General features: G+C 68.5%; 58 protein-coding genes and 7 pseudogenes (2 of these 65 only partly in view). 29 read left to right on the top strand and 36 right to left on the bottom strand.

Annotated features, from left to right (window positions below):
* Both A6A29_RS12080 and A6A29_RS45215 read right to left on the bottom strand, forming a co-directional pair.
* Positions 1 to 586, bottom strand: the 5' portion of a protein-coding gene (locus A6A29_RS12080) for a matrixin family metalloprotease (RefSeq protein ID WP_073720040.1). It extends 11 nt beyond the left edge of the window; only the first 586 of its 597 coding nucleotides appear in the window; its start codon is at positions 584 to 586; the stop codon falls past the left edge of the window.
* On the bottom strand, positions 586 to 735 hold the full coding sequence (locus A6A29_RS45215) for a hypothetical protein (protein ID WP_158074388.1): 150 nt from the start codon (positions 733 to 735) through the stop codon (positions 586 to 588). Before A6A29_RS45215 ends, A6A29_RS12080 begins: the two co-directional genes overlap by 1 nt.
* A gap of 450 nt (positions 736 to 1,185) precedes the next feature.
* On the opposite strand from A6A29_RS45215, the gene A6A29_RS12075 reads away from it, so the two are divergent.
* The 4 genes and pseudogenes from A6A29_RS12075 to A6A29_RS46415 form a co-directional block, all read left to right on the top strand.
* On the top strand, positions 1,186 to 1,650 hold the full coding sequence (locus tag A6A29_RS12075; RefSeq protein WP_073720039.1) for a hypothetical protein: 465 nt from the start codon (positions 1,186 to 1,188) through the stop codon (positions 1,648 to 1,650).
* Between the two features lie 350 nt (positions 1,651 to 2,000).
* Positions 2,001 to 2,408, top strand: coding sequence for a RidA family protein (locus A6A29_RS12070; RefSeq protein WP_073720038.1), 408 nt, complete (start codon positions 2,001 to 2,003; stop codon positions 2,406 to 2,408).
* Positions 2,409 to 2,438: 30 nt separating this feature from the next.
* The gene (locus A6A29_RS48000; RefSeq protein ID WP_107468196.1) at positions 2,439 to 2,768 is read left to right on the top strand and encodes an amidase family protein; all 330 of its coding nucleotides are present in this window, start codon (positions 2,439 to 2,441) and stop codon (positions 2,766 to 2,768) included.
* Positions 2,678 to 3,100: pseudogene (locus A6A29_RS46415) on the top strand (amidase family protein); the annotation flags it as partial. The gene A6A29_RS48000 and the pseudogene A6A29_RS46415, both read left to right, overlap by 91 nt.
* Positions 3,101 to 3,919: 819 nt before the next feature.
* Here the strand turns inward: A6A29_RS46415 and yczE are convergent.
* Genes yczE through A6A29_RS12045 form a run of 3 tightly spaced genes read right to left on the bottom strand, consistent with a single transcriptional unit; the run spans position 3,920 to position 6,784 of the window.
* Positions 3,920 to 4,663: a membrane protein YczE gene (gene yczE / locus A6A29_RS12055; protein ID WP_241838429.1), complete on the bottom strand. Its 744-nt coding sequence runs from the start codon at positions 4,661 to 4,663 to the stop codon at positions 3,920 to 3,922.
* A 46-nt stretch (positions 4,664 to 4,709) separates the two neighbouring features.
* A complete protein-coding gene (locus A6A29_RS12050; RefSeq protein WP_158074387.1) occupies positions 4,710 to 6,059 on the bottom strand; it encodes a pyridoxal phosphate-dependent aminotransferase in 1,350 nt (449 codons plus the stop codon).
* Positions 6,023 to 6,784 carry an iron-containing redox enzyme family protein gene (locus tag A6A29_RS12045; RefSeq protein WP_073720035.1) on the bottom strand — a complete coding sequence of 254 codons (762 nt, stop codon included), beginning with the start codon at positions 6,782 to 6,784 and terminating at the stop codon, positions 6,023 to 6,025. The genes A6A29_RS12050 and A6A29_RS12045 overlap by 37 nt, the downstream gene beginning before the upstream one ends.
* A gap of 604 nt (positions 6,785 to 7,388) precedes the next feature.
* Between A6A29_RS12045 and A6A29_RS12040 the strand changes: the two genes are divergently transcribed.
* The 7 genes and pseudogenes from A6A29_RS12040 to A6A29_RS12010 all read left to right on the top strand — a co-directional run bounded on the left by A6A29_RS12040 (position 7,389) and on the right by A6A29_RS12010 (position 11,705).
* Positions 7,389 to 7,952, top strand: a complete 564-nt coding sequence (locus A6A29_RS12040; protein WP_073720034.1) for an FAD-dependent monooxygenase — start codon at positions 7,389 to 7,391, stop codon at positions 7,950 to 7,952.
* A gap of 44 nt (positions 7,953 to 7,996) precedes the next feature.
* A pseudogene (locus A6A29_RS12030) lies at positions 7,997 to 8,568 on the top strand (FAD-dependent monooxygenase).
* 110 nt (positions 8,569 to 8,678) lie between these two features.
* Positions 8,679 to 9,176 (top strand): GNAT family N-acetyltransferase, encoded by a 498-nt coding sequence (locus tag A6A29_RS12025; RefSeq protein WP_073720032.1) that lies wholly within the window; start codon positions 8,679 to 8,681, stop codon positions 9,174 to 9,176.
* Between the two features lie 113 nt (positions 9,177 to 9,289).
* Positions 9,290 to 9,901 (top strand): annotated as a pseudogene (locus A6A29_RS47795) (ATP-grasp domain-containing protein); the annotation flags it as partial.
* Between the two features lie 145 nt (positions 9,902 to 10,046).
* Entirely contained in the window at positions 10,047 to 10,265 is a 219-nt protein-coding gene (locus A6A29_RS47790; protein WP_338012868.1) for a hypothetical protein, read from the top strand.
* A gap of 99 nt (positions 10,266 to 10,364) precedes the next feature.
* Positions 10,365 to 10,793 carry a hypothetical protein gene (locus A6A29_RS12015; protein ID WP_073720031.1) on the top strand — a complete coding sequence of 143 codons (429 nt, stop codon included), beginning with the start codon at positions 10,365 to 10,367 and terminating at the stop codon, positions 10,791 to 10,793.
* 150 nt (positions 10,794 to 10,943) lie between these two features.
* Complete coding sequence (locus A6A29_RS12010; protein WP_079182723.1) at positions 10,944 to 11,705, top strand: GNAT family N-acetyltransferase; 762 nt, start codon at positions 10,944 to 10,946, stop codon at positions 11,703 to 11,705.
* Between the two features lie 56 nt (positions 11,706 to 11,761).
* Here the strand turns inward: A6A29_RS12010 and A6A29_RS12005 are convergent, their stop codons facing one another.
* Together A6A29_RS12005 and A6A29_RS12000 are read right to left on the bottom strand one after the other, a co-directional pair.
* Positions 11,762 to 12,286 (bottom strand): hypothetical protein, encoded by a 525-nt coding sequence (locus tag A6A29_RS12005; protein ID WP_073720030.1) that lies wholly within the window; start codon positions 12,284 to 12,286, stop codon positions 11,762 to 11,764.
* Positions 12,287 to 12,408: 122 nt separating this feature from the next.
* A complete protein-coding gene (locus A6A29_RS12000) occupies positions 12,409 to 13,005 on the bottom strand; it encodes a TetR/AcrR family transcriptional regulator (protein WP_073720029.1) in 597 nt (198 codons plus the stop codon).
* Between the two features lie 134 nt (positions 13,006 to 13,139).
* On the opposite strand from A6A29_RS12000, the gene A6A29_RS11995 reads away from it, so the two are divergent.
* Positions 13,140 to 14,045: an NmrA/HSCARG family protein gene (locus A6A29_RS11995; protein ID WP_073720028.1), complete on the top strand. Its 906-nt coding sequence runs from the start codon at positions 13,140 to 13,142 to the stop codon at positions 14,043 to 14,045.
* 131 nt (positions 14,046 to 14,176) lie between these two features.
* Here the strand turns inward: A6A29_RS11995 and A6A29_RS46410 are convergent.
* Both A6A29_RS46410 and A6A29_RS11985 read right to left on the bottom strand, forming a co-directional pair.
* Positions 14,177 to 14,464, bottom strand: a pseudogene (locus A6A29_RS46410) (recombinase family protein); the annotation flags it as partial.
* A 48-nt stretch (positions 14,465 to 14,512) separates the two neighbouring features.
* Positions 14,513 to 14,944, bottom strand: coding sequence for a MerR family transcriptional regulator (locus A6A29_RS11985; protein WP_073720144.1), 432 nt, complete (start codon positions 14,942 to 14,944; stop codon positions 14,513 to 14,515).
* 164 nt (positions 14,945 to 15,108) lie between these two features.
* On the opposite strand from A6A29_RS11985, the gene A6A29_RS11980 reads away from it, so the two are divergent.
* Positions 15,109 to 16,056 carry an alpha/beta hydrolase family protein gene (locus A6A29_RS11980; protein ID WP_073720143.1) on the top strand — a complete coding sequence of 316 codons (948 nt, stop codon included), beginning with the start codon at positions 15,109 to 15,111 and terminating at the stop codon, positions 16,054 to 16,056.
* Between the two features lie 150 nt (positions 16,057 to 16,206).
* Here the strand turns inward: A6A29_RS11980 and A6A29_RS11975 are convergent, their stop codons facing one another.
* The 6 genes from A6A29_RS11975 to A6A29_RS11950 form a co-directional block, all read right to left on the bottom strand.
* Positions 16,207 to 17,226 carry a transposase gene (locus tag A6A29_RS11975; RefSeq protein WP_241838441.1) on the bottom strand — a complete coding sequence of 340 codons (1,020 nt, stop codon included), beginning with the start codon at positions 17,224 to 17,226 and terminating at the stop codon, positions 16,207 to 16,209.
* A 383-nt stretch (positions 17,227 to 17,609) separates the two neighbouring features.
* Positions 17,610 to 18,476: a GNAT family N-acetyltransferase gene (locus A6A29_RS11970; RefSeq protein WP_073720027.1), complete on the bottom strand. Its 867-nt coding sequence runs from the start codon at positions 18,474 to 18,476 to the stop codon at positions 17,610 to 17,612.
* A 225-nt stretch (positions 18,477 to 18,701) separates the two neighbouring features.
* Positions 18,702 to 19,436: a hypothetical protein gene (locus A6A29_RS11965; RefSeq protein ID WP_073720026.1), complete on the bottom strand. Its 735-nt coding sequence runs from the start codon at positions 19,434 to 19,436 to the stop codon at positions 18,702 to 18,704.
* 44 nt (positions 19,437 to 19,480) lie between these two features.
* Complete coding sequence (locus A6A29_RS11960) at positions 19,481 to 20,047, bottom strand: GNAT family N-acetyltransferase (protein WP_073720025.1); 567 nt, start codon at positions 20,045 to 20,047, stop codon at positions 19,481 to 19,483.
* Positions 20,048 to 20,179: 132 nt separating this feature from the next.
* Positions 20,180 to 21,037, bottom strand: a complete 858-nt coding sequence (locus A6A29_RS11955; RefSeq protein WP_073720024.1) for an acyl-CoA thioester hydrolase/BAAT C-terminal domain-containing protein — start codon at positions 21,035 to 21,037, stop codon at positions 20,180 to 20,182.
* An 82-nt stretch (positions 21,038 to 21,119) separates the two neighbouring features.
* The gene (locus tag A6A29_RS11950) at positions 21,120 to 21,728 is read right to left on the bottom strand and encodes an ankyrin repeat domain-containing protein (RefSeq protein ID WP_073720023.1); all 609 of its coding nucleotides are present in this window, start codon (positions 21,726 to 21,728) and stop codon (positions 21,120 to 21,122) included.
* 241 nt (positions 21,729 to 21,969) lie between these two features.
* Between A6A29_RS11950 and A6A29_RS46105 the strand changes: the two genes are divergently transcribed.
* Positions 21,970 to 22,365: a hypothetical protein gene (locus tag A6A29_RS46105; RefSeq protein WP_206745367.1), complete on the top strand. Its 396-nt coding sequence runs from the start codon at positions 21,970 to 21,972 to the stop codon at positions 22,363 to 22,365.
* 276 nt (positions 22,366 to 22,641) lie between these two features.
* Positions 22,642 to 23,643 (top strand): annotated as a pseudogene (locus A6A29_RS47995) (MMPL family transporter); the annotation flags it as partial.
* Between the two features lie 128 nt (positions 23,644 to 23,771).
* On the opposite strand, the gene A6A29_RS11935 reads toward A6A29_RS47995, so the two are convergent.
* On the bottom strand, positions 23,772 to 24,761 hold the full coding sequence (locus A6A29_RS11935; RefSeq protein WP_241838428.1) for a GlxA family transcriptional regulator: 990 nt from the start codon (positions 24,759 to 24,761) through the stop codon (positions 23,772 to 23,774).
* Between the two features lie 121 nt (positions 24,762 to 24,882).
* Between A6A29_RS11935 and A6A29_RS11930 the strand changes: the two genes are divergently transcribed.
* Positions 24,883 to 25,704 carry a dienelactone hydrolase family protein gene (locus A6A29_RS11930; protein WP_073720142.1) on the top strand — a complete coding sequence of 274 codons (822 nt, stop codon included), beginning with the start codon at positions 24,883 to 24,885 and terminating at the stop codon, positions 25,702 to 25,704.
* Positions 25,705 to 26,137: 433 nt separating this feature from the next.
* Positions 26,138 to 26,617, top strand: coding sequence for an N-acetylmuramoyl-L-alanine amidase (locus A6A29_RS46405; protein ID WP_241838427.1), 480 nt, complete (start codon positions 26,138 to 26,140; stop codon positions 26,615 to 26,617).
* A gap of 57 nt (positions 26,618 to 26,674) precedes the next feature.
* On the opposite strand, the gene A6A29_RS43880 is transcribed toward A6A29_RS46405, so the two are convergent.
* The 6 genes and pseudogenes from A6A29_RS43880 to A6A29_RS11895 all read right to left on the bottom strand — a co-directional run bounded on the left by A6A29_RS43880 (position 26,675) and on the right by A6A29_RS11895 (position 29,967).
* Entirely contained in the window at positions 26,675 to 27,124 is a 450-nt protein-coding gene (locus A6A29_RS43880) for an SMI1/KNR4 family protein (RefSeq protein WP_107468194.1), read from the bottom strand.
* A gap of 62 nt (positions 27,125 to 27,186) precedes the next feature.
* Positions 27,187 to 27,486, bottom strand: a pseudogene (locus A6A29_RS11910) (SUKH-3 domain-containing protein); the annotation flags it as partial.
* Positions 27,487 to 27,598: 112 nt separating this feature from the next.
* Positions 27,599 to 27,769: a hypothetical protein gene (locus tag A6A29_RS45210; protein ID WP_158074386.1), complete on the bottom strand. Its 171-nt coding sequence runs from the start codon at positions 27,767 to 27,769 to the stop codon at positions 27,599 to 27,601.
* Positions 27,766 to 28,089: a YwqJ-related putative deaminase gene (locus A6A29_RS11905; protein ID WP_073720015.1), complete on the bottom strand. Its 324-nt coding sequence runs from the start codon at positions 28,087 to 28,089 to the stop codon at positions 27,766 to 27,768. Before A6A29_RS11905 ends, A6A29_RS45210 begins: the two co-directional genes overlap by 4 nt.
* 132 nt (positions 28,090 to 28,221) lie before the next feature.
* The gene (locus A6A29_RS11900) at positions 28,222 to 29,229 is read right to left on the bottom strand and encodes an HNH endonuclease (protein ID WP_073720014.1); all 1,008 of its coding nucleotides are present in this window, start codon (positions 29,227 to 29,229) and stop codon (positions 28,222 to 28,224) included.
* A gap of 138 nt (positions 29,230 to 29,367) precedes the next feature.
* Positions 29,368 to 29,967: a hypothetical protein gene (locus A6A29_RS11895; RefSeq protein ID WP_073720013.1), complete on the bottom strand. Its 600-nt coding sequence runs from the start codon at positions 29,965 to 29,967 to the stop codon at positions 29,368 to 29,370.
* A 77-nt stretch (positions 29,968 to 30,044) separates the two neighbouring features.
* Here A6A29_RS11895 and A6A29_RS11890 point away from each other — a divergent pair, with 77 nt between their 5' ends.
* Positions 30,045 to 30,872 carry an alpha/beta fold hydrolase gene (locus A6A29_RS11890; protein WP_073720012.1) on the top strand — a complete coding sequence of 276 codons (828 nt, stop codon included), beginning with the start codon at positions 30,045 to 30,047 and terminating at the stop codon, positions 30,870 to 30,872.
* Positions 30,873 to 31,100: 228 nt separating this feature from the next.
* On the opposite strand, the gene A6A29_RS11885 is transcribed toward A6A29_RS11890, so the two are convergent.
* The 3 genes and pseudogenes from A6A29_RS11885 to A6A29_RS11875 all read right to left on the bottom strand — a co-directional run bounded on the left by A6A29_RS11885 (position 31,101) and on the right by A6A29_RS11875 (position 32,746).
* The gene (locus A6A29_RS11885) at positions 31,101 to 31,520 is read right to left on the bottom strand and encodes a nuclear transport factor 2 family protein (protein WP_073720011.1); all 420 of its coding nucleotides are present in this window, start codon (positions 31,518 to 31,520) and stop codon (positions 31,101 to 31,103) included.
* A 211-nt stretch (positions 31,521 to 31,731) separates the two neighbouring features.
* Positions 31,732 to 32,097: pseudogene (locus A6A29_RS11880) on the bottom strand (VOC family protein); the annotation flags it as partial.
* A gap of 31 nt (positions 32,098 to 32,128) precedes the next feature.
* On the bottom strand, positions 32,129 to 32,746 hold the full coding sequence (locus A6A29_RS11875) for a TOPRIM nucleotidyl transferase/hydrolase domain-containing protein (RefSeq protein WP_073720010.1): 618 nt from the start codon (positions 32,744 to 32,746) through the stop codon (positions 32,129 to 32,131).
* A gap of 443 nt (positions 32,747 to 33,189) precedes the next feature.
* Here A6A29_RS11875 and A6A29_RS11870 point away from each other — a divergent pair, with 443 nt between their 5' ends.
* A complete protein-coding gene (locus A6A29_RS11870) occupies positions 33,190 to 33,630 on the top strand; it encodes a pyridoxamine 5'-phosphate oxidase family protein (RefSeq protein ID WP_073720009.1) in 441 nt (146 codons plus the stop codon).
* Here A6A29_RS11870 and A6A29_RS44730 read toward each other — a convergent pair.
* Together A6A29_RS44730 and A6A29_RS11865 are read right to left on the bottom strand one after the other, a co-directional pair.
* Positions 33,605 to 33,895, bottom strand: a complete 291-nt coding sequence (locus tag A6A29_RS44730; protein WP_143196977.1) for a hypothetical protein — start codon at positions 33,893 to 33,895, stop codon at positions 33,605 to 33,607. The genes A6A29_RS11870 and A6A29_RS44730 overlap by 26 nt on opposite strands.
* Positions 33,896 to 34,328: 433 nt before the next feature.
* Positions 34,329 to 34,982, bottom strand: coding sequence for a TetR/AcrR family transcriptional regulator (locus tag A6A29_RS11865; protein ID WP_073720008.1), 654 nt, complete (start codon positions 34,980 to 34,982; stop codon positions 34,329 to 34,331).
* Positions 34,983 to 35,183: 201 nt separating this feature from the next.
* Between A6A29_RS11865 and A6A29_RS11860 the strand changes: the two genes are divergently transcribed.
* On the top strand, positions 35,184 to 35,828 hold the full coding sequence (locus A6A29_RS11860) for an SRPBCC family protein (protein ID WP_073720007.1): 645 nt from the start codon (positions 35,184 to 35,186) through the stop codon (positions 35,826 to 35,828).
* Between the two features lie 307 nt (positions 35,829 to 36,135).
* Here the strand turns inward: A6A29_RS11860 and A6A29_RS11855 are convergent, their stop codons facing one another.
* The gene (locus A6A29_RS11855) at positions 36,136 to 36,885 is read right to left on the bottom strand and encodes a dienelactone hydrolase family protein (protein WP_073720006.1); all 750 of its coding nucleotides are present in this window, start codon (positions 36,883 to 36,885) and stop codon (positions 36,136 to 36,138) included.
* A gap of 710 nt (positions 36,886 to 37,595) precedes the next feature.
* Here A6A29_RS11855 and A6A29_RS11850 point away from each other — a divergent pair.
* Positions 37,596 to 37,820 (top strand): hypothetical protein, encoded by a 225-nt coding sequence (locus A6A29_RS11850; RefSeq protein WP_073720005.1) that lies wholly within the window; start codon positions 37,596 to 37,598, stop codon positions 37,818 to 37,820.
* 627 nt (positions 37,821 to 38,447) lie between these two features.
* Here the strand turns inward: A6A29_RS11850 and A6A29_RS11845 are convergent.
* Complete coding sequence (locus tag A6A29_RS11845) at positions 38,448 to 39,233, bottom strand: SAM-dependent methyltransferase (RefSeq protein ID WP_073720004.1); 786 nt, start codon at positions 39,231 to 39,233, stop codon at positions 38,448 to 38,450.
* A gap of 624 nt (positions 39,234 to 39,857) precedes the next feature.
* Between A6A29_RS11845 and A6A29_RS11840 the strand changes: the two genes are divergently transcribed.
* From A6A29_RS11840 to A6A29_RS11815, 6 genes are all read left to right on the top strand, one after another.
* A complete protein-coding gene (locus A6A29_RS11840; RefSeq protein ID WP_073720003.1) occupies positions 39,858 to 40,484 on the top strand; it encodes a hypothetical protein in 627 nt (208 codons plus the stop codon).
* Positions 40,485 to 40,978: 494 nt separating this feature from the next.
* Positions 40,979 to 41,515 carry a hypothetical protein gene (locus A6A29_RS11835; RefSeq protein WP_073720002.1) on the top strand — a complete coding sequence of 179 codons (537 nt, stop codon included), beginning with the start codon at positions 40,979 to 40,981 and terminating at the stop codon, positions 41,513 to 41,515.
* Positions 41,516 to 41,790: 275 nt separating this feature from the next.
* Positions 41,791 to 42,546: a (5-formylfuran-3-yl)methyl phosphate synthase gene (locus A6A29_RS11830; RefSeq protein ID WP_073720001.1), complete on the top strand. Its 756-nt coding sequence runs from the start codon at positions 41,791 to 41,793 to the stop codon at positions 42,544 to 42,546.
* An 8-nt stretch (positions 42,547 to 42,554) separates the two neighbouring features.
* A complete protein-coding gene (locus A6A29_RS11825; protein WP_073720000.1) occupies positions 42,555 to 43,958 on the top strand; it encodes an aldehyde dehydrogenase family protein in 1,404 nt (467 codons plus the stop codon).
* A 2-nt stretch (positions 43,959 to 43,960) separates the two neighbouring features.
* Positions 43,961 to 45,064, top strand: a complete 1,104-nt coding sequence (locus A6A29_RS11820) for an NAD(P)-dependent alcohol dehydrogenase (RefSeq protein ID WP_073719999.1) — start codon at positions 43,961 to 43,963, stop codon at positions 45,062 to 45,064.
* Positions 45,065 to 45,338: 274 nt separating this feature from the next.
* Positions 45,339 to 46,274, top strand: a complete 936-nt coding sequence (locus A6A29_RS11815) for a class I SAM-dependent methyltransferase (protein WP_073719998.1) — start codon at positions 45,339 to 45,341, stop codon at positions 46,272 to 46,274.
* A 194-nt stretch (positions 46,275 to 46,468) separates the two neighbouring features.
* Here the strand turns inward: A6A29_RS11815 and A6A29_RS11810 are convergent, their stop codons facing one another.
* Together A6A29_RS11810 and A6A29_RS11805 are read right to left on the bottom strand one after the other, a co-directional pair.
* Positions 46,469 to 47,020, bottom strand: coding sequence for a dihydrofolate reductase family protein (locus tag A6A29_RS11810; protein ID WP_073719997.1), 552 nt, complete (start codon positions 47,018 to 47,020; stop codon positions 46,469 to 46,471).
* A 459-nt stretch (positions 47,021 to 47,479) separates the two neighbouring features.
* Entirely contained in the window at positions 47,480 to 47,818 is a 339-nt protein-coding gene (locus tag A6A29_RS11805; RefSeq protein ID WP_079182707.1) for a helix-turn-helix domain-containing protein, read from the bottom strand.
* Between the two features lie 111 nt (positions 47,819 to 47,929).
* Here A6A29_RS11805 and map point away from each other — a divergent pair, with 111 nt between their 5' ends.
* On the top strand, positions 47,930 to 48,748 hold the full coding sequence (map, locus tag A6A29_RS11800; protein ID WP_073719996.1) for a type I methionyl aminopeptidase: 819 nt from the start codon (positions 47,930 to 47,932) through the stop codon (positions 48,746 to 48,748).
* A gap of 76 nt (positions 48,749 to 48,824) precedes the next feature.
* On the opposite strand, the gene A6A29_RS11795 is transcribed toward map, so the two are convergent.
* The 3 genes from A6A29_RS11795 to A6A29_RS45775 all read right to left on the bottom strand — a co-directional run bounded on the left by A6A29_RS11795 (position 48,825) and on the right by A6A29_RS45775 (position 50,882).
* The gene (locus tag A6A29_RS11795) at positions 48,825 to 49,649 is read right to left on the bottom strand and encodes a glutamate racemase (RefSeq protein WP_073719995.1); all 825 of its coding nucleotides are present in this window, start codon (positions 49,647 to 49,649) and stop codon (positions 48,825 to 48,827) included.
* Positions 49,650 to 49,876: 227 nt separating this feature from the next.
* Entirely contained in the window at positions 49,877 to 50,425 is a 549-nt protein-coding gene (locus A6A29_RS11790) for a DUF4232 domain-containing protein (protein WP_073719994.1), read from the bottom strand.
* Positions 50,426 to 50,732: 307 nt separating this feature from the next.
* Entirely contained in the window at positions 50,733 to 50,882 is a 150-nt protein-coding gene (locus tag A6A29_RS45775) for a hypothetical protein (RefSeq protein WP_198953049.1), read from the bottom strand.
* A 366-nt stretch (positions 50,883 to 51,248) separates the two neighbouring features.
* On the opposite strand from A6A29_RS45775, the gene A6A29_RS11785 reads away from it, so the two are divergent.
* A complete protein-coding gene (locus A6A29_RS11785) occupies positions 51,249 to 51,884 on the top strand; it encodes a hypothetical protein (RefSeq protein WP_073719993.1) in 636 nt (211 codons plus the stop codon).
* 176 nt (positions 51,885 to 52,060) lie between these two features.
* On the opposite strand, the gene A6A29_RS11780 is transcribed toward A6A29_RS11785, so the two are convergent.
* Both A6A29_RS11780 and A6A29_RS11775 read right to left on the bottom strand, forming a co-directional pair.
* Positions 52,061 to 52,927 carry an NAD-dependent epimerase/dehydratase family protein gene (locus tag A6A29_RS11780; protein ID WP_241838426.1) on the bottom strand — a complete coding sequence of 289 codons (867 nt, stop codon included), beginning with the start codon at positions 52,925 to 52,927 and terminating at the stop codon, positions 52,061 to 52,063.
* A gap of 26 nt (positions 52,928 to 52,953) precedes the next feature.
* On the bottom strand, positions 52,954 to 53,835 hold the final stretch of the coding sequence (locus A6A29_RS11775) for an FAD-dependent oxidoreductase (protein WP_073720141.1). Its footprint extends 1,341 nt past the window's final position; the window shows 882 of its 2,223 coding nt (coding positions 1,342-2,223); its start codon lies beyond the right edge, outside the window — the gene reads right to left on this strand; the stop codon is at positions 52,954 to 52,956.

Genomic DNA, 53,835 nt, shown 5'->3' with positions numbered 1-53,835 from the left:
GTGAGTGATAGTTCGTACGGTCGGAACGGGTCGGACGGCCGTTCGTCGGCTGCTCGACCAGGAGCCGCTTCATGAGAGACGCCGGCCCGGACGCCGCCTTGTGGCAGAAGCCGAGAGCGTGCCCGAGCTCATGGGCCGCGACCCTGCGCCGCCCACTCTTCGTACCGAACTTCTTCCCCTTGCCGAGGTAGGCGCTGTTCATGCGGATCCAGTCGGTGCCGGGGCCGGGGCTCCATGCGGCGCCGACGTTGAACCATGTGCCGTCGGTCCTGTTGATGTCGGACCATTCCATGTCCGCGATCCGTGATGCGTCGTCCTTCGGGAAGGTCACCCGGTCGAGTCCGTCGGAGGACCACACCGTCGCGGCGAACTGCCGGGCGTCGTCGTAGCGGGTCTCGTCCTCCCACGCGATCTCGGATCGGTCGACCGAGGAGTGCCCGCGTGAGTCCGTCCTCCCGCCGGTGCACTTCGTCGGCTGTGCCGCTGCCGGGGTGGCGACCGCGTGGTTGATGGTCGTCGCGAGAACCAGACAGGTGAGCGTCGCGGCCCATGGCAGGCACCGTGCCCCGGACAGCCGGCTCCGCATCACCGGGAGGACGCCATCTCGACCGGGGTGCCCAGTCCCGCACCGCCGCCCCCGGCACCGCCGTTCTCGCCGCCACCGAGGCAGCATCGGACAAGGACATCCGCTTCCTGGCCCGCCGTGACGACCGTGGCCCTGACCTCCGTACGCATCGCGCCCCCACTCCCAAGTCCGTCAACCAGTCACGATGTTGGTATCGGGTCCGAGAAGGCCGCCCCGCCTGAACGCGCCGCCGTTCACCCGCCGGCGCGGTAAGTCACACCATGCGACTTCGGTCCGGTGCCCCGGCCGGCCCGGAGTCCCCGGGGAGGGGAGTTCGGGCCGGCCGGATTCAGGCTGCCCTTTCGCCCGTGGACCGGCCACCGGACCCCGGAGGGGCACCACCTCGGTCGTGACGTAAGTTCACACGCGTGCAGATCTCATCGCAGCAGCCCCGCCCCGTCGAAGACCGGCCGGGCACGGAACCGGCCCCTGTAGCGCCATCCCGACGAGGCAGGGGTCCGCTGTGGGCGCTCGCTGGTGCGGCCCTGGCCGTCGTCGTCTGTGGCGGGGCATTCCTGCTGGCGGGTGGCGCCTCGGACGTTCGCGAGGTGCAGTACCGGATGAGTGACAATCTCTGCGCGGACGCCGAGATGGCCGCCGTGGGCGCGCTCTTCGACCGCGGCGACGACTCCTCCCACGGGGAGCACCGCCATCGGGCGATGGATGTCGCGGAATGCAACGACACGCTCGTCGGGAAGGGCAGCCAGGAGGCGGGGAACACGCTGACCCTGCGCCTCAAGCTGCACAAGGCCACCGACCCGCGTCCGGAATTCGAGGCCACCGGCGAGGCCGTCGAGACCAACACGGGCCCGACGATCGTCAAGAAACGCGTCGAAGGTCTCGGCGAGCGCGCGTACTTCGGGGTCATCGACCTCAGCGAGGGCGCCGTCGTCATCCTCACGGTTCTCGACGGCGGAGCCGAGTTCTCCTTCAACTTCTACGCCGATTCCACGCACACCCCCGAGCAGCTCCGGCCCTTGATGATCAAGGACATGAGGGCGCTCATGGCCGACCGCGCACGGTAGGCCGCCTCCCGGACGCGGAGACGCCGTCGGACCCGCGCGGCGCCCAGCGCGCAGTTCGGCGTGTGCGAGCGGCGTGCCGCGCAGCGGGCTCTTCCCGAGGTCGTCGTAGGCACGATTGCGCCCCTCGGCCACCATGGCTCCGCTCGGGTACGTGGTGTCAGGAATCGTCTGCTGGGCGAGCCCATGAATGGCCTCTCGGTCACCAGGAGGTTCCCCAGTCACCAATAAGTGCGTTCTTCCCTGCCGGCCTTCGCTCTCCTACGGTTTCTCAGTAACCACAAGAGACCAAGCGTGCCTCTTGGGCCGGTGGAAGCGAGCCCGCGTGCACTCAAGGCAAGGAGACGGACCGCATGGCCATCACCCTGGTAAACCCCGACGGGCTGCCGGAGACCGATGTCTACCGGCAGGTGTCGGTCGGAACCGGTTCGAAGCTGGTCTTCATCGCCGGACAGGTAGCCGTTGACGCTGTCGGGGCCACGGTCGGCGAGGGCGACCTCGCCGCCCAGGTCGAGCGGTGCTACCTCAACATCGCCACCGCTCCGGCCGAGGTCGGTGCTTCCTTCGAGGATGTGGCGAAGCTGACCGTCCATGTCGTCGACTGGGCCCCCGACAAGATGCCCCTGTTCCTCGAAGGGGTTTCCCGGGCCGCCGCGAAGCAGGGCGTCACCCCGGTCGCGCCGGGCACGCTGCTGGGCGTCGCGGCGCTGGCCGCTCCGGACTATCTGGTCGAGGTCGAAGCCACCGCGGTCATCGACTGATCGGGCGCTCGCCGCCCTGGTGCGGCCGGGGTGATCAGAGGCCGGTGGCATACGACCGTTCGGTGCGGGGCGATCTCGCGCAGGGTGGGCGTCTGCGACCGGATCGGAACAGCCGACGCCACACTCAGCTCCGTCGTCGCGCTCTACCCCGAGCGTGCCCTCGTCGACGCCGCGGCCCTCACCGCCAGGATCACTCGCGGCGAGGAACCGGGCCCGCTGGCCGGACTGCCCGTCCTCGTCAAGGACGCGAGGACGCGAGGGGCTTCCCGGCCAGCCGGGGCACCAGCGCCTACCGCGACGACCCGCCCGCGGCCCACGACAGCATCCACGTCTCCCGGCTGCGCGCCGCCGGTGCCCTGATCATCGGCAAGACGGACCTGCCGCCCCTCGGCGCCGCCGTGCACACGGCCAATGACGCCTTTGGCGTCACCCGCAACCCCTGGAATCCCGACCGGTCACCGGGCGGCTCCAGCGGAGGCGCGGCCGCCGCAGTGGCCGCCGGACTCGTGGCCCTCGGCACCGCGGGCGACGGCGGCGGCTCCACCCGCATCCCCGCGGCACTGTGCGGGGTCGTCGGTCTCAAGCCGAGCCGCGGCCGCATCCCCCAGGGCCCCTCGGGCACGCCGTGCCGGCCGCAGAACGTCTGCCTGAGCGGCATGGCCCGCACCGTCCGGGACACCGCTCCACCTTGATGTGGCAGCCGGCCACCATCCGGCCGACCCGAACTCGCTGCCCGCGCCGACAGCCTCGTACCGGGACAGCCTCGACGGGCCGCTCCGCGCGCGTAGGAGTCATGCGCACCCTCGGCATCGCCGAGCCGCGACCGGGGATGCTGCGTGCCCTGGAGCGGACGGGGGACCTCCTGAGGGACCTGGGCAACAGCGTCAGGGACGAAGAGTCGGCCCTGCCCGGGGCCATGGACTTCCCCGCCCCCGGCTGCGACAGAAGTTCCTGGCCCACCGCCGACTCCTCGGCGTCCTCGACGACTTCACCGCCCGGCGCGCCGACTTCGAACCGTGGTTCGCCGACACGCTCGACGACAGCCGCACCCTCACTCCCGCCGACTCCGCCGCGTACTGGGCACACCGCTCACAGCTCAACCACTGGACTGCCCAGCTCTTCGATCAGTACGACCTGCTGCTCATGCCCACCGTGCCCACGACGGCATGGCCCGCGGAAGGTCCGGATGTGGCAACGGCGGTGCGCCGGCGCACCCTTCCGATCTCCCGCACGTCCGTGTTCAACGACACCGGCCACCCCGCGATCAGTGTCCCCCGCGCGGGGCCCCGGCACGGACGGACTCCCTTGGGCCGTGCAGGTCGTCGCCCCCCACCACCGCGAGGACCCCGTGCTGGGTGCCGCACAAGCGATCGAGACTGCCTTCGGCACTCTGCGTCCGCCTGCCTTCGCCACCCGCTCCTGACCCGGCGGCGCCCCGAGGGCAGGGGAGACCGGCCTCCTCCGGAGCAGGGGCGGACCGACACGCCGAGGAGTGCCGCCGGATACGCCCTTCAGGGTGGGCCCGCCGCGTCCACGGAGTGTTCGGCGGTCCGCCGGTAGGAGAACCGGGGCAGGAAGAACTGGGTGACCGGGCCGACCATCAAGGCGTACAGCACCGTGCCGACGCCCGCACTCCCGCCGAGGAGCCAGCCCACGCCGAGTACGGTGACCTCGATCAGGGTGCGTACGAGCCGGATGGAGAGTCCGGTCGCGGCGGACACCCCCGTCATCAGCCCGTCCCGGGGGCCGGGTCCGAAGCGCGCGCCGACGTAGATGGCGACGGACAGGCCGTTGAGGACGACACACCCGATGAGCAGGCCGACCCGGGTCGCGAGCCCGAGGTCCTGGGGGATGAGCAGGAGGCCCAGGTCGGACGACGCCCCCACGACGAGGATGTTGGCGAAGGTGCCCAACGTCGGCTTCTGCTTGAGGGGGATCCACAGCAGGAGCACAAGAACGCCGAGGAGGGCGCTGATCATGCCGAAGCTCAGGGGAGTGTGGTGCTCGACCCCCTCGTACAGCACGCTCCAGGGATTGACGCCCAGAGAGGTGCGGACCATGGCCGACAGGCTGAACCCGTACAGGGCGAGACCGACGAGCAGTTGGGGAAAGCGTCTCAGCGGACGCTCACCGAGGCGGACATAGGTGAGGGGCGGCAGGGCCGGGCGTGGACGGGACGCCGACGGCCACCGGTCGCGTTCCTCCGGACGGCGCCGGAGCCTGTTCCTGTAACGTTCTGTGATCGTCTGCTCCACTCCGGTTGCCTACGCTGTGTTCTCGGCTGCTCCGCATCCATCCGGGTCAGGGCTTCAGGCGGCTCAGGGCACGCCTGATCCGACTGCCGACCTCGCCCGGGAGCGTACCCGTGCGGCCGCAGTTGATCCGCACGAAATGGTCAAGGGGTTGACCCTCCGCGAAGTGGTTGCCGCAGATCGTGGCGACCTTTGCCTCGGCCAGCAGGAACTGATCGGCGGTGCGGTAGCCACGCTTCCGGTAGGCGTCGGCGAACGCGGTGAAGTCGACGAAGAGGAAATAGCCCCCCTGGGGGACGTCGATCCGCAACGAAGGGACGGAAACGAGCTCCGCCAGCATGGCTTCGAGGTTGCTGCGTGCGGCCCTCGCCCTGGAGGCCGCCACCTCGTCCATCTCCGGTCGCAACGCGATGTGCGTGGCGACCTGGCCGTAGGAGGACGCGAACGAGGTGAGGTTGACCTGTGCGCGCGCCGAGGCGTCCACGATGTCCGGCGGGCCGCAGAGATAGCCGATCCGGTCGCCGTGCATGCCATAGGTCTTGCCCGGCCCGGTCACTGCCACCGTCCACGGCCGCATGGAGCAGTCGCTGCCGTCCGGGAGCCGGACGTCGATGGCGGCGAATGTCTTGGCGCGGGGCCCCATGACATGGGCCTCGTAGGGCGAGTCGAACATGACGTAGACCGGACTCTCCCCCTCGGCCTCGCGCCGCAGGTTGTGCCGGGCGATGGTCCGGGCCAGCGCCGACAGCTCCTCGGTCGAGTAGACCTTGCCCGTCGGGTTGATGCAGTCGCCCAGGATGACGATCTTGGTGCGTTCGGAGATCGCTCCCTCAAGAGCCGGTGCGGTCAAACCGTCGTCCGCCGTGACCAGGACGGTTTTGGGGATGGCCTCGTGCAGCCGCACCATGTCGGCGTAGTGAGGCCAGTTGGGTACCGGAATGACGACCTCGTCGCCCGGGTTCAGCAGCGCGTGGAAGGCTACCGAGATCGAACCTTTCACGCCGCCCGGGGTGACCATGATTTCGGTTTCCGGGTCATATGTGATCCCGTGGAGGCGGGTTACCCGCGCGGCAACGGAGTCCAGCAGGAAGGGGAATCCCTTGATCGGCGCGAACGCGTGAATCGTGTCGGATCGCTTCTCGATGAAATCGATCACGCCACGGTCGATCCGGGGATCGGTCGGCGTATCCAGCGCGCCAATGCTGAGATCGATGAACTGCTCGCTCCCGGCGAGGCCGCGATTGAGTACGGCGAGCTTCGCCGCAGTCCCGTGAGTCGCCGATTCCGGAATGCGCAGGACGGCATCGGAAATGCCGCGATTCTTCTGCACGATGACAGGAGCCGCCTTTCCCTCTACGGAATTCAACTCGCGGCCACGGCCTTGTACATCGCGTTCCACATGTCGAGCTGGATGTTGAGGGTCTCGGTCGCCGCGTAGGCGATCCCGGCGACGTCCGCATCGGTGCGGCAGTTGTTCAGAACGCACTTCTTCGCATCGGCGGCGTGTCGTTCCTCGACGCCCTCGTCGCCGACGTGGACATCGAAGTAGATCTCGACGCTGTCCACGAACTCGTCGGCCGGCAGCTCGTTCCGGCTGTTGCGGAACGCCGTACGGCAGATCTGCAGCATCTTGTCCGCGTGCGACTCCAGGGCCATCGCCACGCCCAGCATGCTGTGGTAGTTGCTGGTCAGCAGCTCAAGGGTGCGTTCGCGGTAGGCCACCGTCTCGGGAATGACCAGGTCACTGTTGCGTGCCTCGCGCACGAGCAGCGGCGGCAGACCGAACTCATGCCGGCCGTACAGGTTGTGGGAGTGCTCCATCAGCAGTTCGTGGCAGTGCGCGGCCTCGCCGTTCCCGGTCTCCTCGTTGAGGATGTGGGAGAAGAGAACCAGCGTGTCCCGGTCGTCGTGGGCCGCCGCCTGCGCGCACACATGGGCGATGCCTTTGACGGTGCCCTCGGTCCGGTGGAAGAAGTTGGCGCGATGGAAGTCGTAGTCCTGGCCGGTCCACGGCGATTCCTGAAGAAACGTGAAGTAGTCATTGCCGTAGACGGGGTGCTGCTCCAAGTCGTCGATGAGGGCGGTGACTTGGTCGTGGATGGCAACTTCGGTGGATTTGGTCATCTCGCGGCTACCTCCTGTGTGCGCAGGGCGTCGAATCGCGGCCCACCGGATGTCCGGACGGATCCACGATGTGCTGGATGAATGCCTTACCGGAACGGTCGAGCGTGAGTTCAGAGCTGACCATCGGGAGCCGTAACGGTGGCGGGCGCGGCCTTTTTCGCTCAATAAGGACAGCGGGAATCGATCCCTGTAAGAGATTCTCCCCCGTCACGTCGCAGAGGCCACTTCGGCTCGGTCGCGACCCACTGTGACGCAGTACCGATACCCAGGACAGGCCACAATCGGCCAGATGCGGAGTTACGCCTGCGCGGGAACACGTCCGGCCGCTTCTTGGAGACGGAATCGGATATGAATCGACTTTCGCGATCCATGGCATTCGGGCAGGTCACACCAGGAAATTCTGGCCCGCGTTCAGGAAAACGGGCCCTGCCCGGACGCTGTTCACCCAGCGGGTCGCCGTCGGCCGACTGCGGTACGGGGGCATTGCGTGTCCGGAATCGGTCCGGTTCGCACGCCTCGTGCATGACGTACCGTCATGTCCTGCTGTTCGGCGCGTCGCCCCTCCGGCGACGAGGGGCGACTCAACGATGTTGCGGGGCATGTGATGAGCCTGCCCGCGTTTACCACCACCGAAGTCCTGATCACCGGAGCAGGGCCCACCGGCCTCGTGCTCACCTGCGACCTCGCCCGGTGTGGGATCGCCTGCCGCGTCGTGGAGAGGGAGAACCCCAGCTTTCCCGGCTCACGCGGCTCCGGCCTTCAGCCGCGCACCCTGGAGGTCTTCGACGACTTGGGCGTCATCGACGCGGTACGGGCGGCGGGCGGACCGATCCAGCGCCTGCAGAGCTGGGACGGCAGCACACGTATCACCGAGTGGGACGCGGTCGCGCGCGCCGAGCCCTCTCCCCACCTGCTCCCGCAGTGGCGCACCGTCGAGATTCTCCAGGCGCGCCACGAAGAGCTGGGCGGAAGCGTCGAGTTCGACTGCGAGCTGACCGGCATCGAGCAGGACGCGGACGGGGTGACGGCGCGGCTGCGCGGGCCGGACGGCATCGAGTCGGCTGTGCGGGCGCGCTATCCGGTCGCGGCCGACGGCGGACGCAGCACGATCCGCAAGGCCCTCCGGGTGGGCTTCCCCGTCACCAGCTCGTCACCGATCCGACGCTGATCGCGGACGTCCGAAGGGACGGATTCCACCGCGGGCACTGGCACATGTGGCCCACAGCGCCGGGCGGGCGCGTCGCTGTCCGGCCGCTCGAAGGGACGGACCTCTTCCAGGTGCTCGCCGATTTCGATGGCGCGGGACCGGACTTCGCGCCCGACGCCATGCCCGAGGCCGTCCAACGGCTGCTCGTGGAGCGCACCCGCCACCAGGACGTGCGGGTGCATGAGGTGCGGTGGTCCTCGGTGCTGCGTATCAAGGCCGGAGTAGCCGACCGCTTCCGTATCGGCCGTGTCCTGCTCGCCGGCGACTCCGCACACATTCACTCTCCTACGGGAGCCAGGGCCTCAACACCGGCGTCCAGGACGCGTACAACCTCGGCTGGAAGCTCGGCGCAACGCTGCGCGGCGCGTCCGACGCGCTCGTCGACACCTACGAGGCCGAGCGGCGGCCGGTCGCGGAGCATGTGCTCGCCCTCACCACCCAAGTCTTCGAGCAGGACCGCGTGGAGAAGGACCGCGGCTTCTCCACGCGCGGGCGCTCCCGACCGCTCAACCAGCCCGAGCCCGACGAGCGGCTGGAGACGTGGTCGCAGCAGGACTTCACCGATACCCCTGGATGAATCGCGGCAACCTTGCCCCATCTCTGCGGCACAGCTTGGGTGACCGGCCCGCCGCGGCGTCGCCCTCGCTGCCTGGATGACCCCGCGTCGAACGGTTGTAGCCTCGGCCTATGAGTTGGCTGCCTGAAGATTTCGTCCACCCCGCCCATGTGCCCGTGCCCAACACCCCGCTTCACCTGCGGCCGATACGTGAGGCGGACACCGCGCTCGACTACCCCGCCGTGATGGGCTCACAAGAGCGCTTGTGGGAGATCTTCGGCCCGGCCTGGGCTTGGCCCAAGCAGACTATGACCTATGAAGAGGACCGCATCGACCTGCTGCGGCACGAGAAGGAGATAGCAGCGCACCAGTCGTTCAACTACGCGTTGCTGGACGAGGAGGAGACGGCGATCCTCGGCTGCGTCTACATCGACCCGCCCGAGCGCACGGGATCCGATGGAGAGGTCTCCTGGTGGGTGGTGGACGGCCTCGTCGGCGGCGAGGCGGAGTGCGCACTCGACGTGCTGGTGCCGCAGTGGATCGCCGCCGACTGGCCCTTCCGACGGCCGCGCTATCTGGGGCGCGACATTACTTGGCAGGACTGGCTCGCGCTGCCGCGCGCCTCGTGAACCTGTCCGAGGAGGTGCCTGGATCGTGTCATGACAGATCGTCCGACCGTTGTGCGAAGAGTGCCGCGTCCCGGGCCCGCGACGGGTCGTCGCCGCTGGTGCGTACCTGAGCGATGCCCGGTCCGGTGCCCGGACTCCTGATACAGGTGTCGGAAACGCGGGGCGATCGAGATCACGGCCGAGCGGCGTGGGTGAAGCGTCCCCGTGGTGGTGCTCCCCATGCGGTGGACCGCTCGGCATCGCCGGTGGCATGGTCAGGGATCGTGACGGAACACGGTTTCTTGGCGTTGGCGCCGCAGTACACCACAACCTGTGAGCTGCTCGCGTCGTCTGCGCGGCGACGGGGGATGCACGTAGAGATTCTCCCGGCCCGCGGTGGTGCGGGCGCCATGCGGGAGAGGCCCGGAGGTCACTACTACGGTGGCCCGGCCTACGCGGCGGGTGCCGTCGACGACCTCGCGGTCGCGCTTCTGGAGCCCACGGACAACTGGCTGGCCGCACTGCCCTACGAGTACACCGGACGGCGCATCACTCCAGCGACCTTGGCCGAGGCACGCCTCCTGTCCCGGCCGGCCTTCGTCAAGCCGCCCAGCGACAAATGCTTCCCCGCCGCTGTCTACCCCGAGGGCCGCTGCCTCCCGAGCGGGCCGGAGTTGAAGCCGGATATGCCCGTACAGATCAGCGACGTGGTGACCTGGACAACCGAATTTCGTTTGTTCCTCCTTGAGGGCACGGTCCACACGGGTTCGCAGTACGCCACCTTCGGCCGCCTCGACGCTGCGCCGCTCGAAGGTCACCCGCTGTCACGATGCCGTACAGGAGTTCGCGGACGGCCTCCTCGCCGGCTGCGGACATACCCTCCCCAGCGCGGTGGTGGTGGACATCGGGCTTCTGTCCATGCCCGAGCACGGCGCCGCGGACCGCTGGGCGGTGGTCGAGGCGAACATGGCCTGGTTCAGCAACTGCTACGCCGCGGATCCCGATCGAGCTCTGGACGTCGTCCTGCGCTCGGCCGGTCCGCGGTCACGGCTGGCCGCGCGAGACCGCCGGTTCTGTCGAGACCGAGGTCATGCTCATCCGGCCAGTTGACCGGGTGGTGGCCGCTCATCCCCTCAGCCACTCCGTGGCGAGACGAAAGCCAGGGGCCCGAGGGGGATCGCTCCGCTACCGTGGCCGCGGAGGTGTGCCATGTCCTGGCCGTCTGTCATCATCCTTGCCCCTGAGGGGCAGCGCTCCTCGCTTGAGGAGAGGATGCGCTCCTTCGAGCTCGTGCCGGATGTCGTGACGGGTGACGAGCGCCTGCACTGGCAGGGGTACTCGTACCACCTCGACCTCTCGGGCGGGATTCTGGCGGACTTCGAACCTGAGGAACTGGAGCAGATCACAGCCCGGATCGGCACGCCCTATGGGGTCTACGTGTCGGGGCAGTGCAGGGAAGCGGTTCGTGTCCTCCTCGGTCATGTCCTCCCCGGCTTCGACGGGCTTGTCGACACCAACCACGACGACATTCTGCCGGCCCATGAGTTCCTTGCCCTGCTGAGCCGTCACCCGCCGTGGGACTGGCGTCGCGTTCCAAGAGCGGACCTTCGGCAGAACCTCGCGAGCGGATCCACATAAGGATGGCGGCGAAGTGGAGCGCTTGCCTGGTGGACGAGGGCGAGCTTGTCGCATCGTGCGGTCATACCGCCCCCGCTGGGAGTAATTCGTAGGCGGCCATGGTCCACCGCTGCCTACGCTCTTCCCATGCCCATGCCCATGCCCATGCCCATGCTCACGCCAGAGCTTCAGCGGATCAACTCGTTCCTGTCGTCCTTCGCCCGCCGCCAGGCCGCGCGCACCGTCGACCTCCCCGGCGGTTTCGCCGTATACGACGATGGCTTCTCGCACTCCCGCGCGAACAATCAGGTCGTCATCGACTCGGCCGTCGACTCCGAGGCGCTGCCCGCCCTCGCGGACGAGGCCCTGGGACATCTGCCGTACCGTCTGATCTCCGTCCTCGACGGCGACGCCGGAACGGCGTGCGCGGAGCCGCTGATCCGGGCCGGATACACCCACTCCACCTATCTGGTCATGCTGCACACCGGCCCGGTGCCCGCAGGCGGGCCGGCGGAAGAGGTGGACCTCGACGCGCTGCGTATCCCACTCACCCGGCGCTGGCGGGGGTTTCTCCCGGATGTCGAGGACGAGGTCCTGCGCCACCTCGTCGACCGACGCGAGGCTCGCCGTCGCGGTGCCGACGCCGTTCATTTCATCGGTGCCCGCACGGAGGAGGGAGAGGTCGCCGCATGGGCCGACCTCTACATGGACCCGTCAACCGGCACTGCTCAGATCGAGGACCTGATCACCTCGGAGACCCACCTCAGACGCGGGTACGCCGATGCCGTCCTGACCACCGCCCTGCGGTTGGCCGCCGACGAGGGCTGCGGTACCCGGTTCCTGACCGCAGACGCGGTGGACTGGCCACGCCACTGGTACGAGCGCCGCGGCTTCTCCGCCATCGGCTACTCGCACTGTTTCCAACGCGGCTGATCGCCGGACGCCGAGCCGGTGGTCGGTGCCCACCAGCATCGGGATCATGACGCGTCTCAGCCCCTGATCAAGGGATCGTAGGGTTCGCCCTCCGGCGTGAAGATGAGGACGAAGTCCTTCCCGATCCCGGTGGCCACCTCCCACAATCGGGCCAAGGCTGCCTCTTCAGCGGGAAGGGCAATACCAAGGGCCGCGGCGGCATCGTCCCGCCGGGCAACGAGGTCCGGCACGTCCTCCAGATACTCGGCCGCGAGCCTACGGCTTTCCTCCGCTGTGAACGCTTGGCAGTCGCGCCACCACGGGGCGATCAGCAGGAGCCGCAGGAGTTCAGGCAGGCCCATCGCGATCAGCGCCGCACCACCTTCGGAGTCCGCGTACAGAACGGGACGTTCCTCGCCGCCTTCGCCGCAGAAGAAGAAGGTGCCCCCGGCGCCGTCGCCCGCGAAACCCTCCAGCGCGGCACCCGAGGCGAGATGAACACCCTCGACATGGTCACTTCGGTCCAGGTCGAAATCGCCCGGCCAAGCGAGGAAGCGGGCCGCCTCAGTCTGCTCGCGGACGGCGGCGATCAAAGATTTCATGCGCGGAACCTTACGGCCCGCCGGTCGACAAGCATCCTGGGGATCAGTCACAGCTCCGCGTACCTGCTCACGGTGTGGTGCGCGAGGGTGCCGGGGCAGCGCATCACTCCCCAACAGCGGGATCACGATCCGTGTTCCGCGCGATGCCGGGGCCGCAGGCCGTCCATCACCACGGCCAGAAGGTGATCGGCCTGCTGTTCGCCGTCGGGTTCGCATTCGGTGACGAAGGCGATGGCGTTGACGAACTTGAGCACCTGGCCCGCGGTGACGTCGGTGCGGACCGTACCGGCCTGCTGCGCCCGGTCGAGCAGGGCCGCCGCAGCGGCGTACATCGTCTCCCGGCACCAGGACACGTCGGAGCCCTTATCCCGCAGGGCAATCATCAGCGCCGTCGCCAGGCTGCGTGACGTGCTCCCCTCCATGGCGAGTTCCCGTAGCCAGGTCGCCAGCCCCTCGTCCGGGGACTGCGCGGCAAGCAGTTCTTGCGACCGTGAGTACAGGGCCTCGATCTGGTCGTGGTGGACGGCCTGCAGCAACGCCTCCCGGGTCGGGAAGCGGCGGTAGAGAGTCGCGTTCCCGACGCCGGCGTGACGGGCGATGTCGTCCATCGGAACGTCGACTCCTCGCTCGGTGAAGACTTCGCGAGCGGCGCTGACCAGCCGTTCGTAGTTGCGCCGTGCGTCGGCTCGGAGCGCGGGCCGGGGTGGAGGTGTCGTCATGGCGCCCTCTGCTTGAGAACTGGGGAGTCTCCCCATATATTACCAAGCCATAACTGGGGGAACCCCCCAGTTGATACGGCTCTCGCTCTCGCTCCCGAGCCCGGCAGCGCCCGGCGCTCGTTCCGGAGGTAGAAATGACAACCGATCCCACCGTGCTGGTGACCGGGGCCACCGGCCTGCAAGGCGGCGCCACCGCCAGGCAGTTGCTGGCTGCCGGCTGGCAGGTGCGAGCCCTCGTCCGCGACCTGGGCGGCCCCAGGGCCCAAGCGCTGGTACGGGCCGGCGCCGAGGTCGTACCGGGCGACATGGGCGACCGTGCTTCCCTCGACGCGGCGATGCGGGGTGTGCACGGGGTCTTCAGTGTTCAACCCACTGCCGGCTATCCCGGCACGCCGCCCGGATTCGCCGTCGAAGACGAGATCCGGTTGGGCATGAAGGTGATCGAAGCAGCGAACGACGCCGATGTCCGGCACCTCGTCTACGCCTCGGTCGCCGGCGCCGAGCGCTCATCCGGCATCCGCCGCTGGGAAAGCAAATGGCAGATCGAGGGGCGCATCGGCGCCCTTCGCGTGCCCGCCACCATCCTGCGTCCCGTCCGTTTCATGGAGAATCACTCCGACCCGACCATGGGGGTGCGCAACGGTGTACTGACCGATGTGGTCAAGCCGGAGGTGCCCGTCCAACTCATAGCCGCCACCGATATCGGTGCCTTCGCGACCTTGGCATTCACCAACCCTGGCCAGTACATCGGCCAGGCACTTGAGATCGCCGGTGACGAACTGACACTCCCGCAGGTCGTCGACGCGATCAGCCGCACTACCGGAGTCGCCATCACCTATCGGGCGATCCCACGAGAGGCGCTCACCGGGCTGGATCCGGACGCCCAGGCAGGCTACGACTTCGCCAACCACCGGGGCGGTTGGCAGGCTGACATTTCCGAGCTGCGCAGTCTGCACCCGGCTCTGATGGACTTCGAGACCTGGCTGCGCAACGAAGGTGGGACGCAGTTCGACGCACTGTTCCGCGATCGACCTGCCTGAGCGAGCGGCACCGTGCGGCGAGGCGAAGCCGACGCCACGCTTGCGCAGGCCGGACACGAGCGCGATGAGGTCCCGGAACGGCCGAGCCGGTCCAGTGACGGGACGACGAGAGTGTCGCCCTCGCGCAGGTAGTCGAGGGCCTTCCACGGCTCTTCGCGTTCGGCGTTCTTGCCGGACTTCTTGTCGGAGAAGGTGCGGATGCACTCTGCTTCGGTGAGTGCGTGGATCTGCCGGTTGAGCAACCGTCCCTTGGTGGATACGCGTGCGTATCCCAGGAGGCTGCCGGTCCGTAGGGCTGGAACGGGGGCGAGGGGATCGGCGGTGTCGATGTCCTGGGGTTGCTGCACCTGCCAGACCGTACAGAAAGGGTGCTCCTCAAGTTCTTGAGCACATCGACTTTCTGACACGTTTATGTGCATGATCCGGTGCCGATCCGGCCGCGCATCTCCGCTTATCGATCTTGCTCATCAATCGGTCGATTGCCGGGCGTCCCCGTCCCCAGCCGCAGGGCCCGGCATGCTGATTACTGGAGTCGGTCGGCAGCGTCGGCCTGTTCGCCAGTTCGCGGTGGCGGCGGCAATGACGGTGCCCAGCCTGTCCCGGGCGCCCACCAGATCGCCGATCCGGCTGTCGATGCGATCCCGTTCCGCCGAAAGCCGGTCGATCAGCTCCGGCGTGGCCTCACCGTTCACGACACACGGCAGCAGATCCGCGATCGACTTGCTCGGCAGCCCGGCGGCGTACAACTGCTGGATCAGCTGGACACGGTCGACCGCGCTGTCCGGGTACTGCCGCTGGCCGCTGGGGCTGCGTTCCGAGGCGAGCAGGTTCTGTTCCTCGTAGTAGCGCAGCGCCCGAACGCTGACGCTTGTCCTGGTGGCGAGCTCGCCGATACGCATCATGTCTCTCCGATGTGAGGCGGACAACACTTCTTGCCTCTGACGTTAACGTCAGGTCTTAGCGTATCTCGCGACGGCACACCCCTTCCGCCAAGGCGAAGGACGCGACCGTGACCAGCTTGTTCGACAGCTTTCCCATCGAAAATGCGAAGGAAGATCTGCCCATGACTGCATCAGACGCGGCGGCCACGGACGTGGCCATCACCGCCCCCGCCCCCATCGTCTCGGTGAAGCCGGTAGTGCTGGAAGCACCGGGCCGCGGCGAGGGCCTGCGGGTGAGAATTTCCGCGCCGACAACCGGGAGCGAACTGCCGATCATCGTCTTCTCGCACGGTTTCGGGTCGTCGTTGAACGGCTACGGTCCTCTGGCTGACTTCTGGGCTGCTCACGGTTTCGTGGTGATTCAGCCCACCCATCTCGACTCCAGGACCGTGGGTCTTCCCCAGGACGATCCCCGCACACCGCGGCTCTGGCGCTTCCGTGTCCAGGACATGAAGCGCATCCTTGACCAGCTTGATCTGCTGGAGGCCGCTGTTCCCGGTCTCAGCGGGCGCCTGGACCGAAGCCGCATCGTCGCAGCCGGACACTCCTTCGGCGGCCAGACGGCGGGCAATCTGCTGGGCCTGCGCGTCCTCGATCCGGTGAGCAAGAATGTAGAAGACCTGTCCGACTCGCGGATCAAGGCGGGCGTGTTGCTTGCTACGGCCGGCAGGGGCGGAGCCGACCTGACTCCCTTCGCGGCCGAGAACCTTCCGTGGTTGAAGGGACCGGACTTCGCGCACATGACCACACCGACGCTCGTCGTCGCAGGGGACAAGGACGACTCACCGCTGTCCGTCAGAGGGCCGGAGTGGCTCACCGACCCGTACCACCTGAGCCCGGGGCGCAAGAGCCTGCTCACTCTGCTCGGGGCGGAGCACTCCCTCGGCGGAATCGCCGGCTACGAAGTCCGGGAGACGACGGACGAGAACCCCGAGCGCGTGGCCCTGATCCAACGGGTCACCTGGGCCTACCTTCGCCACGCGCTCGGCATCGAGGACACCAGCTGGACGGCGGCGCAGAAGGCTCTGTCGGAGAGCGTCGTCCCCATGGGGCGGATCGAATCCAAGTGAAGCTCTGAGAAGCGAACCACCTCCGGGGTGGTCGCCGCCCTTGGCACGGCATCAGCCGTCCGAGGACGGCGTCTCGCACACGGGTGAACGAGCTCGGCGATACTTCGTGGGGACCGGTCTGGCCGACCCCGCACACGCATGCTCGGATGGCTACAGGTCGGCGGCGTCCGTCGGTACCCGGGGGCCCGGAAGTTTGACCGCGGCAAGGCCGAGGCGGGCGTCCATGTCGAGGTCGACCTCCCCGTACGGCCGCACGCGGGACCAGAACAGCGGGGCCAGGCCGCGCCGGTCGGCGGGCGTGAGGAGGTCCGCCCACTTCGGTTCGCCGAGGATGTTCTGGAGCACCAGGGTGTTCACGTAGACCAGGGCCGATTGCGGAATCCGCCGGCACAGCACGAACATCTCCTGCTCGTCGCACCGGTTCGAGGCGATCTCCCCGCCCTTGCCGTAGGCGATCACGGAGTTGGCGCCGTTGGAGGACTCCTTCACGTTCAGGCCCTTCTCGACCTCGCGCTGGAGGTCCCGCAGTCGCAGGCAGCGGGCCACGAAGAGGGTCTTCTGGGCACGGCCGACCTCCAGCATCGCCGCGTAGGTGGGATGGGAGGCGTTGCGGGTGAAGCGCCGCAGGATCGCCTCCGTGGACGCGGTGCGGGTCCGGATCGCGGTGGCGTACTTGATCATCTCGTCGTACTGCTGGGCGATGAGTTCCCAGCGGATCGGGCGGGTCAGTGCCGGGGTGAGCTGCGGGTAGGCGTCCGGTTCGTCGGCCACCGGCCGATACAGCCTCACCTTGTTGATCCGCTTGATCCTGGGCAACAGGTCGAAGTTCAGCAGCCTCGTGCTGCCGCACCCGATGTCCGACTGGCCGCGCGAGTCCGTGTAGTTGGCCTCGACGTCCATGGTGGTGCCGTGCCGCATAGCGCCCTCGATCATCGCGGCGACCTCGGGGGCGGTGCAGTTGATCGGCCGGGAGTGGATGGCCAGGGACTTCTTCTCCACGTGCCCGTGGATGAGCACCCCGCGGCCGCCGTAGCGCGAGTGCCACTCGGTGAACAGGTTCTGGTCGTCGGCGCGGACGTGGGTGGAGTCGGGGGCGACCGCGGTCGGGCCCTGGCCCCACAACTCGGTGCTACGGGCGGCGAAGGTGGCGTTCGCGATCTGGACGGCGATGGCGCGGGCGGCCTCCGCCGACAGGTAGCGGCGGCGTACGTGCAGAACTTCAGCAGCACGGCGAAGCCCAGTCGCGTCGCACCACGCTTGCCGGACGCGAGCGCCTGCTCGACCTTCAGCAGCGTCCAGTTCTCGACCAACTTGCCCAGGTCCAACGGAGTACGGGCCACGACCGCCGATCGTCCCCGCAGAGCCTCACCCACCGCAGCCGTACGGCCCCGGACGCACCCACATGGGTGGCACCCTCGGAAGATCACCGCCGTTTGTGGCTGTTGACACGGTTCTTACCGGCACCCCGACAAACGCGGATATGTCTTCCCCGATCCCGTCCACCGCTGCCGCACTCCTCGTCCGGCTCCGCTTGTGGCCGATGAGACACGGCATCAGGCGTCCCGGTGTCGGTCACGGACCTCGGGCCGTTGCTGGAAGCCGGCTGACCTGTAGGTGGCGACGGCGCCGGCATTGGCGCTCGGGGTGCAGACGAGCGCGCTCGACGAGCCCAGCTCCTGGAGTGCGGCCGCCGCGGCGACGGTGATCGCCTCGCCGTAGCCCTGACGGCGATGCTCCCGGTGCACGCCCATCGGTTCGAGCAGCCCGGGCCTGCCGGGACCGGCCGACCACACCGTCACCGCCGCCACCGCGTTGCCCCGGTCGTCGTACGCGACCAGACACCGGGCGTCGGCATACGGCGATCCGGCCGCCATCGCGTGCCAGCGCTCGTCCGTGAACCTCGACCCGTCGAACGCTGCCCGATGTACAGCGGCATACACGTGCGCCTGCTCCGGTCCGACCACCTCGATCCGCATGCCTGGGGTGTTCACCGGCTCCGTGAGGTCGCGGTGCAGCGGCGTCCACGGCTCGTCGGCGTTCCAGCCGTCCTCGCACAGCAGATCCTGGACCAGTGCACCCACCGGTGCCTCGATGTCCGCCTTGCCCTCAGGCAGCACGCCGCGCTCCGGCTCGGTCACGTCGTCAACCAACTGCTGCGCCAGCTCCTCCTCCTGCTGAGCATCCGGCGTGATGGTCAGCCGCAACAGCGCGGGACCGTCCAGCAACCCAACGGCGAGAATCCGTCCGTTCCGGCTCCACGTCCTGATCGCCGCGGCGGTCGCTTCGGCACCCGACCGCCAGAACCAGCCGAGGTCACCCGGATGCAGTTGCATCGGCGCCCCGTCGTACTGCCATTCCCGCAGCACGCCCACAACCTCGTTCAGCCCGTCGAGCCCCGGCTTGCCCAGCACAATCGCCATAGCCCTGATCACACACCACCGCACCGGCAGTCCGCACCTGGTTTCCGACCGGCCGGGCCGGGTGTGGGAACTGAGGGAAGTCAGCCGATGTTCGAAGGGAGAGGGCGTAGCCGTGTCTTCGAATGTCACGCACATCAGGAGAACCGGCGAGTGTCCTTTCCGCACGACGGAACCGGGCTGCTGCCGGGACTGTCGGCCTCGAATCCCCGCGCAACTGGCCGGCCGTCAGTGGTCCACCGTCTCGGTCCACAGGCCCGGCAGCGCCGTCCGGAAGCCGTCCAACGCCTCCCGCGTCAGGGCGCGGACGTACAGCCACCCCAACTCCGACTCCATGTCCGAGCGATCCTCGCGCACCAGGACATCGGCGCCCGCGTACCAGCGGTTCGCGTTCTCCTGGCCGCCCGGGACGATCAGTGGCGGTATGGGGGTGAGGGACCGCTCCAGGTACGTCGCGTCGGGGGCCAGGCGCTCCCGGCACCACCCGCCCCAGTCGCCGCACAGTGAGTTCTCCGACATCACCGTCTCCACGCACACGGCGGAGAAGCGGTCGGCGAACGGTTCCCAGTCGTCGTACGCCTCTGAACTGCCGTCGATCAGTACGGGCGGGTCGTTCTCCGCGATCCGGTCGATGGGAACGGCGATCCGGTACAGCCAGAACTTCTCCGCCTGCCAGATCAGGGCCGCGCCGTCCGCCTCCAGCTCCTCGGGCGGCAACAGCAGCCTCAGCCCGTGCAGCAGGTCGTGACGGCGTCCGAACCTTCCGTACAACTCCCGCATCGCCTGCGGCAGTCGTAGACCGAGCCGCAGCTCGGCAGCGGCGAGCTCCGCCTCGGGGAAGCCGTCATCCGCCCCGACCGGCGCGCCGAGGTGCGCGGCGAACCGCTCGATGAACCGCCAGGCCGCTGAGGGACCTGCGAGGGCCGCGGGAAGCTCGACGCGAAGATCGAAAATTTCAGGCATCCGCACACCTTAGGTGGTGACGTCAGATGTTCTTGAGCGGTGGATCATGGTCGAGGCGGCGCGGCTACGTCTTCACCGTTCCGGGTTTCAGCACGCCATTCCTCTTCGAGGACGCTGAACATCAGGGAGTCCCGCCAGCCGTCCCGGATCCATGCCGTGTGTCGGTGATGCCCCTCGTACGTCATGCCGAGCTTGGTCAGCACTTTGGATGAGCCGAGATTCCGAGGGTCGCAGGTCGCATAGATCCGGTGAAGCCCCAAATGGTCGAAGCCGCGTGCGAGCAGCCGGCGCCCGATCTCTGTGCCAATGCCTTTTCCCCACAGGCGCGGATGCACGATGTAGGAGATCTCACCCTGGCGCCGCGTGTGACTGCGAACGTGCAGCTCGCCCACACCGACAACAGCGTCCCCGAAGCGCGCTACGTGGGCGAACCTCTGCTGGGGTGCGCTCGACCACGCCTCGACCGCGGTTCTCACGAAATCGCGCGTCTGGTTCTCAGTGTTCGGTCCCCAAGGCTGAAAACGACAGGCCTCGGGGAGACAGGCCCGTGAGTGAATGGCCGGCCAGTCACCGAACGCCATCTTGTCCAACGTCACCGAGCCCTGACTCATGGAACGATCTTGTCAGCCGGAGCCGGAGCCGGAGCCGGAAAGGGACACGGGTACAGAAGCACGCATTCACGCATTGCGGGCCGTCGAGATCGGACAGGCCGGTGCCGAAATCGGCAAGGACACCCGCTGCCGTCAGACACCGCTGCCGAGCGCGTCGAGGATGTGCGGCCACGCTGCCGCGCCCAGCAGTGCGTCAGCTTCGGGGGTGCCTCCGTACTGGAAGCGCGGGGAAGCCGACGCCGGGCTCTCACCCGGAAGACGTGGTCGGTGGCCGGCATCGTGGCGGGCGATCAGTCGTACCGGGGCCCCGGCTGAGCGCCTGCGGTGGGCCAGCTGTTCGGCGAAGGGCAGCGACGGCCACATCGCGTCGTCCCCACCCGCGACAAGCAGCAGATCAGCCCGAGCCTTCTCCACACGTATCTCCGCCGGGGGAATCAGCCGGGTGAAGGTCCTCCCGCTGAGTTCGTACCATTCACGGATCGCGACGGGACCGCTCGACGGTCGCGTGGCCGTCCAGGAATCGTCCAGCGGTACGAAGGGAAGCGGCTGCTCCCGCCACGTCCAGGACGATCGATACGGCTGCTGCTCGCCGTCGCGGCCTGGTCCGACGTTGCACCAGACCCGCGAGGTCGGCGACAGCGCGATGACCACGTCCACGCGCGGGTCGTGCACCGCGGTGAGCAGTGCCGCTTCAGCACCCTTGGAGGTGCCCAGGACTCCGATGCGTCGTGCCCCGGTCGAGCGGAGAAGGCCGACGGCCCCGACGAAGGTCTCCAGGGGGATCTCGCGGATTCCCGGGGACTGTCCCGGCCCGCCGAACCAGCGGATCGCCAAGGCCGTCATGCCCTGAGCGGCGAGGATGCGTGCTCTCTCACGTTCGATGCGCCCGCTCGAACCCGACAGGACCAGAACACCGATTCCGGCGCCTGCGGCGGGAGTAATCAGCAGACCTTCCCAGGGGTTGGTCAGCTCGCGCTCTGTCAGTTCCACGTGCTCTCCCCGGCGGTCCGCCTTTCAGCTGCTCAGTGTGCCAGGGCAGCCCCTTCGGCCTTGAGGTGCGACGGCCGATGGTTCAGTCGGTCGCGGCACGTGCGACTCGGAGGGCATCGATGATGGATGCGTTCCTCCGCTGGGATTCCGGATGCCGCTCCGTGTACTCGTGTGCGGCGGTGAGTGCCTTGGCCGTGGGGGTGGCGCCACGTCGGAGGAGCTGGCGCACCATCTGCACCTGTCCGAACCGGGCCGCCCACTCAAGAGATGTCCTGTTCTTCATCACTGCGTCGATGTCCGCCCCACGGTCCAGGAGCAGCGTCACGGTCTGCGGATGCCCCTGGTCCCCGCTCGTCGCCGCCAGTATGAGCGGTACCCAGCGCATCCTGCCCTGGGCCCGGAGGTGGACACCGGCATCGATCAGGGCCCCGACGACCGCCGTGCGCCCATGCGCCGCCGCCAGGCACAGCGGTGTCGACTCGCGGTGCTCACCCGCCTGCTGCTCCGGATCGGCACCCGCCGTGATGAGCAGACGGACCACCTCGGGATGTCCGCGATAGGCCGCCAGGTCCAGCGCCGTACGCCCAACGCTGTTCCGCGCGTCCACCCCGGCACCCTCCGCCAGCAACCGAGCCACCAGGAACGCATCGCCGACTTCCGCTGCTTCCACCAAGTGGTCCGCTATGCCCATGCGTTGATCATTCCGAATGTTCCGGGGGCGGGGAAGACACAGAAGCCGTGGAGATGCTGCGCGGGCACGACGTTGCGGGGGAGGTGTTCCATCGCTCCGGTCGGCCGTAGTTCCGGTCCCTGGTCCGCTTTTGGCCTGGCGAGGTCTGAGGTTGGATGGCGGGATGGACGGTATCGAGGCTGGGCTGTTGCCAGTGACCGGTGTGTTGCGGGCCGGTGGACTTGCTCGCCCTGTGCGGGGGGTGAAGGTGTATTCCCGGCAGTCGCTCGGTAGCTGTGCGCCGACGTACGGCAGGGCGGAGTTGGATTTCGAGCCGGTCCCGGCGGGGACGGCGTCGTCGTGCGTCTTTGCTTGTACGGCACGGCCGGAACCGGATGCGGAACTCGAAGAGGCTCTCGTACAGGGCGTACTGGGGGTATTGCGAGAGTCGGCCCGTGAGGGCGCCGGTGGCCCGGAGGCGGACCGGGGCGGCACGGTGGGCGTACAGGTCATCGTGCGGGCCATGTCGTGGCATCCCGTCGATTCCTGCGAGGTCGTGTTCCTACGGTTGGGGGCCCTTGCCGTGCGGGAAGCGTTCCGGTGTGTGGCGGAGGACCGTGAGCCGCAGGAGGTCGTGACGCGGGTCAGCCTGCTGTGACCGGCCCAGAAGCCTTCTGAACTGTCGCCGAAGCACCGTGCCGAGGCGCCGGGGATCCGCAGCGTTCGAGCGGCGTGAGGACGGCCGGCGCTGCGATCGTTGCCCCAGGACCGTTCCGGCGAGCGGGGATCTGGGTGAACGGGCCGTGGGCAGGCTGTCGGCCCGGGTGGCCTCACTTGGTCGTCAAGCAACCGTCAACTTGAGCGGGCTGTTTCGTCAAGAGGCCGGGCTTTGCTCGGTTCCGTTGGCTGTCTCCTACGGAATTGAGCTGTGATCATGGCTGTTCTTCTCCATCGCTGGGGGGCGTTCGCGGTGCGGCGCTGCCGGGCGGTCTTGACCGTGTGGCTGCTCGCGGTCGTCGCGATCGTTGCTCTGGGAGTCACGTTCGCGGGTGGCTTCGAGACCAAGTCGGATATTCCGGGGTCGGCTGCACAGAGCGCCCTGGAGAAGATGGACCACCACTTCGGTGCCTCGGACCGGCAGAGCGCGCAGATCGCCTTCGAGGCGCCCCCCGGCACGTCGTTCAAGGACCCCGCGAAGGCCGCCGCGCTGAAGCGCTCTCTCACTGCGGCGGAGACGGTTCCGGGTGTGTCGTCGGTCAGTGATCCGATGGCCGGCAGGACGGTGACGCCGGATGCGAGGACGGCGGTCGCTCAGGTCGAATTCACCGTGGCCGCGGACGAGGATGTCCGCGAGGCCGACCTTGCCGCTCTGAAGGACACCGCGACCGGCAGCCGGGCCGCGGGAATCGACGTGGCGTTCGGTGGCGACGCGTACAAGGAGCCGGCCGCGCTCGTGGGGCCGATGGAGGGGGTCGGGGTGCTGGTTGCCCTCGCGGTTCTCGCCATCACGTTCGGTTCTCTGCTGTCGGCGGGGATGCCTCTGGTGACCGCGTTGACCGCGGTCGTGGCGAGTATGGCCGGGCTGATGGGCCTGTCCTCGGTGGTGGGGGTCTCCGACAAGGCGCCGACGCCGGCGATCATGCTGGGGCCGGCGGTCGGGATCGACTACGCACTGTTCATCGTGTCGCGTCATCGTTCGGAGCTGGCGCAGGGACACAGCGCGCGGGAGGCCGCTGCGCGGGCGACCGCCACGGCCGGCGGCGCTGTGGCGTTCGCCGGTCTGACGGTGATCATCGCGCTGGCCGGACTGACCGTCGTAGGGGTTCCCGTTCTCACCTCCATGGGGTTGAGTGCGGCGGCCGCGGTGGCCGTCGCGGTGGCGATGTCTCTCGGACTGCTCCCGGCCCTGCTGGCCGTCGTGGGGGAGAGGCTGCGCCCGCGGCCGGGCTCCCGGACCGCACGGAGCATGAGCAGGGCGGACGATTCCCGGGCCCGGCCTCCGATGGGTGCGCGCAGCCGAGCGGATATCGAGGAGGAGGGGCCTGTTGCTGTCGCGGGCAGCTCTCATGTATCCGTGCGGCGAGTTGCCCCGTGGGGCTCGCGGCGACGACGGAACATCGCGCGGTACTCCCTCGGCCGCCGGCCCGTGTGTCTGGCAAAGATGCCGCTGAACGCGCCGGGGTCGCCGTACCCGACAGCGGCGGCGATGCTCGCGACGGTCCTGTCGGTCGTCTCCAGCCAGTGCCTGGCTCGACGCACCCGGGCCGTCTGCAGGTACGTGAGCGGCGTCTCGCCCGCTTCGTCGCGGAAGCGACGGAGCATGGTTCGCGTGCTCACGTGGAATTCCTGGGCGAGGGCGGGCAGGTCATAGCGAGCACCCAGGTTCTGGTCGAGCCACCGCTTGACGCTGAGCGAGAACTCCCTTCCCACAGTGGGTATGAGCCCCGAGTCGACATAGGGAGCCTGCGTGGAGCGCGCATCGTCGACAAGCGCGATGCGCGCGGTGCTGCGGGCGACACGGGGGCCGTCGTGCTCACGGATGAACCGCAGCGCGAAGTCGTACATGGCGCTGAAGGCCGCCGTGGTCGTCACCCCGCCGTCGGTCACGACCAAGCTCTCCGGGCGGAGGCGCACGTCCGGGTACCGGCGGGCGAACCGATCCGCGAACAACCAGGACGTGGTCGCCTCGCGCCCGCCGAGCAGCCCGGCTTCAGCGATCAGGAAGGCACCCACACAGAGCGATACGACGGCGGTTCCCGAAGCCGCCTGCGATCGGATCGATGACACTTCCGGTCCCAGATCCGCGAGTGTCGCGTCCAGATCGAGCGTGGGCGAAAGCTCGAAGCCCGGCACGATCAGGACGTCCACCGGACGAACCGCCGAGACATCGATGAGCGAGCCGCCGGACGCGATCACTCGCCGCCGGGGCGAGACGACCGAGACCTCGTAGGCCGGCTCGACCGCCCCTTGTGCCGCGGCGACGTGCGTGGCCATCACCAGGAGGTCGGGGACTCCGAATACCTCCGACGCGAAGCAGCCGGGATAGGCCAGCACACCGACTCGCAGCGGACTCATACGACCCCTCCGGCGTCCGTGAACGGATGGCGATATTACCGGGATACATGGCGATGCCGCCGCTTCTCAAGGGGTGCTGCCACTCATCATGATCTCGGTCATGACCATCATGCGAGGACAGAACGACCCCTTGGACGACTTCTCGCGGAGAACCGTCGGCGTCGATGACGTCGACAAGACCGTGTACGTCGCCGGGTCAGGACCGGCAGTCGTCCTTCTGCCCGAGATGCCGGGTATCAGCCCCGACGTCGCGCGGTTCGCCCGGTGGGTGCGCGATGCCGGCTTCTCCGTGTACCTGCCGTCCCTCTTCGGCGTCGACGGTGCCTATCCGCTGGCCGAGGCACACGAGACGGTGGTCCGACGCGCGTGTGTCAGCGCCGAGTTCCGGGCGTTCGCCGGTGGAGGCACCAGCCCCGTCGTCACCTGGCTGCGCGGCCTCGCCCGCCTGGCACACGCCGAGCGCGGCGGGCCCGGTGTCGGTGCCGTCGGCCTGTGCTTCACCGGCAACTTCGCCTTGACCATGGCGCTCGAACCCGCTGTCATCGCACCAGTGGTCAACCATCCGTCGCTTCCGCTCGACGACGCGGGCGGTCTGGAGATCAGCGACGAAGACGCCGTGGCCGTGGCGGAACGCGTGGAGCGAGACGGATTGAAGGTCCTCGCCTACCGCTTCGACAACGACAGATGGTGCACCGGCCAGCGGTTCGCTGCCTACCGAGCGCTCCTCGGGGACGCGTTCGACGGCCGCGTACTCAAAGCCGAGACGGCGAACACGGACCCTCCGCCCTTCTTCCGCGACGTCGTCGGCTGCGCCCACAGCGTCGTCACGGCACACCTCGTCGACGAGGAAGGCCACCCCACCGTGCAAGCCCGGAACGAGATCATCGACTTCCTGGCCGAGCGCCTCAGGGCTGTCCCGTAGGGACGGGGCCGCAATGAATCCTCGGCCGGACACCTCGTCCTCGGTGGACTGTCGGCTCGGTACGGGCAGGACCGCGTAGATCCCACCGAGCGCCCAGTTCGGCCGCGCTGTTGCCGTTTCATCACATGGCCATGGAGTGGTGATCGCATTCACGGGTCATGTTGGACGGCATGCCCACCCCTTGCAACAGCCGAACTGTGCCCGGCGAGCCGACATGGAGGTACCGGTGACGCGGAGGCGCCGACGACCCACCCGGCGCGGCGTGTTCATCCTCGGGGGAGGGGTTCTCCTCGCTCCGGTGTCAGCGATTGTCCTCCGCAGGGAGGGGCAGTCCGCCCGGCAGGCCCCGGAGGCCCCGGGGGAACGCGGCGTCCAGCAGCCCCGTGCCGCGGCGGCGCCCCCCGCTTCCCCGCCGCCCGGATGGATGCCCGGCGTGGCCCAGAAGCCGATCGGCGCGAACTTCAGCCGGGGCGGGCGGGAGGGGCAACGGGGGCTGATATTGCACGTACAGGAGGGCGAGGGTTCGCTGTTCGAGCGGTTCTCCGACCCCGCGACGAAGAGTTCAGCCCATTTCTGGGTGTCCCGGGCGGGCGAGATCGAGCAGTACGTATCGGTCCACCACCGCTCCTGGACACAGCGCGCGGGCAATGTCGAATGGGTGTCGATGGAGACCTCGGGCTTTGTCGGCAAACCGCTCACCACGGCGCAGGTCGACGCCGTGGCACGCGTCTACGCCTGGGGTGTCCGTGAGCACGGCTGGCCTCTTGAGGTGACGGACTCCCCGAAGGGGCGGGGCCTGGGCACCCATGCCATGGGCGGAAGCGCCTGGGGCGGGCACGCCTGCCCCGGCACGATACGGGCGCGGCAGCGCGAAGTCGTCATGCGGCGGGTGCGGCTGTCTCAGCAGACCTGATGATCGCCATGTGCGGGCCGCGCCCGTCTGCGGCGGCGTTCGGCCGGTCGTACGTCGTCACGGTGCCGGAAGCGGGTCGGGGTCCGGAGAATCCTCGTCCGTGCGCCACATGCCGAGGAAAGCGGTGAAGGTATCGGCCACTCCCTCGGGTCCGTCGGCCGGAGGGGTATCGGGAAGGTAGACGCCGTCCTCGGTGAAGTCGGATTCGCCCCGATGCCAGATCGACCCGAGCCCCGGCTCGGTCACCTTGATCAGGATCGCGCCGGTGAACAGCCGCATGATCGGCAGGTAGTCCCACGACAGGTCGCCCCGGCCGAACGCGTGCGCGTAGAGGAGCTCCGTGTGTACGTTCCCGCCGGTCCGACAGCCGTAGAGGTCGTCCTCGACGTGGTATTCGAACTCCGACAGGACGGCATCGAGCGGGAACTCGGCGCCGTTGGTGCGGCCCAGCCACGCTCGGTACTCCGCCGGGAGCGGGACTCGGAGCTGCGCTTCGAGCTCGCACAGAGCTTCCTCGGCAAGGGACCCCCGAGGAGTTGGGTTCGATGAACATCAGGACTCCCGGACGGTCATTCGGGTTTTGCTGTCATCACGAAGTCGAGCGGCGCGTTCGGGCCGCCGTCGACCACCTGCCGGCGGGCCTTGTCGCGGGCCTCGGCCTCGTCGATCGGCCGCGCCGGCAACGGGGCCCGAGCCGGCGTCAGGTCCAGGCGCACCGGCCGGTGGCCCTCGATCAGCGAGATCAGCGCCCCGTCGAAGGTGTCCGCCACCTTCCACAGGTCGCCCCACCACAGGTAGACCGCGCCGAGCGGGTCCATTGCCAGTCGGCCCCGGCCCAGGTCGAATTCGCCGATCGGGGCGAGGGGCCGACCGAGTGCCGTTCCCTAGGCCGCGAGCACATCACCCGCGTACAGGCCGACCAGCGGTCGATCCGGAACGGCATCCGCGACATGTCGGTCCCCGGACCGTACTGGTGCACCGTCATGCCGCCGAATCCCGCAGCGCCGTCATCGCGCTCGGCGGCAGGTCGATCCCCGCTGCGCCCAATGCCCGGTACCAGCACAGGAATTCGTCCTCGGGGATGCGGATGCCGTCGTGCCAACCGGTCGCGGTCAGAGCCTCGATGACGCCCTTGGGGAAACGGTTGCTCATGATGCCGACACCCCCGGGCCCCCGACCCCGAGGGCGGCCGGCGCGGGCGCGCAGGACGAGCACGGCGGGATCGGCCGTTCATGGACGGGGTCGTTCGGCTCGCGGAGCGGCATCGCCGAGACGACCGCGCCGCGCAGCAGCTGCCGCATGTGGTCGAGTACCGCGTTCTCGTCGCTCCCGTACGCGCCCTCGGCGGCGAGTGATGCCTCCGCCTCCACGGCCACCTGTGACAGCAACAGGGCCTCGGGGCGACGCCCGTGGAACACCGAGCGCATCGCGGGCCCGGTGCGGTCGAGCAGCGCCGAGACGGTGGGGTGCAACGTCCACCGTCGTGGTGTGCGCGCTCACCACCGTCACGGTCCCGGTGCCCGCACGTCGCAGAGCCGCGCCGACACCGGGCGGCATGCGATGGTCGAACACGGTTGTCCGTCCGCTCCCTTCGTGGTGCGGCGCTACGCGCGCAGATCGGCCGGCAGTCCGGCGCCGGCGTTGTCGAGGGTGACCGGGTGGAAGAAGCCACCGGAGACCGCCGACCGGGAGATCTCCTCCAGTCGGGCGGGAACCTCGATCAGCTCGTCCCCCAGCAGTGTGAAGATGTCGTCGGCCAGGTACTCCAACCGCGACACGCCGATCTCCGGGGTGTCGCCCTGCTGCGTCCTGCGGTCGTCGTTGTCCCAGTACAGGATCGAACCGGGTTCGGTGCCCCGGGTCTTCAGCACCAGCGCGCCGCCCTGGACCCACGCGATCGGCAGGTACTCGGCCGTCAGACGGTCGGCCATCATCACCGCGTTGTCGAGCAGGTCGTAGGGGTCCGGGTCTCCGTAGAGGTTGAAGAACTGCTGGTCGAGGACGAACCCGAGATCGGGATGCACGATCGCGTGCTCCGGCGGACCGCCGCCGTTCTCGATCATGAAGGTGCGGTAGCTCTCCGGGAGCCGGTGCTCCAGGTATTTGCTCTCCAGGTGACTCAGGTCGCCGTCGCTCAAGCCGCTCCCGGTGCGCATCACGGCCGGAACGCGTGGCTGCGCCACCGGGCTCCACAGCCCCGTCCTGGCACGGTTGGCCCGCATGGTGGCCACGCCGCCGTGGTGGACCATGTTGTTCTTGACGTCGACCGGGAGCAGCAGGAACCGGCGCTCCAGCGGATCGTGATGCCAGGTCCAGCCGCGCGGCGTGGCCGTCTCCGGGGCATTCGCGTACAGCGGGTCGCCGGTTCCGGCCGCGGCGATGTTCGAGGCGAGCACATCGGTGACCCTGGCCTCGTCGATGCCCAGGCCGGGCGGCATCGGACCGCTCTCGATCACGATCCGGGCGTACGGCAGGAAGTCCGGAAAGCCCAGGAGCCCGACGTACAAGCCGTCCGGGTACTCGCGGCTGCGTTGGGTGAGCGCGAAATCAACGACTCCACCCGCGAATTCGGAGGTCGGCGACCCGACGGCCTCGGTACCGGATTCGGTCATCTGTCGCTCGTCTCCTTGGCGTTGACGGGGATCCGCAACTCAACTGTCCCACGAGGGTGGTTCGGGCCGGACCGCCGCAATGACGCCGGACGTGGGACCTGTCTCTTTGACGTTGCTCGCTCGTGAGACCTCAGGGACTCAGGGGGCGTTCCTGAGCTGTTCGCGCTGGATCTGGCAAGCGAGGGCGCGACGCACAGAGGCTGATGCGGTGGCGGTGACCTTCGCGGGGATGTCGAGGCCGCGGCTGATCTCGTCGTACGCCTTTCGGTAGCTGCCGGACATCTCTGCCCGGTGAAGCATCAGGTCCTCTTCGACGAGGCGGCGCAGCTCGTCGACGTTCCGGGGTGTGAAGCGCTTCTTCCCCCTGGCGATGGCGTTGACGTAGTGGGCGCTGCGGGCGGAGCCGAAGGTCTCGGAGATTTCTTCGGCGAGGCCCCACAGACGTCCTTCGAGCCACGGCGCGTCGCGCTGATCGAGGGAGAGCCGTGCCGGAGGCAGCGGGTCGCCCGCCCGGTATTTCGTCACCTGCTTCGACACGGCGGGCTGACTCATACCGGTGAGCCGGGCGATCCTGTCCTGGGTCCAGCCGAATCCGGCGAAGATTTTGATCATTTCGGCACGCAGTTTCCGCATCTCCTCACCTGCGCGGATGACCTCGTTCATGTCGGCGAGCATCCGCTCGGCCTGTGCCTCGGTCAGCGCCTCGGGGGTCTGGTGCGTGTTCTCTTCGGCTGCCATGACCCGGTTATACACTCCGGACGTCCACCGCCATAACTGGGTTGTACAACGTGGTTATGGCTGTCAGGATCCTCGGCATGCCCACCTTCTCCGCATATGACGGAACCCAGCTCTCCTACCGCGTACACGGAGACGGCGACCCGGTCGTCTGTATCCCGGGCGGTCCCGCCGACTCTCTCAATCTCGGCGAACTCGGCGGTCTGTCCATGCATCGTCAACTCGTTGTCCTGGACCTGCGCGGCACCGGTCAGTCAGCCATTCCCCAGGACCCCGCCTCCTACCGTTGCGACCGCCTTGTCGACGACGTCCAGGCGCTGCGCGAACACCTCGGTCTCTCCAGGATCGATCTGCTCGGCCACTCCGCCGGCGCGAACATCGCGACGCAGTTCGTGGCCCGATACCCGAAGAACGTCGGCAAGCTCGCCCTGATCGGCCCTGGAACCCGAGCTGTCGGTGTAGCGATCACCGGGGAGACGCGCCGCGAGCTCGCGGCGCGGCGGAAGAACGAGCCGTGGTTCCCGGAGGCGTTCGCCGCGTTGGAAGCGATCACCCAAGGTACCGGCAGCAACTGGGAGGCCATTGCCCCCTTCTTCTGCGGCCGGTGGGATGCCGCGGCGCAGAAGCACCAGGCGGCCGGCCGGCCGAGAAACAGCGAGGCCGTCGCTGTCTTCGCGGCCGAAGGCGCCTTCAGCCCGGAGACCACTCGGGCGATGCTCACCGCCTGCGAGGCTCCCGTCCTGCTGCTCGGCGGAGAGTTCGACTTGAACAGCCCTCCTCGGACGGTGGCCGAGTTCGCGGCACTGTTCCCCGATGCCACGCTCGTGGTGCAGCCAGGGGCGGGTCACTACCCCTGGCTCGACGACGCGAACCAGTTCGTGGCGACCACTGCGGCGTTCCTGGGATGAGGACCTTGGCCCACCGTCGGTTGGAGGAGGGGCAACCCCTCTGCGGCTCGGCCAGTTCTTCGGACAGCGCGGCCCGCCTCGCCGCAGCGCCTCGTCGGGCCGCCCGCATGTCGAGGGGCTTTGGCCCGTCCGCCCGAATTCGCGTCCTCCTCGCCGGAGGCATGCAGGCCTCGGGCGCGTTGCCTCGTCAGGAACGATGTACGCAGCCTCGCGCGGTGGGCCACGTCGTCAGGGAGCACACGCTTCCGCGATCGACAGGCTGTTCTCGTACAGGTGGTGCCGGGTGATCCGACCGCCCTCGACGGTGAGGCGCAGCGCGAAGGGGCCCGCGAAGGACTTGCCCGTCGTGCGGACGGTCCCCGAGAGGTGCCCCATCAGGACGGCCTCGGTGCCGTCGACAAGGAAGGTGCTGACGGACGCGCGGGCGTCCTCGGCCACGGTGTACTCGGCCAACTCCACGGACTGAGCGGCACATTCGGCGGCCGTGGAGCGCGGTCGGATCCAAGGAACCGTGGGGTTCTCGGCGAGCAGCCAGTCGACATCGTCGGCGAAGAGCGCGGTGAGCCCCTCGGTGTCCCCGGCGAGGCGGAGGGAGAGGAACCTCTGAACGGTGGCGCGGGTGGCGTCTGCGGTGGTGGTGTGCGTCATGGTGGTAAGCCTGACAGGGCCCTGCTGAGGCGTCGATTACGTCGGGGGTAATGCGAGCGGGGGGCAGCGGTCCATCACCGCTCGCCCGGCACCTTCTGAGCTTGTTCCCCACCCCTGAACCGCTGCAGAGCGATGGTCGTGTACGTCGGTGAGCCGAGCGAGCACGCATCTCCCCGCCATGAGGAGGGTCGCTGCCTCCGGGGCGGTCGCGTTACGGAGCGGTCAACACACAGAACTCACGGCCGTCGGGATCAGCCATTGTCACCTGGCCGCCTTTGCCCCGGCCGAGGTCGACGCGAGTCGCCCCGAGGGAGACGAGACGGTCGACCTCCGCTTGTTGATCACCGTGGTCAGAGGGAGCGAGGTCGAAATGCAGCCGGCCCTTGCCTGCCCCCGGCATCAGTGGCGGAACGCCCCAGGCGAACTTCGGACCGCCGTGCGGCGAGCGGATCGCGGTCTCCTGGTCCTGGTCCCAGACCAACGGCCATCCCAGCGCCCGGCTCCAGAAGTATCCGACGTCCTGCGAACCGTCGCACGCAAGCGCTCCGATGAAGCCGCAGTCGGCAAGGAAGCTGTTGCGGCCACCACAGCCCTCCTCGTCCACCCATTCACAGGCTCATGAGGAGGTCATCGAGGGAGGCCGGTACCTGTCCGGGGTCGAGGGCCTCGACCAGGAGGCGGCCGTAGCGGATCTTGCGGCCTTTCTTCGTGCCGAGGAAGCGCCGCAACTGCTGCTCCCGGGGACGGCCCTGGTGCGCGGGCTGGTGCTGGAAGGTCTGCCAGGCGCGGAAGTCGCCCTCGGCCCGGATGACCTCCGCGACCCTCGCGGTGCCCAACGCGCGGATGAGCTCGTCCTCCAGATCCGACGCACACACGAAGATGTCCCGGTGTGGCGCCCGTGCCCGCTGTATGCCGCGGTCGAAGAAGCGCTGTTCGCCCTCGTCGCACAGGCCTACCAGACGCAGCCCGAGGCCGGGCGGCCCGAGGAGGCCGGCGTAGCGGCCGACGCTCATCGCCCCGCCCATCGACACGACGCACACCCCCTCGGCGGCCAGGTCCCGGCCACGCCGTGCGGCCAGTGTCTCGACGGCCGCGAGGTCACTCAGCCCTTCCACCAGTACCGCCGTCCGTATCCCCAGTCCCACAGCCAGATCGCTCGCCGGCCTGCCGGGACCACCGGCGGCCCAGCCACTGACCGCGTCCCGGAACGCCCGTATCTCCGCCATGGAACGATTCTGTACCTCCACCGACTTGCACGGCACAGGATTATTCGAGGGCCTCGTCCGACACGACCGCCGCCCTCGTCCGCGTGGCGAGCTTCGCCTCCCACCTCGTCCTCCGGCTTCCGGCCCCCCCCACACGGCTCTTGACCTGTGTCGATGGATCTGAGCCACCGCAGTTCTCCGACCAGCCGTGGCTCAGATCGAGCGAGTCGTAGTGGCTGTGGTTGTCTCGGCCAACCCGGGCAGTCAAGAGCCAAGTTGCCCTTCGGGGGGTCACCGCTGGCGACGACTGCGATCCCCGCCAGGGACAACGTCACGGCACTCTCCACCTCCCTGGGGTGTCGGGGCGTCAGGTCGTGTCACAGCCTGACTCGTCTTCCGTGCTGCTGTGGTCCTAGGTCGGAGGTCGGTAGGCAAGAGACGTGTGGTACCACACGATTGGAGCTGTGACCTCTCACAGTTTCGATGTGGACGCGTTCCTGCAGCAGCCGCTCACCGCTCGCCTTGCCACCAGTGGGCCCACGGTGCGCCCTCTCTGGTTCCTGTGGGAGGACGGCGCATTCTGGGTGCTGACGGGCCCGTGGACCCGGTTGTTCGACCGTGTGAAGAACGACCCGAATGTCGCGCTCGTGGTGGACGAATGCGATCTCGTGACGGGACGCGTTCAGCAGGTGATCGCCCGGGGGAAGGCTGAGCTTGTGCCGTTCGATGTGCCAAGAGGCCGACGTAAGCTGTCCCGCTATCTGGGAGCGGACGAGACCCTGTGGGATGAACGGTTCGTGGCCTATCTGTATGACGATCCGAGCGAACGAGGCACGACATGGCTGCGTTTGACGCCCGCCTCGCTCACGGTCAGCGACCTCAGCTATTCCGTCGCTCCGTCCTGAGACCGATGACACCGGCTGGGGTGAGAGACCTTACTCCCGCCGCAGACTCGTTCCGGTGTTTGGCTTGCTCGATCGCCGAGGGCGCCACTGCCTCGATGGTGTGCGCGATCACGCGGAGTTGATGGAGGAACCAGGGCTTGGCGGTGGTGCGAAGGGAACTCTCGTTGGCGAGCCGCCGGATGAATTCGGCGTGGAAGGCACGGAAGTCCTCATCAGCGCCGGAGAGGGCCAGGCCGCGCCGGTGCGGAGCTGCGTAGAACACCATGGCTTTGACGATCTCGGGATGGATCCCCGCGTAGCGCTCGGGGACCCACGGACGGATGGTGCGGGGCGCGCGGGGCTGGAGCCGGGCGAGTCGCTGTGCGAGGTCGCTGAACCGGTAGCCGTGTTGGAGGAGGGGCCCAGAAGCGGGAGGTCTGTTCGTAGCAGATGTTGATCACGTTGGGGCCGTAGAGGCGAAGGAGCCGGTAGTGGCGCTTCCGGGCAGCGACGATCTCCGGTAGATCGGACAGGTCGGCTCTGGCCCGAGTGCAGCCCGGCGGTGGTGGTGGAGAGGGGCCTGTGCCTGGTGCTCTGTCCGTTCAAACGCCTCGGTATCCAAACGAGACAGGAGTTGGCCTCCGCCCGCTGACTCGGCGCATCTTCTCCCGCCCCATCGGGCTCCGGGCCGGATCGGGGGCGTTGCGCGGCGTGCGGCGTCAGGATCGGGGTGCCAGCAGGTCGGCCAGTTCGGCTGCGAAGAGAAGGGCGGGGTCGAGGTCCATGCCGGCGAAGTGGCCGGCGAGTTCCAACGACAGGACGCCGTGCATACGGGTCCAGAAGGTCAGGAACCGGTGAAGTGCCTCGGGCGGGGCGGGGTGGCCGGCGGCCCAGTCCCGGTGGTCCTCCAGGTAGGTACCGAAGGGTGTCGCGGCGCTGAGCGGGGCGAGCGCCGTGCATGCGTCGAGGAGGGTCGTCATGATCTCGGAGGAGATGGCGGTGGTGTCCGCGGGCGCACGGTAGCCGGGTATGGGGGTGCCGTAGACGAGGAAGTACCGCTGAGGGTCCGCCAGGGCCCAGCCGCGCAGGGCGTGTGCCAGCCCGGCCAGGTCGACGCCATCGGCGAAGGCCGTACGGAGGGTCTCGGCGAGGCTTCGGTACGCCTCCCGGACGAGTTCGGTGATCAGATCATCACGGCTGGCGAAGTAGCGGTAGAGCGCCGGTCCGCTCATGCCCATCTGCTTGGCGATCGCGTTCAGGGAGAGCGCGGAGGCCCCGGCCGTGGCGATCTGCTCCCAGGCGCGTTCTGTGATCTCCGCCCGCACCTGGGCCCGGTAGCGCTCCCGCGGGGTGCTCGCGCCCGTCGTCGCCATGGTCTGCCACCGTTCCCATCCATCCGGCTACAACCTCAAGGGTTGGTTAGAAGTTATCACGCAGCCCATTGACCCGCCGATCCGCAAAACGTTATAACCATTAACGAACGCGTGAGCCTCTATCTCGGTGTGGGTGTGCGGTACAGCCGCACGCCCCGTGTGACAGGCACGCTCACGCCCCCATCGACAGAGGAGAACTCCATGTCCGGCGTCCGCAGCACCGGCATTCCAGCCGCCCTGCTCACGGTCCCGCTCGTCCTCGGCCTCCTCGGCGCCACTGCCGCGTCCGCCGGCGCCGTCGGCTCCCATGCCTCCCACCCCGGCAAGTCCCTCACCTGCCGCGGGAAGGGTGTCGACCTGGACGCTCTCGTTCGCCATCGGACCGAGATCGTGATCGACGCCCCGCTGCACACCATCTGGAAGCTGCAGACGGACGTGGAGCGCTGGCCGTCCTGGCAGACCCCCGTCGAGACCGTGGAACGGCTCGACCACGGCCCCTTCCGCAAGGGTTCGGCATTCCGGTGGACGACCCCGATACCCCCCAACCCCTCGACTCCCGCCACCGGCCTGGAGATCACCTCGACCGTCCAGCAGCTCAAGCACAACTCATGCATCCGCTGGACGGGCCCCGCGATCGGCGAAGGGCTGCATATCGACGGCGTCCACGTGTGGACCTTCACGAAGGTCGGGGGAGGCTTCCGCGTGAGCACCGAGGAGACCCACACGGGCGCTCAGGTCGACGCGGACGTTCCCACCGCGACCAAGATCCTCAGCGAGGGCCTCGAATCATGGCTGCGCGACCTGAAGTCCGCCGCCGAGGCCCACGCCCAGAACCGGCCGCACTGACCCAGGAACGCTTGCGCGCGGTGTACGCATCGACGCCGGCCGCCCGCGGGGACGGGGCGGAACGGCGACGGGGCATCGTTCCCGAGGCCGCGCCCCGTCCGGAGTGCGTCGGCGACGCTGGTCAGGTAGTCGGAAGATGCGGCCTCTCCGAGATCCGGGAGTTCGGCCTCGGCGTAGGAGCCGAGCAGTCCGTACCCCTGGCCGGGAGTGCAGTCGGCGAAGGTGCCGTAGAAGCCATATCAGCCAGTAGCGCACCGTAGCCCGCTGATCCGAACAAAAACGGCTGAGGGATCCGGAGCCGTGAGCTTCAACGGTTGGCCAGGGCGCGGTCGAGGAGGGGGAGCACGCGGTCCCAGTGGTGCTGCAGTGCGGAGGGGTTGAAGGCGTCGGTGCCGGACATGGTGAATCCGTGGACGGTGCCGGGGTAGATCTCAGAGGTGTAGCTGACGCCAGCGGCATCCAGGGCCTGGTTGAACTCGCTGATGGCCTCGGTCGACCTGTCGTTCTCGGCGAGTCCGAGGTGGACTTGGGCGGTGAGTCGGGAGACGAGGCGGTGCGGGCTGTCGGGGGCGTCGGTGACCAAGGGGGCGGGGTGGAATCCAGCGACGGCGGCCACCTGGTCGGGATGAGCCGCCGCGGTGCGCATCGCCAGGACGGCGCCCATGCAGTAGCCGATCACGGCCACCGGTCCGGCGCTGACCTCGGGCCGGCTGCTGAGGAACCTGAGATAGGCGTCGGCGTCACGCAGGGCACGTTCGGTGGTGTGCGCCTCGATCAAAGGCATCAGCTGGGCGAACACCGCAGGCCGGGTCTCTTCTCCGATGTGCTCGGGAAGCTCGATCACCGGTGCCGGGCCGTTCCGGTAGAAGAGGTTGGGGACGAGCACGTAGTACCCGTGCTCGGCAAGCTCCCGGGCCATCTCCCTCAGTACGGGCCGCACGCCAAAGGCGTCCATGTACAGCAGCACCCCTGGGTGTCGCTCGCCACCGGCGGGGTAAGCGGCGAAAGCGTCGGCCCGGCCGTCCTCGGTGGGAATCTGCAGTGTCTCGGTGGGCAAGATTTTCCTTCCTTGGGGCTGATGTCATTGCACAGCCTCTATCAGGATTGAGGTCAACCAGAGATCATCCCGGCGGTGACCTGCGACCACCGGGCGAAATCGGCGCGACCGGAGTGGCGACGATCCACACAGTCGACGTGGGGAGGCTGACCAGGTGACTCCATTCGGATCGGGCGTCCCTTCACGTCGGCTACAGCCGCAGATTATCTCCAGGTTGACTGAATCGTGATCATTCCCAGCCGCAGCGGCCTTCCGCTGGTTCCTCAAACCGCTCCTGATAGCCATGCCGCCCCGGCAGCCTGCCTCGCGTGTTGTCGAAGCGGCGAAATCATTGGCTCAGTAAATTAGTTCGGAGTAGGAATCTCCTCTTTCGTGACCAGTTGTGGCCGTGCACTGAGGGAAGTGCCTGTTTGAGGGTGTGCGGGTTCTTCCGCGCGCACGCCTTTGCCTCGCCGCCCCCGCCCTTCAACCCACCTGGTCGAAGGCCCGCCATCCCGCCGCCCTGTACACCGATGACTGAGTTGCCGTCAGGAAGGCGTACGACTCTGGCAAACCCGATCCATGCGAACGAAAAAGCCGAACCGACCGCATGACCGTCAGCGCTTCTCCGGGGGTGACCCGTCCGAGTGCATCCGGCGCCAACTGCCGTACCCGATGCCCCTTGTTGCCCGACACTTTCTCCTCCGTTACGTACCGCCCCGAGGGAGATCATGCGCACTCGCACGACTGCCGCCGCCGCACTCGCAGTGGCACTCCTGGTCACGGCTCTTACCGCCTGTACACAGTCCGAAGAGGAGGTGCGGGCCACGTGCGAGCGGGCTCTGGACAATCAGTCGACGCTCATCAATCGGCCGAAGGCATGCGAGGACGTACCCGACGAGTCCTACCGAACGCTCCTGCTGGTCTACGACCTCAAGGCGGAAGGCCTCGACTAGAGGCCGCCCGCTCACGACTCCGTGCGGGCGGCTGGTAGCTCCTCGAACGAGCTCGGTGCAGGCAGAGCTCGGCCGGGCGGTTCGGTCATGCCGCCAGGTCGGCGCGCTCGACCAGGACGCCGTTCTCGAAGCGGGCGCCCGAGGTACGCGAGGTGGGCTGCGATGGTCGCGCGCCATCGGGCCTGGGCGGACTGGACCAGCTTGAACGCCGGGCCGGGGCCGCGGCAGGGCTGCCGCCCCGCAGGTGACCTTGGTCCGCAGCTTGACCGTGGAGTACGTCGAATCGATCGCCGCGCCGGCGGCGGCCGCGCAGCGGGTCGGCCCAGGAAGAGGAGGCGGGCATGACGCCAGGCCTGACTCGGCGTCATGGGCCGGTGCTGCCTCGGCGGCCCCGGCCCATGACGCAGGCGGCATGTTGACGAGGGGGTGGAGCGTCGTGACGTCGTGTTGCAGCAGGGTCGGCGTCCGACGCGGCCGGGCCGACAGCACGCGTTCCCGGGCCAAGGGGATCCGGGGCCATGGTGGCAGTCGCACCCACTCAACCCCGAGCTCCGCGAGGTCCTCGTACTGTTGCCGGGTGAGCCGCCCCTGCTTCGGCCCGGTCGTAGATGTCGGTGCGCGGGAGGTCTACGGCTTGCGGGCGACGAGTCCCCACTGGTCGACGAGGACCGGCTCCTCGTCCGTCGGCCGCCACTGCGCGATCGATACGAAGCCCGGCTCAACCAGTTCCAGACCTTCGGCGCATCCGGTGATCTCCTCGGGCTCCCTCACCAGGTAAGGAGGGTTGTCGCCCGATGCGTACGCCTTTTCAGCGGCCAGCGTGGCGGGCGTCTTCACCGTGTCGCACAGCACGAGGTAGCTTCCCGACGGCATGCGGGACATGTACCGCTGGACCACGTCGATGCCGTCGGCCGGGGACAGGTGTCCCAGCGTCGACAGCAGCAGCACAGCCACCGGCTCCGACAGGTCCAGCGTCCCGGCGGCCGCGTCCACCACCTTGTCCGTCTCGGACAGGTTCGCCTCCACATACTCCGTCCGGCCCTCCGGAGCGCTGGTCAGCAGTGCTGCGGCGTGGACCAGGACGATCGGGTCGTTGTCCACGTAGACGATCCGCGCCTGGGGCACGATGTTCTGCGCCACCTCGTGAGTGCTGTTCTCCACCGGCAGGCCGGTTCCCACATCCAGGAACTGACGCACACCCAGCCCGGCAAGGTACCGGACCGCGCGAATCTGGAACGCACGCGATGCCCGGGCGATGTCGACCATTTGCGGGTAGGCCGCGCTGACCGCGTCGGCCAGGTCCCGGTCAACCGGGTAGTTGTCCTTCCCACCCAGCCAAGCGTTCCACACCCGTGCGGAGTGCGGCACGTCCGATCGGATCCGCCTACGGAAGTCGGCATCGTTGCTGCTCATAATTGTCTCCATACTCACCGAATTTGTAAGCCAGTTGGCCTGATCGTATCGTCGCATGACGGATTCGCCGTCCGGTAAGAGGTCTCGGTGACGGCGCGTTGCAGCTGCGGCACCACTCAGTTCGCGGCGGCCGACTATTGCGTACGTCGGACAGGGGGCGTTCGGCGCCCACCGGCCACTTCCCGGAGGACGGTCAGGTCCCGGGGCAGTTGCGCCGTCGGCTCTGTGCGGACGAAACCAGGACAGTGCTCAGGACGGAGAGCCGCTCACAGGCCTTGACTTGTCGGCAGAGAGGCGGTGGAGCACCCCCAGCAGGACGGGAGCGGTACGGCTGTTGGCGGTGAAGAAGGCACTTGGCCGTCAGTGTGAGGTCGTGTGTTCGCGTTGGTGCGAAGCCGAAGCCGAAGCCGAAGCCGAAGCCGAAGCCGAAGCCGAAGCCGAAGCCGAAGCCGAAGCCGTGTTGCTGAGCGCGTCTACCTCGACCGAGGCCGACCGATGTGCGGCTTCCGCTGTGCTCCGGAGGACTGAACGCCCTCCGCCTGCGGGCCCGGCAACCGGGGCCGTGCGCCCGATGACCAGAAGGACATCGAAGGACTGTCGTACCCGTGTCCTATTGTCGCCCGCATGACCAACAACTCCGCACCCGAACGCCTCTCCTTCGCAGAGGCCAACACTCGTCTCGTGCCGGCTCTCTCCGCCTCCTTCGAGCGCGATTACGACAACGTCCTGCTCTTCGAAGGCGATCTGGTCCTGGAGGGGGGCTTCCTCGAAGCCGTCGCCGGGATCGGAAGTCTGGACGGCGTGGACCTGGTCGTGATCACCGGCGATCTGACGGTGTCCGGTCCGATCGCGCTCTACGGGTCTCTGCCGGGGCTCTACGTCGGTGGTACCACCCGGGCCGAGACCCTGGAGGGCGGCGACTGCGAAATCTATATCCAGGAGGGCACCTTCACCCATCTGGTCTACGGCGACTACAACAACGGCATCCTGGAGACCCGCACCATCGAGACCCCATGGGTCATCAACTACGACCACGATCTCCGCGTTTCCGCTCCCGGCGCCCGCCTGGTGGACAACTATGGCGACGATGACGACGCGGACTTCGGCAGCATGAACATCGTGGAGTCGTTCGTCGCCGAGGTCGTCGACATGGAAGGCGAAAGCATCGATGTGCCGGAGTTCCTGGAACGCCTGCGAGCCGGACTGCCGGTGCTGCGCCAGGGGGCAGGCGGTGCGGCCGACGGGGCCTGAGAGGAATTCGGCCCCTGGCCCGCCGTCGACGTAGCGGTCGGCGAGCTTCTGGCATTCGTCCAGTCCGGACAGCCGTCGTGGTTGGCGTGCATGGTGTCGCATTCACGTTCGTACTGGGTGGTGAGGGCGTCCCTGCATCGTCGTGGTCATGGGCAGGTGAACCCTTTCGGTGATCTTGTCCCGTGGCTTCCTCGGCATGGAGCCAGGCATCCTGAGGGCAACCGGATCACGCATCTGACACCCGATTCAGTGATCATTCCCCGGGGCGCCGCCGCACGTATCTCCACGAGCGGCTGAGCCGAGCCGGCCGGTCGCCCGTGCCTGACAGGCCATCGCTGGGGGCGGCCGGCCGCAAGAGCGGACCCAGCACACGAGATCGGAACGCGTAGTCAGCGTCTCTTGGAATGCGGATAACCCACCGGCCCGTGTCTCGTCGGCCGTTTACTGTACGGATACGCCGCGCTGCTCAGCGCAGCCATCCGAGGAGGAATCCTGTGTCATCGCCCTGCGACCCCCAGCATGCTCCCGCCGGTGATGTGGGCGCAGCGCTCATGGTGATCGACTCCCGGCTCAAGAGCATTCACGACGGCAACGCCGAGACCGACGCCGAACAACAGGCGCTGATCGACCAGTTCACCGCGACACTGGGCCCCGAGGGAGCCAAGGACCTGCTGGACGGGGCATGCACGCTCATTTTCATGTTCATGACGTGGCTGCGGAAGGCCCACGAGGACCACGACAAGGACGTGATCGAGTATGTGGTGCCCACGCTTGTGGCCACGATGCGCATGATGCCCAGGAGTGTCCGCCCCGAGGCCGTCCCCACCATGGCCGGTCTGGTCATCGCCGCGGGGACCGGCCTGAGCCCCAACCTGTGGCGCCAACAGTACGGAGAGTGGACTGAGGAGGAGATGACGCCCCTGGAAGTCACCGCTTTCCTGCTCGCGGAGCACATCAACCGCATCACCGACGACTCGGACTTCGCCACCCGCATGATCGCCGAAGCTCTGTCCGGTACGGACGAGGACTGACGGGCCGCGTCCTCGCTGAGAGCCCTGCCGGGCGGCGGCTCGCCGCTCAGCAGGTCCTACCGATCGCTGATGGTCGGCTTCGGAACCCGCGGTCGTGCGGGCGCTGGTTCGCACCGGCGTGCACGGCGCGCTGGTTGCGCCGTTCCCTACCCGTTAGGACTCCGCACGCCCTACCGGTGGCCACGAGCCGCAGCAATGATGAGCGAACCGCACGGCATCCAGGCGACTTGGCGCGCCTGCCTCTTGGCCAGGACATGCGGTGGAAGGAGTCCACGTTGTTGCTTCTCATCTCCCCGGACAGCGTCGAGGAGGCCCTCGACTGCGCGAAGGCGGCGGAGCACCTTGACATCGTCGATGTCAAGAGGCCCGATGAGGGCTCGCTCGGCGCGAACTTCCCGTGGGTCATCAGGGAGATCCGCGACGCGATCCCGGCGGACAAACCGGTGTCCGCCACCGTGGGAGACGTGCCGTACAAACCCGGCACGGTGGCCCAGGCGGCGCTCGGCGCTGCTGTCTCCGGAGCCACGTACATCAAGGTCGGCCTCTACGGATGCACGACGCCCGAACAGGCCATCGATGTCATGCGCGGGGTCGTCCGGGCGGTGAAGGACTATCGGCCGGACGCGTTCGTTGTCGCCTCGGGCTATGCCGACGCCCACCGGATCGGCTGCGTCAACCCGCTCGCACTGCCCGACATCGCCCGTCGCTCCGGCTCCGACGCGGCCATGCTCGACACTGCGGTCAAGGACGGGACACGGCTGTTCGACCACGTTCCGCCAGAGGTCTGCGCGGAGTTCGTCAGGAGGGCCCACGAGGCCGGTCTGCTCGCCGCCCTCGCGGGCAGCGTGAAGGTGGGAGACCTCGGCGCGCTGACCCGCATCGGCACGGACATCGTGGGGGTGCGCGGGGCGGTCTGCGAGGGGGGCGACCGCACCACCGGAAGGATCCAGCCGCAGTTGGTGGCCGCCTTCAGGGCGGAGATGGACCGGCATGACCGGGAACAGGCAGCTGCTGTCACCGCCGCGAGCTGACCGCGGGCATGGTGACACAACAGCGCAGGCACACGCCCGGAACCCTCGGCGAGCGCTTCGCGGTCCTCGATCCGGCGACGGGCGAGGCCTTCGAGGAGGCCCCCGACCAGCAGCCGGACGAGTTGGATGCCGTCGTCGGCCGGGCCCACGAGGCATGGCGCAGCTGGCGGGCCGACCGCTCAGCCCGCGCCACCGCGTTGCTCGCGGCAGCCGACGCCGTGGACGCGGCCGGGACGGACATTGCCCCGCTGCTCACCCGTGAACAGGGCAAACCCCTGGCCGAGGCGTATGCGGAGATCACTCGCACGGCGGCCCGCCTGCGCTACTTCGCCGAGCTCGACCCCGGGCCCCAACCCATCACGGACGGCCGGCCGGTACGCAGCGAGATCCGCTGGCGACCGCTCGGGCCCGTCGCCGCGATCGTCCCGTGGAACTTTCCCCTCCAGCTCGCGTCGGCGAAGTTCGCGCCCGCCCTCGCCGCAGGCAACACGATGGTGCTCAAGCCCTCCCCATGCACGCCCCTCGCCACACGACTGCTGGGATCCGTCCTCTCCACCGCCCTCCCCGAGGGCGTACTGACGATCGTCACCGGTCACGAACCGCTCGGCGCCCGCCTGGCCTCGCATCCGGGGATCCGGCATGTGACTTTCACCGGTTCGATTCCCACCGGACGGGCCGTTGCGCAGGGTGCGGCGGCGTCGCTCGGACGCGTCACCCTGGAGCTGGGTGGCAATGACGCCGCCATCCTGCTGGAGGACGTGGATGTGGAGCGGATCGCGGACCGGCTGTTCTGGGCGGCGTTCCGCAACTGCGGGCAGGTCTGCATGGCGGTCAAGCGTGTCTACGCCCCGGCCCGGCTCTACTCCGACGTGGTCGAGGCCCTCGCACAGCGCGCGAAGACCGTCGTTGTCGGAGCCGGCCTCGACCCGGGTACGCAGCTGGGCCCGCTCAACAATGTCCCCCAACTGGCCCGGGTCGAGCGCTACACGGCCCAGGCCCTGGCGGACGGTGCCCGAGCCGTGGCCGGTGGCCACCGGCTGGACCGACCGGGCTACTTCTACGCCCCGACGATCCTGGCCGATGTCCCGCCCGACAGCCCCGTGGTGGTGGAGGAGCAGTTCGGTCCGGTTCTGCCCGTGCTGCCGTACGGGAGCCTGGACGAAGCCGTCGAGGCTGCCAACGACACCGGCTTCGGGCTGGGCGGCTCGGTATGGGGGACGGATCTCGACCGGGCAGCGGCGGTGGCCGACCGGCTGGAGTGCGGCACGGCATGGATCAACCACCACGCCGAACTGTCCCTCGCCCAGCCCTTCGCGGGCACCAAGGAGAGTGGTGTCGGCGTCGCGGGCGGGATATGGGGGCTCTACGGGAACCTCAGGCCGTTCGTCGTGCACCGTCCGGAGGAGGCGTGACGATGCGGTTCGACGCGGCGGTACTGCGCTCGTACGAGAGCCGATTCGCCGTCGAGGAGGTGACCCTGAACACGGGCCCGGCCGAAGGCGAGATTCTGGTCAGAATCGCGGGCTGCGGGATGTGCCGGACCGATCTCGCGGTCCGGGGATCGGCAGGCCGCTCACCGCTGCCCGCGGTGCTCGGTCACGAGGGGGCCGGGGTCGTGGTGGAGACGGGCGGCCCGCACACCGGCCTGAGCAGCGGCGACCACGTCGTGCTGAGCTTCGACTCCTGCGGACACTGCCGGAACTGCATCGGCGCTGCCCCCGCCTACTGTGACTCCTTCGCCTCGCTCAACCTCTTCGGAGGGCGGAAGGAGAGCGCCGAGCGGCTCATCGACGCGGCCGGAGACGAACTGGCCCCCCGGTGGTTCGGCCAGTCCTCGTTCGCCGAGTACGCGGTGGTTCCGGCTCGCAACGCGGTCCGCGCCGACCCCTCGCTGCCCATCGAACTGCTCGGGCCGCTCGGCTGCGGCTTCCTCACCGGTGCCGGTGCCGTCTTCAACTCCTTCGGCATCGGGCCCGGTGACACCCTCGCGGTCTTCGGCGCAGGAGCGGTGGGCCTGGCCGCGGTGATGGCGGCCGCCGCCTCCGGAGCTGTGATCGTGGCCGTCGACCGGCACCCCGAACGGCTGGCCCTCGCCGAACGGTTCGGTGCGATCCCGCTGTATGCCACGACGGCCGGCCTGCCCGGCCGTATCCAGCAACTGACCGACGGCGGTGCGCAGTACGCGCTGGATACCACGGCCTCCGCCCGGCTGATCAACGACGCATTGCGGTCCCTGCGCCCGACCGGCCATCTCGGTCTGGTGGCACGGCTCCACACCGCGTTGCCGCTCGAACCGGGAGCACTGGACCGGGGCAGGAGAATCTCCCACATCTGTGAGGGGGACGCGGTCCCGGGTCTGTTGATTCCGCGGCTGACCGGGCTGTGGCAGGCCGGGCGGTTTCCCTTCGACGAGCTGATCCGTACCTATCCACTGGCCGACATCAACGAGGCCGAACGTGACTGCGACGCGGGCCGCGTGGTCAAACCCGTCCTGCTTCCGGAGGGGAGGATCCGATGAGCGAGGCATCGGACACCGCTCCCCACCCGACCGGCTCTGATCGAGCGCCGTCTGACGGCAGACCATGGATACCGCATCGCTGCGACTCGCCCGCCTGGCGACCTGCCCCACGCCGGGACGGCCGGACCGGGGAGCCGGATGGCCGCAGGACCGCGCGCTGTCGGCGTTTCCCGAGTATCGGGGCGCCCGGAGGGGCGGCGTCGTGAGGCCACCATCGATCCATCACTCGTATTCCTCGCTGTTCGTGGGTCTCAACTCGTCCAAGGGAGAGCACGTGGTCGGTACTACGCCTCGGAACACCGGGGTGGAAGGCAAGGAAGACGTGGAGGGCACGGAGGGGGTGGAAGGAGGTGTCGGCCTGACCGCTCTCATGGTCGCCGCGGCAAGGGCGATCGAGACCCATCGCCATGACAGCCTGGCACGGGACATCTACGCGGAGCACTTCGTGCTCGCCACACCGGCGTCCGCCGACTGGCCGGTCCGCGTACAACAGGTTCCGGACGGGGACGCGAACCCGCTGTGGGGGCGATTCGCGCGCTACTTCGGTCTGCGGACGAGGGTCCTCGACGACTTTCTCCTCCGGTCGGTGCATACGGGAAACGCCCGCCAAGTCGTTCTGTTCGGGGCGGGGTTGGACTCACGGGCGTTCCGACTCGACTGGCCTCCCGGCTGTGTGATCTTCGAGATCGACAGAGAAGGCGTGCTGGCGTTCAAGGACAAGGTGCTCGACGGACTGTCGGCCACCCCGAAGGCAGCGCGCGTACCCATCCCGATCGATCTGCGCGCCGACTGGGTCGGAGCGCTGGCCGACGCCGGCTTCGACACGGCCGCACCGAGCGTCTGGCTGGCGGAGGGATTGATGTTCTACCTGCCCGCCGCCGCCGAGACGTACCTCATCGACACGGTGGACCGGTTGAGTACGGAAGGAAGCGCCCTGGCGTTCGAGGTCAAGCTCGACAAGGACTTGCTGGAGTACTGCGACAGCCCCCTCTACACCTCGACGACACACCAGATCGGCATCGACCTGCTCAGCCTCTTCGACAGAGAGCCGCGGCCCGATTCCGCCGGTGATCTGGCGAGCAAGGGCTGGTCCACATCGGTCCGGACCCCCTTCGACTTCACCCGCCATCACGGACGCGGCCCGTTGCCCGAGCCGAACGACGCACTGGCGGGCAACCGTTGGGTGTTCGCCAACAAGCCACGACCGTAACGCCGCCGTAAGCGACCGGGCCGCCGACAACGCCCGCCGCCCCACCAGGTGGGGCGGCGGGCGCAAGGGCCGGAGAACGGAGGCGTGCCGAAGTGGGCGAAGCCGCTCCGGCGGGTGGCTCGGAGGTCGCACCCGGATGTCATGCTCGTCGGCGGGTGCTCACGCTCCGGCCGCGCGGACTCTGGTGTCGGGGGTCAGCGAGCCTGGAGGCTGTAGTGGGCCTCGATGACGCCATTGGCGAAGGTGTGGCTGGATGCCAGCGTCAGGGGGATCTGCTCACCGCCGGCGAGGGTGCGCCCGGTACCGACGACGACCGGGTTGATCTGCAGGTAGAGCTCGTCCAGCAGGCCGTTGCGCATCAGCCACTGGACCAGGGTGATGCTGCCGCCGACATTGATGGTGCCGCCGGGCTGCTCCTTCAGCGCCCGGAGCTGACCGGTGATGTCCTCCCCGGTGACCAAGTTGCTGTTCTTCCACTCCTCCACGCTGGTGAGTGTGGAGGAGACGACGTACTTGGGGGAGGAGTTCATCCAGTCTGCGGTGGGTACCTGCTCGTTGGAGGCGTGCGGGAAGAACGAGCTCCACTGCTGGTAGGTGTTGCGGCCCAGCAGGGCGGTGTCGGCGTCCTCGAACAGCCGCATCAGGGCGGCGCCCGTCTCGCTGCTGCTGTACGGCATGTTCCACAGTTCCGGGGCCTCCACCACGCCGTCCAGGGACGAGAACAGACCGGCGATGATCTTCCGCATGAGGTGCTCCTGCAATATTGGCTATCAGTTGCTGTCATGTAGTTGGACCGCGCACTCCGACGGAACTCATCGCCGGCGGCGCGAATTTTCCCGGAGATTTTTTCGCCTGCCCAGAGGGCGGCTGTCGCGAGGCCGAGGAGAACCGGCCTGCCGGTCGGTCTGAGCTGTGCGGCCAACCGTGGAGTTCGGACTCGGCGCGCTCCTGCCTCTCTTCGGGAGGCAGCACCGTCGGCGACCATCCCGGCCAGGTCCGTCTGCTGCCGGACGTCCGGCCTGAGCGCCGAGGGCGTGGACGTCTGCCAGGGAATCCGGACAACGGAGAGGACCCGGCCATCGACGACCTTGATGCCGAGGACCTGGTGTACCCCGCTCCGTCCGGTGCGGAGGGCGGCGGGTGGCGCTGCTGGATCCTTGAGCGGCTCCGGGGGCGGAGCGGGATGCGCTTCCTCTACGGGTACGTCAAGAGATCCCGGCACCGGAGGGCACCACCGGATGTGCGGCGGTGGTGCCGATCGCACCGGCCACCGGAGCGGGGACGGCTTCGTGCTGGATCAGACCGGCGCGCCAGGCGTCCGCGAGCTGGGGCAGCGAGATGCTGAGCACCTCGCCGAGCATGACGATGGTGCCGAACGCGGGCGTCGGCAGCCGACCGGTCTCGATCTTGCGGAGGGTTTCCGGCGAGATGCCCGCTGCCAGGGCCACTTCGACGAGGCGGCGCTCGCCCCGGGCGCCGCGCAGGAAGGCCCCGAGGCATCGTCCCGCGTCGATCTGTTCGGGGGCGAGCGGATGACGGACCATGCGGACCACGGTATGGCCACATCCTTTGGACGACAACCACTCCACCGTCTGGTATAAAAATACCTCCGGTATAAAAATACCTCCACGCAATCTGGGAATCGAGGATCGCCAGTGATCGAGCTCAAGTCTCCCGATCAGATCGAACGTATGCGCGTCACAGGTCAGTTCATCGGACAGTTGCTGGCGGAGCTCGGTGACCTCGCCGCGGTGGGTGTTGATCTGATGGATCTGGAGCACCATGCCCGCCGTCGGATCAAGGAGCGCGGCGCTGAATCCTGCTACTGGGATTACTCACCCTCGTTCGGTCGCGGCCCCTTCCGCAATGTGGTGTGCCTCTCGGTCAATGACGCCGTTCTGCACGGTCTGCCGCACAGCTACACGTTGCGCGACGGGGACCTGCTGAGCATGGACATGGCTGTGAGCATCGACGGCTGGGTCGCCGACTCGGCGTACTCCGTCATCGTCGGCACGCCTGCCGAGGAGGACCTGCGGCTGATACGGGCCACCGAGGTCGCGCTGGAAGCCGCGATCGAGGTTGCCCGGCCCGGCAACCGGCTGGGGGATGTCTCCGCGGCCATCGGCGCGGTCGCCTCGGACTACGGTTACCCGGTCAACCTGGAATTCGGCGGTCACGGCCTCGGCCGCACCATGCATGAGGACCCGCACATACCCAATGACGGCCGGCCCGGTCGCGGCTTCAAGCTGCGCCCCGGTCTGACGATCGCGATCGAGCCCTGGTTCGCCCGCTCCACCAACAAGATCGTCTACGACCCAGACGGCTGGACGATCCGCTCGGCCGACGGCTCGCGCACCGCCCATTCCGAACACACGGTCGCCATCACCGAGAGCGGCCCGCTCGTGCTCACCGGTCGCCCTCGGCGCGACGAGGGGCTGGAGGACCGGCGGGAACCGTCGGCAACCGAACGCTGACGAGGTGAGATGCTCGACCTCCGAATTCGGGGACCGTACCCCTGGGCGACGAAGCTGTGGAGGTTCCGGCGCTTGATCAGATCGCCGGAGCGTTCATCGAGGCCCGAGTTGCGGCGGTGATGAGAATGTCGCGCGGCACCCGCGCCGCGGCGGCCAGGGCGCGGCCCACGGGGTAGGAGTGGGCGCCTGCGGGGAGACTTCCGTGGCGACCGCTGAGCAGCACGTCGATGGAGCCCGTGGTGCTGTGCGAGGGCGTTGCTCGGTCCAATCGCCGCAGCGTCTGGCGGGCGACCGCCTCCGCGCTGTCGTACAGGGTGGTTCCGGTGGGCAGGCTCCGCAGAATCTCCGGCGCCATCAGGGGGTAGTGCGTGCATCCCAGCACCACGGAGTCGCAATTCCGCGGGGTCCGCTCGGCTGCTTCGGCGATCGCTTCCGTTGCCGCGGCGGTGTCTCCGTGGTCGATCGCCTCCGCCAGACCAGGGCATGCGATACGCGCGACAGGCCGACCGTTCGCGAAGTCCGCGATCAGGCGAGCCTGGTAGTCGCTCGCCGTGGTCCGGACGGTTGCCCACACGGCGATGGCTTGGCCGGCCGCCGCGGCCGACTTCACGGCGGGCACGGTTCCGATCACAGGCACACGGGGTTCAAAACTCTCGCGCAGAGCGTCGATCGCGGTGACGGTGGCGGTGTTGCAGGGGACCACAAGGGCGTCGGCGCCCCGCTGGACGGCCAATTGAGCCGCACTGAACAGACGGTCCGTGACGAAGGAGGCTGTTCTCGATCCCCAGGGGGCGCCGTCGGGGTCCAGAAGCAGCAGCAGATCGAGTTCCGGGGCGAGGTGCCGAAGCCACCCTGTGGTGGAAAGGAGGCCAAGCCCTGAGTCGATCAACGCCACCATCATGGGGGCCAAGTTACCAGCCGGCCCCTGGCGCAGGTCGCTGCCTGTCACGGGTGGCGGTGGGCGCTCCGCGCGGTCGGTTTGACGAACACGGCGTTGATGCCGTGCGTGCCCTCGCCGGAGGCGGCGGAAGTACGGACCGCCGCCCCGGCCCCTGGGGACCCCTGGGTGTGCGTCGGCTTCCACGCCGAGCTTCGGCCTTGCGTGGTGCGGCCGCTATACGTGGGGTGTCAGTCGGTGAAGGGAACGGCGTCGGCGGGGTCGGCGTGCCAGTTGGTGGTGATGGGCTTGTCGACCAGGACGGTCCCGGGGAGCTTGAAGGCGACGGCGTTGGCCTCGTCGCCGGCGACAGCGATGATGAGCTGCCCGAGCTCCTTGCCGTAGTCGGTGTTGGTGGACTTGGGGTTGATGCCGGCGTAGGCGGTGGCGGAGCCGGAGAGTTTGATGGTGTCGCTGACTGCCTGTTCGGCAGGGGATGCCTGGGTGTCGGGGGCGGAGCCGAAGGCGGCCGAGGGGATGGTGCCCTCCAGGTAGCAGGTGATGCCCGGCTTCGCCTTGGCGGCAACGAGGAAATAGCCGCCTGCCTGCGTCTCCTCACTGACCTTGAAGGTCAGGTCGGTGGTACCGCAGACCTGTCCCCAGCCGTCCTTCCGGGCGGCGTCGGTGGTGCTTCCGCTGCTGCCGGCGAGGGCGGTGGTGGTGGCAGCGGCGGTGAGGGCCGCCGTGGCGACCGCGGTCAGGACGAGGCGGGCGGAACGGGTGGCAAGGCGCGAACGCATCGAAGTCTCCGTGTCATGGAAGTGGGGTTGCCCAGCGGAAGGCTTGGACGACCACAGCTTGTGCCGCGCTCCGTCCCGCCCGCCACAACGGGACGGCACTACGGGACACCGGAATGCTGGAACGGGCGCTGACCAGGCAGGACGCCGACTGTCCGGGACATCTGGGTGGGACACGGGAACGGTGGCGGCAGAGGAGACGGCAGACTTCACAGCGTTTCCGAGGAAGGAAGCGGCGCTCCGGACCGAGCTGCCGGGTGCTGCCGGAGCAGGAACGGCGCTGTCTCGGCGTTCCGTGGGGGCTGCTCGTCTACGAGCCGCCGTTGTTGTTTGCGCGGTAGGGGTAGCGGCCGAGCTTCCGACCGCGCCGTACTCGGCGTCCGCACAGCAGCAGCACGATGACGATGATCGAGATGAGCAGCGCGACGCCGGTTCCGGCGAGTATCAGTGCGGTGGCCATCGGATGAGCATATGAGGGAGTGCTCCGGGATCCGGATACTCGCCGCGATACACCGGTTCGGTCTCAGCGGGGTGCCGGCCGTGATGGGCCATCAGCCATGGAAGCCGATGGTGGGCGGGCGCGGTTTGCCGTGTTCGCGCCGGTCTTGCTGTCATGGTGCGGGGCGCCCCTCGATGGCGGCCGGCCGCGCGGCCCGCGCCGCACACCCGACCTCGTACGACCTGTTTCGCCCCGGGCGACTCTCGACGGCGGCAACGCCGGGGCGGGCCGTACGATTCGCCTTGTTGGTCGGGTCGGCCGATCGGACGGGGGGACGGGATGACATACGTGACGGGTATAGCACCGGGGACCAGGATCAATGTCAGGATGCAGCTCGACGAGAAGACGCTCGCGAAACAGCCGGCCGGGACGTGGGCGGGGCCGTCGCTGTCGTCGAAGCCTGGTGGGGAACCGTCTCCGCAGGTGCCCGAATACGAGTTGTTCGTCGATGACGTCAAGCGGGACAAGAAGACGCAGAACAAGGACTGGCGGCATCTGACGCTGTGGGGGGACGCGCGACGTCAGGCATGGGTGATGGCGATCGAGACCGAGTCGGCCGATTCCGGTACGGCGGTGTATCGCGTGCTCGGTTCTCAGGGCGAGCTGTTGGCGCGGGTGACGCGTCGGCGGGGGAGCATCTTCCGGTTCGCCCGTACGTCGTGGCGGGTCGAGGTGAGCGGCGGGCCGGTGCTGCGTGGTCGCAAGGGGCACCTGGCCGGCTGGTTCCTGTGGTGGCTGTTCTCGCCGGTATGGGCGGTGATGCTGGTGCTGATTCCCTTCGGGGGTGAGTTCCCGCGGATGCCGTTGACGACTCGGTGGTGGTGCGAAGGCCACGAGGTGATGCACTTCGACGAGGGCAGTTACGGAGTCGTGAGTGGCTGGCCGGACATGCGCCTGATTCATGCCGTGACGATGTTGCACTGGGTGCACCCGACCGTTCTGGGTGACTGGAGTCGCCCCTGAGGTCACGCCTGCGATGTTCTCGGGCCCTCGCCCGAACGAGGGCCCGACAACAAGGCCGTCCGCTCCCGCACCGGGAGTCCGGCATCCGCTCCGGGCGCGCCCATGACCGGTGCGGCAACGGCCTCGGGGAACGCCTTTTCCTTCCCTTTCTGCGGCGGCTCGGTGGCCGTCTGGCCTCAACTCGGCGGAATCGCCCCGTGATTGAGAAGATTCTGTGCCGTGAACCCCAGCAGCCTGTGCGCGGCCGAGGTGTCGACCGGCGCCGTGCGCCCCGGCAGCGGGTGCCGCAGCACGGCGGTGGGGTGGTAGCGGCGCAGCAGTTCCTCCGTCGGGTACGGCACGATGATCTCGGGGGCGCAGAGGTGTACCGCGTGCGCCGCACGGCCGGGTACGTCCAGGGCCAGCAGTGCGGCCCTCGCCGCGTCACGGACCTCCAGGTAGGTCCACAGGTCCCTCGCCCCCGCGGCCGGGTCGGCCGTGAGCCGGGCGGCGTGGGCGTGCAGCCGTTCCTCGAATCCGCCCACGTACGGATAGCGCAGGCACACCACGCTCATCCCGTGCCGCCGCGCCATCATCTGCGCTGTCAGCTCGTCGACCTGTTTGGAGAGGCCGTAGGGGTCGGCCACCTGGGAGGCCATCGCCTCATCCACCGGTGCGTACAGCGGATGCGGATCCTCGGCGTGCGTCCAGGGCAGGCCCGTGACACCCCAGGAGCTCGCCACCGCCGCATGGCGGATCCCGGCCCGGCCGGCCTCCTCCAGGACGGTGAAGGTGGACAGGCTGTTGCCCGCGAAGACCTCGAACGCGGTGTTGCGCGCGGGGGTCGGGATCGCCGCCAGGTGGATGACCGCGTCGGCGCCCTCCAGGGCCGCCCGCACGGTCTTCGCGTCGGCGGCGTCACCGGTCACGACCAGGCGTGCCGCGAGGTCACCGGGATCATCGAGGACCAAGGCGTTCGCCTCGATGCCGCGCTCGGCGAGCAGCGCGAGGACCGCTCGCCCGATCCGCCCGGCGGCCCCGGTGACCATCGCTCTTCCGACCATCCAGTCACTCTCCTGCGTCGGTGCTTCTACTCGTAGGCGCGCACGGCGACGACGTGCGCCGCCGCCGCCCCGTTGGTGGCTTCGACGACGACCCGGATCGCCGATGTGGTGACCGGCTCCGGCAGCGTGTGTGCCTCGCGTCGCCGACGATTCTGCGCCACATGGGCGATAACGCGCCAGCTGCCGTCAGTATCCAGTGCCTCGACGCGGTAGTCGCGAAGGAGGGTGGGGAGGGTATCGAAGGGCGTGCGGTGATGGTGCAGGTTGATCAGGTCCTCGTTGACGTCGTCGTCGGCGATGACCTCGATCCGGCCCAGTGCGACAGGTTCGGGCCAGGTCAGCTGGAGCCAGGGGGACGAGGCGTCCGCCAGCGGTTCGGAGACCCACATGTGTGGTCCCGCGTACGGGCGGGCATAGCCGTCGGTGGCCTTGGCGGGGGAGTAGGCCGCGGTCTCTCCCGTACGGAAGCAGAAGGTGCGGCGCAGCAGGCCCTTGTCCGTCCACTCGCGCAGCGGCTGCGGCGATTCGTCCGACGGGCGCAGCGGGACGCGCGTGAAGCTCAGGACGCCGGGGGTCGGGCGGTCGGAGCGGTGCAGGGCGACGGCGTCGTTGGCGCGGACGACCAGGAAGGCGTTGCGCGGGGTTTCGGGTGTCCAGTCCAGGCCGGTCTTGAGCCATTGCCGGGCACCGGCGGCGACGGGCAGGGTGATGGAGGTGACGAGGCGGCGCGGGACGTAGTTCTGGCCGAGTTCGGGGTCGTACAGATCGATCACGATCTCGGTGTCGCGGTCGGCGTCGACGAGCAGTTCCACCCCGGAGAGGTCCGGGTCCGCGGGGAGGACGAGTCCGGCGTCCGCCGTGAGCGGCCACAGCTCGTCGGAGTCCTCGACGGCCAGGCTGCTCAAGGT

The sequence above is a fragment of the Streptomyces sp. TSRI0281 genome, assembly GCF_001905125.1.
Lineage (GTDB): Bacteria > Actinomycetota > Actinomycetes > Streptomycetales > Streptomycetaceae > Streptomyces.
The sequence above is the reverse complement of the archived record's forward strand: the minus strand, read 5'-3'. Positions and strand labels throughout refer to the sequence as shown.

What these genes read in the sequence shown, in the direction of transcription:
- A6A29_RS11950 (WP_073720023.1), bottom strand. Translation starts at nt 21,728, where the DNA reads ATGGGCATAGCGGACCACTTGGTGGAAGCAGCGGAAGTCGGCGATGCG.
- A6A29_RS12010 (WP_079182723.1), top strand. Translation starts at nt 10,944, where the DNA reads ATGCTCACGCCAGAGCTTCAGCGGATCAACTCGTTCCTGTCGTCCTTC.
- A6A29_RS11865 (WP_073720008.1), bottom strand. Translation starts at nt 34,982, where the DNA reads ATGGCGACGACGGGCGCGAGCACCCCGCGGGAGCGCTACCGGGCCCAG.
- A6A29_RS11820 (WP_073719999.1), top strand. Translation starts at nt 43,961, where the DNA reads ATGCGGTTCGACGCGGCGGTACTGCGCTCGTACGAGAGCCGATTCGCC.
- A6A29_RS11970 (WP_073720027.1), bottom strand. Translation starts at nt 18,476, where the DNA reads ATGGCGATTGTGCTGGGCAAGCCGGGGCTCGACGGGCTGAACGAGGTT.
- A6A29_RS45775 (WP_198953049.1), bottom strand. Translation starts at nt 50,882, where the DNA reads ATGGCCACCGCACTGATACTCGCCGGAACCGGCGTCGCGCTGCTCATC.
- A6A29_RS11860 (WP_073720007.1), top strand. Translation starts at nt 35,184, where the DNA reads ATGTCCGGCGTCCGCAGCACCGGCATTCCAGCCGCCCTGCTCACGGTC.
- A6A29_RS11790 (WP_073719994.1), bottom strand. Translation starts at nt 50,425, where the DNA reads ATGCGTTCGCGCCTTGCCACCCGTTCCGCCCGCCTCGTCCTGACCGCG.
- A6A29_RS12025 (WP_073720032.1), top strand. Translation starts at nt 8,679, where the DNA reads ATGAGTTGGCTGCCTGAAGATTTCGTCCACCCCGCCCATGTGCCCGTG.
- A6A29_RS11890 (WP_073720012.1), top strand. Translation starts at nt 30,045, where the DNA reads ATGCCCACCTTCTCCGCATATGACGGAACCCAGCTCTCCTACCGCGTA.
- A6A29_RS44730 (WP_143196977.1), bottom strand. Translation starts at nt 33,895, where the DNA reads ATGGTGTTCTACGCAGCTCCGCACCGGCGCGGCCTGGCCCTCTCCGGC.
- A6A29_RS11785 (WP_073719993.1), top strand. Translation starts at nt 51,249, where the DNA reads ATGCAGCTCGACGAGAAGACGCTCGCGAAACAGCCGGCCGGGACGTGG.
- A6A29_RS11875 (WP_073720010.1), bottom strand. Translation starts at nt 32,746, where the DNA reads ATGGCGGAGATACGGGCGTTCCGGGACGCGGTCAGTGGCTGGGCCGCC.
- A6A29_RS12015 (WP_073720031.1), top strand. Translation starts at nt 10,365, where the DNA reads ATGTCCTGGCCGTCTGTCATCATCCTTGCCCCTGAGGGGCAGCGCTCC.
- A6A29_RS11965 (WP_073720026.1), bottom strand. Translation starts at nt 19,436, where the DNA reads ATGCCTGAAATTTTCGATCTTCGCGTCGAGCTTCCCGCGGCCCTCGCA.
- A6A29_RS11795 (WP_073719995.1), bottom strand. Translation starts at nt 49,649, where the DNA reads ATGATGGTGGCGTTGATCGACTCAGGGCTTGGCCTCCTTTCCACCACA.
- A6A29_RS11900 (WP_073720014.1), bottom strand. Translation starts at nt 29,229, where the DNA reads ATGACCGAATCCGGTACCGAGGCCGTCGGGTCGCCGACCTCCGAATTC.
- A6A29_RS11980 (WP_073720143.1), top strand. Translation starts at nt 15,109, where the DNA reads ATGACTGCATCAGACGCGGCGGCCACGGACGTGGCCATCACCGCCCCC.
- A6A29_RS12040 (WP_073720034.1), top strand. Translation starts at nt 7,389, where the DNA reads ATGAGCCTGCCCGCGTTTACCACCACCGAAGTCCTGATCACCGGAGCA.
- A6A29_RS11895 (WP_073720013.1), bottom strand. Translation starts at nt 29,967, where the DNA reads ATGGCAGCCGAAGAGAACACGCACCAGACCCCCGAGGCGCTGACCGAG.
- A6A29_RS12070 (WP_073720038.1), top strand. Translation starts at nt 2,001, where the DNA reads ATGGCCATCACCCTGGTAAACCCCGACGGGCTGCCGGAGACCGATGTC.
- A6A29_RS12075 (WP_073720039.1), top strand. Translation starts at nt 1,186, where the DNA reads ATGAGTGACAATCTCTGCGCGGACGCCGAGATGGCCGCCGTGGGCGCG.
- A6A29_RS11840 (WP_073720003.1), top strand. Translation starts at nt 39,858, where the DNA reads ATGACCAACAACTCCGCACCCGAACGCCTCTCCTTCGCAGAGGCCAAC.
- A6A29_RS11810 (WP_073719997.1), bottom strand. Translation starts at nt 47,020, where the DNA reads ATGCGGAAGATCATCGCCGGTCTGTTCTCGTCCCTGGACGGCGTGGTG.
- A6A29_RS12005 (WP_073720030.1), bottom strand. Translation starts at nt 12,286, where the DNA reads ATGAAATCTTTGATCGCCGCCGTCCGCGAGCAGACTGAGGCGGCCCGC.
- A6A29_RS12000 (WP_073720029.1), bottom strand. Translation starts at nt 13,005, where the DNA reads ATGACGACACCTCCACCCCGGCCCGCGCTCCGAGCCGACGCACGGCGC.
- A6A29_RS11850 (WP_073720005.1), top strand. Translation starts at nt 37,596, where the DNA reads ATGCGCACTCGCACGACTGCCGCCGCCGCACTCGCAGTGGCACTCCTG.
- A6A29_RS11930 (WP_073720142.1), top strand. Translation starts at nt 24,883, where the DNA reads ATGACCATCATGCGAGGACAGAACGACCCCTTGGACGACTTCTCGCGG.
- A6A29_RS11985 (WP_073720144.1), bottom strand. Translation starts at nt 14,944, where the DNA reads ATGCGTATCGGCGAGCTCGCCACCAGGACAAGCGTCAGCGTTCGGGCG.
- A6A29_RS11960 (WP_073720025.1), bottom strand. Translation starts at nt 20,047, where the DNA reads ATGAGTCAGGGCTCGGTGACGTTGGACAAGATGGCGTTCGGTGACTGG.
- A6A29_RS12045 (WP_073720035.1), bottom strand. Translation starts at nt 6,784, where the DNA reads ATGACCAAATCCACCGAAGTTGCCATCCACGACCAAGTCACCGCCCTC.
- A6A29_RS11845 (WP_073720004.1), bottom strand. Translation starts at nt 39,233, where the DNA reads ATGAGCAGCAACGATGCCGACTTCCGTAGGCGGATCCGATCGGACGTG.
- A6A29_RS11825 (WP_073720000.1), top strand. Translation starts at nt 42,555, where the DNA reads ATGGTGACACAACAGCGCAGGCACACGCCCGGAACCCTCGGCGAGCGC.
- A6A29_RS45210 (WP_158074386.1), bottom strand. Translation starts at nt 27,769, where the DNA reads ATGAGCAACCGTTTCCCCAAGGGCGTCATCGAGGCTCTGACCGCGACC.
- A6A29_RS11885 (WP_073720011.1), bottom strand. Translation starts at nt 31,520, where the DNA reads ATGACGCACACCACCACCGCAGACGCCACCCGCGCCACCGTTCAGAGG.
- A6A29_RS45215 (WP_158074388.1), bottom strand. Translation starts at nt 735, where the DNA reads ATGCGTACGGAGGTCAGGGCCACGGTCGTCACGGCGGGCCAGGAAGCG.
- A6A29_RS11995 (WP_073720028.1), top strand. Translation starts at nt 13,140, where the DNA reads ATGACAACCGATCCCACCGTGCTGGTGACCGGGGCCACCGGCCTGCAA.
- A6A29_RS11780 (WP_241838426.1), bottom strand. Translation starts at nt 52,927, where the DNA reads ATGGTCGGAAGAGCGATGGTCACCGGGGCCGCCGGGCGGATCGGGCGA.
- A6A29_RS11805 (WP_079182707.1), bottom strand. Translation starts at nt 47,818, where the DNA reads ATGGTCCGTCATCCGCTCGCCCCCGAACAGATCGACGCGGGACGATGC.